Source organism: Pseudomonas sp. Irchel s3b5, from assembly GCF_900187435.1.
GTDB lineage: Bacteria > Pseudomonadota > Gammaproteobacteria > Pseudomonadales > Pseudomonadaceae > Aquipseudomonas.
Genome location: NZ_FYDY01000023.1, coordinates 57672 through 98569 on the forward strand (window position 1 = coordinate 57672; position 40898 = coordinate 98569).

The following is a 40898-nucleotide window of genomic DNA, read 5'->3' on the forward strand; positions in this document are numbered from 1 at the left end:
AGGACTTCTCTTCAGGCCTCACTATATTCGACTCAATCTTCTTCCCCATGCTAATGCGTGGTTCGGTCGAATAGCCAAGAGATTCATAAAAGGCTTTGACACTTTCATTTGAGCTGACGATTTGCAGATTGATTTTCATGCACCCTCGCGCCGTCAACGCACCCTCTGCATGGCGGACTAGATTCATCCCTACGCCGTTTCTGCGGTGCGACGGGTGCACCGCCGACGAATACAACCATCCACGATGGCCGTCGTATCCAGCGAGAACGGTGCCAACAACTTCATTTCCTGACAGGGCAACAAAGAAAAGGCCGTCCGCTGCGGCCAGTTTTTTGTCGATAGCAAGGCTGGGAGTGTTATGCGCGGTTTCGTAACCGAATACGGTTTCCCAGAGCTCCATGACGCAACGGCGATGGTGTTCATTTGAGTAGTCGGTAATAGCATCCATGGTGTAGCCCTCACATTGAAGGGGCTGACGCTAGCGCTTTGGCGTAGGTAATGTCCACTGTCTCTTCTTGGCCGATTGTGTTGAAAAAGTCGGTACTTCCAAACTGCCCGCGTACTGGCTACTCAAAATGCCTTTTTTGCGCTCAGCTACGCGAAATCTGAGCCCGGAATCCTCTGCACAAAGTAAAGATTTCAATCTCAAGCGCTTACTTTTCTGCCGCGTAAACCATGGCCGACTTTTTCAACAGAATCGGCCGTATCCTACCTTTCGCGACTGGCAGAAATCGGCCACCCCAGCATCGCATCACCGTAAGGGATCCATGAACCCCGCATTCAAGGTCAACGGCCAGGAACCCTATACGTGGCTGACCCCACGTACTGGAGCGACTGCCACATGCGCAGTCGGTGGCCGACTACGAAGCGCTGCTGCCGTGGAACTGCTCACCGGAAATGCCACGGTAAACGAGAACCCCATCTTTCGGTAGGTGAGGATTATGGATCACGTACCGAAGAACAGGTCTGAACAAGGTCTGAAAGGGAACGGATCTATTTTCGTCCCCTGATGCACGGCTCGGTGGCCCGAACCGACGTTCTGCCAGCGGGTGAATTCCGCATCTGACTACAGAACCGAAACGGTGGTGTTTGACAACGGCAATGCGGCGCTAGTTTTCAACCTTTTCTACAAACTGCAGAAAATCCACCGGCGGATAGAGTTGAAGCTTTTTCGCGACCGCCATATTGACTATGTAGGCAAACTGATCGATCGCAAGCACAGGCAAGTCGCCTGGCTTTTTCCCCTCTACGACGATCCGGACGGCTTGCTTGGCAGCCAGTTTTCCGACGTCGAAATCGCGTGCAGCAACAGACATCAAAGCCTGGGACTCACTCACAAGGTGCTCGTAAGGGCTCAGTACCGCAATGCCATTTTCCACCGCGGACTCTGTGAAGATTTTTCCCTGCTTTTCCAAGAACGTACTTGAACCCAAATACACCCACTGAACCCCTTTGGCTTTCAATTGCGCCATATTAGAAGCAATCGACTCGGCCGTCGGTGTGCCATCAACTCCCTTATCAAGAGGTAAGGCATCGAACTTGATCTTGAGTTGATCGGTGAGGGACTGCATTTCCGCAACCTTGCTCACGGAATTGGGCTCACTGGTATCGAAGATCATGCCCAGGTGACTGAAGCCGGGCATATACCGTTGAATGCTTTTTATGTTTACTGCTTCTGGCACGCGATTACGAGTCCCGGTGACGTTAGGTCTTCCTGTGTTTTCATAGCTTTGAATGATGTGGGTGCCAACCGGATCGGCAACCACGGTAAAAATAACCGGGATATCAACCAAAAATCCGGGGTCATGATCATTGAGAGTGCCGATCATCCCTAGCGTTGCTTTAGTGCCCCAGGTAATCACGGCATCGACATTCAAAGCGCGGGCCTCTGCTGCAAACGCAGGCAATTTGCTTTTGTCTTGAGAGGCATCACGAACAAGAATTTCAGCATCGATATTGTTCTCTGCGATGTATTCCTTTACTCCTTTACAAACGTCTTCGCAGCCTAGCCAAGCCACCATCATGATCGTCTTCTTTCCGGCTGCATTCACGAGCGGAGGCGCAACTGCCCCCACAAAGCTCATAAGCAGTAGCGCCGTAAACACTCTTCTATAGCCAGTCATAAATGTTCCCTTCAATTGTTTTAGTTATTACGACTTGGGGTTGATGCTGACAGGTATAGAAGCGCTCCGGACAGCACGAGGATTGCGATGGTGTAAATGGCCCCGACATAGCCAATGTAATCGGCAGCAGTGGCAATGCATACAAGCGCCACAATGCTTGCGCTCCGTTCGATGATGCGCGCGGCAGCAATCGCAGAATTGGTGCCCAAATGGGCCAGCGAAGTTTCGGCAACATCCATGACCATTGCAGTCTGGGGACCTCGTACCAAGCCATGGCCAACTCCCGCGCCAATCATCGCGAACCCCATCATCCCTATGCTTGGCCAGGTGGCGGCAACAAGCAACGAGGTACCTCCTATAAAAGAACCCGGAATCACAATGTTGCGGGCACTAACGCCACGTTCGGCCAGTTTTCCGTACAGCGAGCCGGAAATAATGATCATCAAGAAATAGATCATGAGTAATCGACCAATGTCCGCTGCGCTGGCGCCAAGCGACTCCATTAGTAGTGAGAGCAAATACGAGATGAACACCATATCCAAAATTGCCTGAGGCGCGATGATGCCAAATGCAAGGCTTGCAAAACGCGGATTTCGAAAAGTCGCGAAGACATCCTTACTTGATCGCCTCGGTCTATCTGTCTTGCGGCTGTCAACGTGGCGCTGGTGGGGAAGTTGCCAATAGATGAGTGCTCCGGAAACCAGAATCAGCGCGGCACTAATGACAAATACCGCAGAATATCCGAGCCGATCGGCGAGGATGCCACCTAGCGCAGAGCCAGCAAAAATACCGCCAAACATAGCCGCGGAGAATAAACCTAACGAGCGTGCACGCTCGTCCTTGTGCGCTACGTCCAGTACGTAATCCTGGCAGGCCAAATACGCAAATGCATATCCCGCGCCGCACATCAGGTTAAAAAAAGTGATCGCCGGGACATTTCCGGCAACGCACATACCGAGCTTTGCGATGACCGTCGCTGCGGCGGCCACCAGGAAAAGTTTGCGGTGGCCGAAACGTTCTGAAAGTGGACGAACAAACGGTGTCACGGTCAGCACCGCAATAAGGTAAGCCGTAAGCGGCAGACTGGTGACCGCACCCTCGCTCAACCAAGGTATCGGATTGTGTGCAGACTTGACGAATATGGAAAAAAAGGACGTCTCCATTTCATCGGCGGCGGCGAATAGAAATAATGCGAGACGCACATCGATAAGGCTGCAAAAACGAATCCAGCGTGGGCCAATATCGTGAAGGCCGAACGCTTTGCCGATTGAATTCAAATCGGCGGTTTCAGCCAAGGGGGGTGTGCCATTCACGGCAGCCAGCCGTGCACGATGAAACATGGCATGGAGAGCTTTTGCACGCTCGGAGAGGCAGGTACTCACCTGATCGACCACATCCCTGCTCAAAGAAGCTATGCACGTCGAAAAATTTCCTGCGGCTTGTAGCGCAACAATGTAGTGAAGCCTGTTCAGAGGTGCCGTGAGAGACACACTCATCATGACCGCAATTAATTCAAGTGCCAGTAGCACTATCACGACAACAATCACACCAAGATCCAGAGCGACACTTTTGAACAGCTCTGCGATATAAGCTGAATTGGATTGCGTTGTGACGGCTCCAACGACCTTGCCATTGAGATAAATCGGAAGTTTTTGGGTATTGCTCAGAGCACGGTTGAGGGTGCTTGCGGTGTGTTGATCTTCTCCTACTTCAATGATTGGGTAGTCAGTGGACACGCCGAAGTAAGAAATTTCCGGAAACTCAGCGAGGAGGTGTCGGAAGTATTCGGTCCCGCCCACCATGCTTTCAATCGGCACACCTGCGTTGACGGTGCGCTGCATGGTTGCATCGGCTATCGTGCCGATGAGTTGGGTACGTTTGACAAGCTCTGGATGAAAGGATTGATCGACGCTTATATACGCCACCACGCCCAGCAACAGTGCCGGGCCGATCACCAAGGCAGCCGCCCAGGGCAAGATTTGGCGTGCGGCGTTTCGATCGAGCACGGTTTGCGGTATTGCGATCAACTGAGTATTGAGTAATTCCGGATTTGAAAAGGGTGACGCTGGCGTTATGGTCTCTGCAGCGCAATAGCCCATCTCCTTCATTGCAGCCTTGTACTGCTTCGATGCGCCAATGAGATCGTTGTGAAGTGTGATGACTTCCTGTGTCAAAAAGCCATAGTCTTCTCCTGTAGAGTTCTTGTTTGAAACATCTGACTGTGCCGCAGACGCTTCGTTTGAGGTGTCCTTGAGTCCCGCCTGCAGGGAAATGAGGCCGCCGATAGCGCCAAGTAATTTCAACCTGAACAACAGAAAGGAAAGAGCAGAAAAGATCGCCAGCAAGGCAACGGAGGCCAGTGTGATGTCTTTGCGAATGTGTGCCGATCGGTCTTGCAGCTCCTTTTTTGGATAAATCGCAACGACGCTGCCAAGTAGAGTGCCCGATTCATTCACTATGGATCGCCCACTGGCCACCGAATTAGTGTCTTCAAGGTCCCACTTGCCATCCTTATTCAATACCTGCGCATGCGACAGTTCATCTGCAAGTTCGCTGTCAAGCGTCTCACCGGTTGACTTAATAATATCCCCGGATGCGCTCAATAATTCGATGCCGGAAATATTAGGATCCGTTTCCCTGGCGCGACTGAGCAGGCCTTCAGAGTTGCGCACTGATGTGAGTGGAAGCCCCATGGCCGCCACATCACGAAACGGTGCGGCAGTTGCCTCGGCCACAACAGATAGTCTTTGGCGTGTCAAATGTGAAAGCATGGCGTCGTGCTGGAGAACTACCAATACCGCCAGGACGGTAAGTACCGTTGCAATTGTGACGGTCAATGCGATCCAACACCTAAGATGCAAGCTGAGGTTTCGCACTACCTTCACACTCCCCTAGCAGGCCTTTCAAAAAACGCACTACCAGCCTGACAAACTTCAAAAACGATCAGGTGATACACAGCCTAGCAGTAACTGGGCGCCGAGCTTTTCCCGACCGTTCAGTATCCCAAGCCAGCGCCTGATGGCGATTGCGCGCAGGACACTTCTGCGTGTCGATTTCTTGGTTCATCGTTCGTTTTCTGGTAACCAAATTTTGCTACGGATCGCGTTATGGCTTAGCTGATTGGTGAATCGCCCCGCATTTCCTAGATACAAACGACTGACTGCTTTTGGCCGATTCTGTTGAAAAAGTCGAGCGTGGTTTTCACGGCAGAAAAGTACGCGTCTGAGATTGAAATCTAGAATCAGCGCAGAGGTATTCGGACTCGGATTTCACGTAGCAGCGTACAAAAAAGATGCTTTCGCCGATCAGTATTCTGGCAGTTTGAGAAAACCGATTTTTTCAACAGAATCGGCCGGATAGCGACGGTCTGTCGTGGACCGTCGCAGTGGATGGTCAGACTTCCGTCTGCTCTGCCATTTCCAGGGCATCATCGACCTCGATGCCCAAGTACCTGACGGTGCTTTCAATCTTCGTATGTCCCAGCAAGAGTTGAACTGCTCTCAGATTCTTTGTCCTGCGATAAATCAACGATGCCTTGGTTCGCCGTAGCGTGTGAGTGCCGTACATTGTTGGGTCAAGGCCAATGGCGGTCACCCACGCTTTGACTATTCGAGCGTACTGTCTGGTGGAGAGATGGTTTGAGTCGTGCAAACGGCTCGGGAACAAGAAATCCTCGCTGTGCAAGTAAGCTTGATGCATCCAAGCCTCCAGAACCGTTCGGGTTTGCTCAGTGATTTCAAATTGCACTGGGTGGTGGGTTTTCTGCTGCATCACGATGGCCCGTGACTACACATGTTCCCCATGGGCTATGTCTCGGACTCGCAGCTTAGTTAAGTCACAGACACGCAGTTTGCTGTCGATAGCCAAGTTGAAGAGCGCCAGATCCCGTGTCTTCTCAGCAAGCTGAAGTCTTACGCGGATGGCCCAGATATCTCTGACTCGGAGCGGCGCCTTTTGCCCGACGGCCTTTCCCTTGTTCCAAGGCTGATGGCGATATGTAGCAATTGAGTTCATGGCTTGTCCTCCAGGTTGAGGGAGGACAAGGGTGGAACAGTCACGGTGCGTGGTGGTCGCTTTGGCTGCTTTCTGCCTGTCGCGTAGGGAGAGACCGGATTCAGGTCAACACCGTTGCAGTGCCTGTGACAGATCGGAGATTTTCAATGCTCCTGCCCAGCGGTGAGGCGGTATTCCTAGCCTTCGAAATCAGAAAGCGCTCTATCTCGGGTTGTTGCTGCCAGAACCCGCAAAACAAAAAAAACAGTTGGATAAATGGCTAAGCGCCATCATTATTCGCCTTCAGCCCCGGGCCCTTCCATCGGGAATACTTTTTCAAACTACGAGGATGTGATCGCAATGAATCATGTATTTTCATTGGTATGGAACGCCTCGTTGGGTTGCTGGGCGGTCACTCACGAATTCAGCAAGCGTTGCCGCAAAGGCTCGCGGCGTACAGGCAAGTTGGCATTGGCCGCAATGCTGCTCGGCACAGGGTTCAGTTCGACTGCCTTTGCAACCTGCAGCACCGCCGGGTCGACGGTCACTTGCACCGGTGTACCGAGCCTGCCGCTGTTTCTCAACAACTTCTCCAGCGCCGCCAATGGCCTGACGGTCAACGTCAACAGCGGGGCGCAGATGAACGCCACCCTCGGTGGCCATGTGATGGACCTGACCGGGGTCAACATCAGCCTGAACAACTCCGGCACCATCGACCCGGCGCTACTCGGCCTGGTGTCGGTGTTGAGCGGTGGCGCGTTTATCGGCACCGGTGCCTCCAGCACCGTCAGCGTCCTCAACAACGCCTCCGGGATCATCCGCGGAACGGGCATGTTGCTCGGGCTCAACCTAACCAGCATCGATGGCCTGGGCATCGCGGTGAACAACGCGGCGACCGGCACCACTAGCATCACCAACAACGGCACCATCACCTCAACCGGGCTTTTGGGGAGCGGCATTACTCTGGCCGATACCCCGGTGGTCGGGGTCTACGGCGGCTCGCAGGTCAACATGACCAACAGCAGCACCGGCGTCATCAACGGCCGGATCGCGTTCGAGACGTCGGCGGCGGGCAACACTTTCACCAACGCCGGTGCGATTACGGGCGGTGTGTCGATGGGGGCGAACAGTACCAACACCTTCACGGCGGTGACGGGCTCTTCTGTGCAGGTCGGCGACGGCACTCAGGTCTCGGAAGGCCTCGGCGGTCTGATCGGCATCAACCTGACCTTCGCCCCGACCGGCACCGTCGATGGCGGTGCCGGCGGCACCAACAGCCTGATTCTGCAAAACCCGATCGGCGTCGGCGGCGGCACTACGGGGGTAGGCACGGCGTCCAGCTCCACTTACGTCAACTTCAACAACCTGACCATCAACAGCGGCACCTGGACCTTGCAGGGGCCACTGATCAGCGGCGCGACCACGCTCAACGGCGGTATCGCCCAGTTCAACAACAACGCCACGTTTGGCAGCGGTGTGGTCACCTCCAACGGCGGGATCCTGCAGGCGAGCAGCGCCGGGTTGAACATCAGCAACCTGATTTCGCTCGGCGCCGGCGGTGTCACGGTGCAAGGCTCCAATGACACGACGCTGAGCGGGGTGATTTCCGGCAGCGGTGGCCTGACCAAGATCGGTTCCAGTCAGTTGAACCTCAGCGCTGCCAACATCTATCTGGGCAACACAACGCTCAATGGAGGCACGGTAAAGGTCGGCAACAATCAGGCTTTCAGTACCGGTAACTTGTTGGTAGCGGGCGCGAGCACCCTCAACAGCAGCTCGGCCGAGACCCTGAACAACAACGTCATTCTTAATGCCAACCTCACCGCCGGCGGCGCCAACGCGCTGACCCTCGGCGGCGTGATCAGTGGCGGCAACGGCCTGATCAAGAGCGGCGCGTCGAGCCTGACCCTCAAAGGCAATAACACCTACACCGGCACCACGGCTCTGACCGCCGGTTCACTGGTCGTCGGCTCCAACACCGCACTCGGCACCGGCGCACTGAACGCGTCGAACGGCACCTCGCTGGATGCCAACACCGCGGCAACCCTGACCAACAACGTCAACCTCGCCGGCACGCTGACCCTGGGCGGCACCAATGCGCTGACCCTCGGCGGTTCGGTCGCCGGCATCGGTGGGCTGGTCAAGAACGGCGCTGCCAACCTGACCCTCAACGGCGCCAACACCTATTTCGGCAACACCGCGCTGAACAGCGGCAAACTGATTGTCGGCAGCAACACCGCGCTGGGCAGCGGTACGTTGAACGCGGCGGCAGAGACCACGCTCGACGCCAACACCGCCATCAGCCTGAACAATGCGGTGGCATTGGCCGGTGCCTTGAACGTCGGCGGCACGGCGAATCTGACCCTGACCGGTCTGGTCAGCGGCGCTGGGAGTCTGGTGAAAAACGGTGCGGCCAATCTGATTCTCAACGCCGCCAACAACTACCTTGGCGGCACCACGCTGAACACCGGCACCCTGACTGTCGGCAACAGTTCGGCTCTGGGTACCGGAGCACTGACCGTCGCTGGCGCCGCGACGCTGGACAGCAATTCGCCGCTGGTCACCCTCAGCAACGGCGTCGCCCTGAATGCCGCGCTGACCGTGGACGGCACACAGAACCTGACCCTCGGCGGCGTCACCAGCGGCAACGGCCAGTTGATCAAGAACGGCGCGGCCAACCTGACCCTCAATGGCAATAACACCTTCAGCGGCGGCACTGCGCTCAACGGCGGTACGCTGACCCTGGGCAATGCCAACGGTTTGGGCAGCGGTGGATTGATCGTTGGCGGTGCAGCGACCCTGGATAACAGTGCTTCATTCGGTATCGGTAATGCGATCACGTTGAACGCCGGTCTGACCGTCGCGGGCAACAACGACTTGAGCCTCAACGGCATCATCGACGGTGCTGGCAGCCTGACAAAAAACGGTCTGGCGGACCTGACCCTGGCTGGCAACAACACCTTTACCGGTGCGCTGAACATCGTTTCCGGCAGCGTCACCACACTCAACACCAATGCGCTGGGCGCGACTTCCGGCGTCAACATCAGCGCCGGTGCCGGCCTCAATCTGGGCAGCGATGCCAGTCTGGGCGCGTTGAGCGGCAGCGGCAGCGTGCAGCTCACTGGCAGCAACACCCTGACCGTGGGGCTCGCCAACAGCACCAGCACGTTCGACGGTGACCTCAGTGGCAGTGGCGGCCTGACCAAAGTCGGCACCGGCACGCTGAATCTGACCGGGATCAACGGCATCACCGGCAACTCCGCGATCAATGGCGGCACCGTGGATCTCAGCGGTTCGCTGGCGAGCGCGCAGGTCAGCGTCAACACCGGCGGTACCCTGACGGGTACCGGTTCGGCGCTCGGTACCGTCAACGTCAACAACGGCGGGCATCTGGGCTTGTCGTCGGGCAACCAATTGTCTGCCAGTGGGCTAACCCTTGCGGCCGGCAGCAGCGTTGACGTGGTGCTAGGGACACCGTCCACTACGTCGCTGATGAACGTCGGCGGCAACCTCACCCTCAACGGCAATCTCAACGTCACCGATGCCGGCGGTTTCGGTGTCGGCGTGTATCGCCTGTTCAACTACACCGGTGCCTTGACCAATCTGGGCCTTGATGTCGCCAGCGCGCCCGTCGGCTACGGCCTCGGCGATCTGGTGGTGCAAACCGGGGTGGCCAATCAAATCAACATTCAAGTGTCTGCGCCGAACGTCAACATCCGTTACTGGGACGGCAGCCAGACGATTGCCAACGGCGTCGTCGATGGCGGCAGCGGCACCTGGAACGCGTCTGGTACCAACTGGACCGACGCCAACGGTTTGGTCAACCAGCCGTGGGCCGGCGACTTCGCGGTGTTCCAGGGCGCGGCGGGCACCGTGACGGTCAACGGCACGCAGCTGTTCAACGGCATGCAGTTCCTCACCGACGGCTACAACTTGGTCAACGGCGCGTCCGGGCAACTTACGGCGGTCAACGGCACGGGCGGAACCACGGCGGTGCGGGTCGATCCGGGCGTAACCGGCACCATTGGCGTGAACATCAATGGCGGCGGCATCCTCAACAAACTCGACGCTGGCACCTTGGTGCTCAACGGCGCCAACACCTACACCGGCGGCACGCAACTGGACGGTGGCCGGATTGTCGTCGGCAGCAACACCGCGTTGGGCAGCGGTACGCTGACCGCCAACGCTGGTACCCAACTGGACAGCAACACGGCAGTGACCCTTGGCAACGCCGCGACGCTCAACGGCAACCTCACCGTGCTCGGCAGCAACGCACTGACCCTCAACGGGGTGATCGGCGGCACAGGTGGCGTGATCAAAAACGGCGCGACGAATCTGACCCTCGGTGGCAACAACGCTTTCCTCGGCCCGGTGGCACTGAATGCCGGTGGACTGATTTTGGCGTCAAACTCGGCAGTGGGCTCTGGCACCCTGAACGCGGCGGGCGGCACCACGCTCGATGCGAGCACGCAGGTGTCGGTGAACAATGCGGTCAACCTGGCCGGCAACCTCGGCATTGGCGGCACGGCTGACCTGTCCTTGAATGGCACGGTGAACGGGGCCGGCAGCCTGACCAAGAACGGCGCGGCCAACCTGATCCTGAGCGGCAATAATAACTTCCTCGGCGGCATTTCCCTGAATGCGGGCACCCTGACCGCCGGCAGCAACTCGGCCCTGGGCCTGGGCAACCTCACCGTGGCAGGCACTTCGGCGCTGGACAGCAACAGCGCGCTGAGCCTGGGCAACAACGTCGTGCTCAATGCCAACCTGAGCAACACCGGCAGCAACAACCTGACCCTCGCCGGTGTAGTCAGCGGCGCTGGCGGCCTGATCAAGAACGGCGCGTCGAACCTGACACTCAACGGCATCAATACTTACAGCGGCGGCACCACGCTGAGCGCCGGCACAGTGACGCTCGGCACTGGCGCTTCACTGGGTTCCGGTGCGCTGACCGTCGCGGGCTCTTCGACCCTCGACAACTCCGCACCGCAGGTGCTCGCCAACAATGTCAACGTCAACGCGAATCTGGCCTTGGCCGGTAACAACAACCTGACCCTCGGCGGCGTGATTGCCGGGGCCGGTACGCTGACGAAAAACGGTCTGGCCGATGTGACACTGAGCGGCAACAACTCCTTCAGCGGCACCTTTGATGTGTTGTCCGGCAGCCTCACCACCCTCAGCGGTGCGGCGCTGGGCAACAACTCTACGGTCAACCTTGGCGGCGGCGCGGCGCTCAACCTTGCCGCCTCGGGAAGACTTGCCAGCCTCACCGGCAGCGGCACGGCGCTGATCGGTACGGGCAATACGCTGAGCCTGGGCGGGAACAACGTCAGCAGCACCTTCGCCGGCATCCTTAGCGGTGACGGCGGGCTGACCAAACTCGGCAGCGGCACCCAGACCCTGAGCGGCATCAGCGACCTGACCGGCGACACCCACGTCAACGCCGGCACCTTGCAGGTCAACGGGTCGCTGGACAGCGCCAATGTGCTGATCAACAGCGGCGGTACTCTGGGCGGTAGCGGTACGCTCGGTGGCGCGGTTACCGTCACCGATGGCGGCCATTTGGCGCTGGCCAGCGGCAGTGCATTGTCGGTGGCTTCGCTGGTGCTCGACGACCACTCCAATCTCGACGTCGGGCTCAGTGCGCCGGTCGTTGGCGGCGGCAGTGCGCTGCTGAACGTCGGCGGCAACCTGACCCTCGATGGCAATCTCAACGTCAGTGATATCGGCGGTTTCGGCAGTGGCGTGTACCGGGTCATCAACTACTCCGGCGGCCTCACCGACAACGGCCTGCTGATCGGCAGCGTACCGGGCAGCGTGACCCCGGGTGATCTGCAACTGCAGACCAATATCGGCAACCAGATCAACCTGCTGGTCACCGCGCAGGGTGTCACCGTGCAGTTCTGGGACGGCGCGCAGCAGATCGCCGACGGCTCGATCAATGGCGGCAACGGCACCTGGGGCAGTGGCAATACCAACTGGACCACTGTCGACGGTACGCTCAATCTGCCGTGGGCCAACAGTTTCGCAGTGTTCCAGGGCACGGCTGGCAGCGTGACGGTCGACGGTACGCAAACCATCACCGGCCTGCAATTCGTCACTGATGGATACGGCCTGCAAAATGGCAGTGCCGGGGTGCTGAATCTGGTCAACGGTTCCCTTGGCAACACCACGGTGCGTGTTGACCCGAACACCACCGCAACCCTTGGCGTAGCACTTAACGGCAGTGGCACGCTGGGCAAGTACGACGCCGGCACGCTGGTACTCAACGCTGCCAGCGGCTACACCGGCGGCACTGTTCTGAACGGCGGAAAACTGGTGGTCGGCAACGACGCGGCGCTCGGTAGCGGGGCATTGACCGCCGCCGACGGCACTGTGCTAGACAGCAATTCCGCCGTGTCCCTCGGCAATGATGTGGTGCTCAACGGAGGATTGAATGTTGCCGGCTCCAATGCGTTGACCCTCAACGGCTTGGTTAGCGGCGCGGGCACTCTGAACAAGACTGGCGCAGCAAACCTGACCCTCAATGGCAGCAATAGCTATAGCGGCGGCACCGCGCTCAATGGCGGAACCTTGGTGTTGGGCAACAACACGGCGCTGGGGAGCGGTGCATTGCTCGCCGCCGGCGGCACCGCACTGGACAGCAACAGCGCCGTGACCCTCGCCAACGATGTGGCACTCAACGGTGCCTTGAACCTTGCCGGCAGCAACGCCTTGACGCTCGGCGGCGTGGTCAGCGGTGCTGGCAGCCTGATCAAGAATGGTGCCTCCAGCCTGACCCTCAACGGCAACAACAGCTACAGCGGCGGCACCGTGCTCAATGGTGGCACCCTGGTGCTGGGCAACAACGCCGCGCTGGGTAGCGGTGCATTGCTCGCCGCTGGCGGCACCACGCTGGACAGCAATACCGCCGTGACCCTCGCCAACGATGTGGCACTCAACGGTGGCTTGAACCTTACCGGCTCTAACGCCTTGAGCCTCGGAGGGGTGGTCAGCGGTACTGGTAGCCTGATTAAGAATGGCGCCTCCAGCCTGACCCTTAACGGCAACAACAGCTACAGCGGCGGCACTGCCCTCAATGGTGGCACCCTGGTGCTGGGCAACAACGCCGCGCTTGGTAGCGGTGCATTGGTCGTCGCCAACGGCACTACGCTGGACAGCAGTAACACCGCCAACCTGGCCAACTCGGTCGACCTCAACGGCAGCCTGACTCTGGCCGGCAGCCATGACCTGACCCTCAGCGGCGTCATCAGTGGCAACGGCGACTTGAACAAGCAGGGTGCCAGCGAGCTGACCCTCAGCGGCAACAACACCTTCGGCGGGGCGCTGAACGTGCTTGATGGCTCCTTGAGCCTGATAGGTAATACCGCCTTGGGCAATGCCGACCTGAACGTGGCAAGTACCGCCTCGGTCAGCATCGGCGGGCTCAACAACCTCGACGCGCTCAGTGGTTCGGGTGTGCTGGCACTGGCAGCAGGCAGTACCCTGCAGGTCGGGGCAGCCGGGGCCAGCAGTGTCTATGAGGGCTCGATCAGCGGTGCTGGCCACCTGACCAAGGTCGGTACTGGCAAGCAGGTACTCAATGGCAATTCGACGATCGGCGGCGGCACCACCGTGGCAGGGGGCAGCCTGATCATCGGCGGTGCGGCGGGCTCCAGTGCCAGCCTTGCTAGTGATGTCGATGTCACACAGGGCGCCATGCTAGGGGGCCATGGCACCATCATCGGCGATGTCAGCCTGGCCAGCGGTGCGACGCTCAACCCGGGCAACTCCATCGGTACCTTGAAAGTCGACGGTAACCTCAGCTTAAACAGCGGCTCGACGCTGGTCATCGAAGCCGATCCGGACGGCCGTTCCGACCGGGTGATCGCCAGCGGGACCGTCTCTCTTGGCGGCGCGAACCTCAGTGTCCTGGCCGGCACCGGCACCTGGTCGCCGACTACCCAATACAACATCATTCAGGCGGCCAGCCTCAACGGCACATTTGGTAGCGTCAGCAGCAACCTGGCCTTCCTCACGCCGCAGGTGTCGTACGCAAGCAATGGCGCGACGCTATTGCTCAAGCGCAATGACGTCGCGTTCACTTCGGTCGCACAGACCTACAACCAGCGTGCCGTAGCCGGGTCTCTTGATGCCGCCGGCGCGGGTGGCGTGTATGACGCGGTCGCGGCGCTCAGCGCAGATCAAGCGCGCCTGGCTTACGACAGCGTGTCTGGCGAGATTCACGCCAGCACCCGCAGCGCGCTGTTCGATGACAGTCGCTATGTGCGTAATGCAATTGGCACACGTCTGCGCAGTGCCCAGGGCCAGGCGTTGAGCGAAGGCGTGCTGCATGTCGACGCTGACAGTGGCATGACCTTCTGGGTTCAGGGCTATGGCAGCTGGGGTGACAGCGACGGCAACCACAATGTCGCCGACCTCGACCACAACAGCCAGGGCGTGCTGCTGGGTATCGACATGCCGCTGAACGACACCTGGCGCGCGGGCCTGGCGGCGGGTTACGGCAACACTGACCTGGACGCCGATGCTCGCAACTCATCGGCCAAGGTCGACAGCACCTCGCTGACGGCTTACCTGGGCGGCCAGTGGGATGCCCTGCATTTGCGGGTAGGCGCCTCGCATGCCTGGAACGACATTGACAGCAGTCGCCATGTCCAGGTCGGTAGCCTGGGAGAGCACGTCAAGGCTGACTACGACGCCAGCACGTCACAGGTATTCGGTGAGCTGGGGTATGCGGTCCAGGCCGCTGATGTGACGCTGGAGCCATTTGTAGGCCTGGCCCACGTCGAAGTCGACAGCGACAGCTTTAGCGAACATGGCGGTATCACGGCGCTGAGCAGCGACAGCGAGAAGGAGCGAGCGACCTATTCCAGCCTCGGCCTGCGTGCCAGTACTCCTGCGGCTGTAGTGGCCGGAGTGCCATTGAGCGTGCAGAGCAGCCTGGCGTGGCAGCACGTGCTCGATGAGCCAACCGACAACAGCCGCCTGACCCTGGCGGGCTATGACAGCTTCAGCGTCAAGGGCGTGTCGGTTGCCCAGGACACCGCGCTGGTACAGTTCGGCGTCAGCGCCAAACTTGCCCCGCAAGCGAGCCTCGATCTGGGCTACTCCGGGCAGATCGGCGATGGCTATAGCGATCACGGTGTTCGTCTGGGGCTCAACATCTCGTTCTAAGTACAAAGCCTGCGCGGTGCAACGCCGCGCGGGCTTTCTCCCTCCAAACCTCTGGAAGCGTTCGGATCTACTCTGTGATCTTGCACAGGGAGTCGGGTTTTATGCTGCATTACGATAGCCCGTGACGACACATGTTTCCCATGGACTATGTCTCGCACTCGCGGCTTGATTAAGTCACAGGTGGGGCAGGCACAATGAGTGGAGGTCGCTATTCGACCGAGTGCTGCCGGTGGCGAAAGGCAGAAATCGGCCGATTCTGTTGAAAAAGTCTCTGAACTGCCCGCGTGCTGACTACCGAAAACGCCTTTTTTGCGCGCTGCTACGCGAAATCTGTCCCCAGCATCTTCTGATCAAAGTAAAGATTTCAATCTCAAGCGCGTACTTTTCTGTCGTCGAATCCATGGTCTGTTGGCGCTGATTGAAAACTGCCCCCCCGGCCAAGCGTTGTACCGCATTGACCCATCGCCGTACGAAGCAGACGTGGCTCGCGCCCGCGCCTCGTTTCAACAAACCCGTTCCCTCGCAGACCGCTATCGACAGCTGATCGGAGAAAGGGCCGTGAGCCGTCAAGAGTTCGAAGATGCGCAGGCGCGACAATTGACGGCGGAGGCTGATCTCAAGCAGTTGAATAGCGATGTAGACACCCGAGCGCATCTTGATCTCGATATTGCCTTTGATTTCCAAGGCGATCAGCTCTTCGCGCAACGATATTCAGTCAGTATCATCGACTGGACACCCTCCATCGGGATCGAGGGCTGCGTATGGGCCCAGAGACTCGTGTGGCAATGGTTCTCCATTTAGCGCAGCCATGATTTGGTCCAGCACCTCAACCTTGGCGTCAAGCATTCCGCAGACGTGGTAAAGATCGGCCAATACGCCGAGTAATGTTTCAACATCATGCTGATAACGAACTGGTGTCAGGGTTATCGTGCCGTCAGAGTGTATTTCCATGTTCAGCTTGTCACCGCCGGTCAACCCGATAGCCGCCAGAAGATCGTCAGGCAAATGTATGATCAGATCGCCAGTTCCATCATCAGTGTCTTGGCAGGTAACAATCCATCTGCCATTTTCAGAGAGTGGTGTCGGGTTCATTTTTTTCCCTAGGTGATCACATGACAGAGAAAATTACTGTTTTTGACCCAGTGGATTACTTGGATAGCTGGGAAATGGCAGAGGCCTTTTTGGCTGATGCGTATGAGACCGGTGACGCTGCTGGGATTACCGAGGCGATGGCGATTGTTGCTCGCGCTAAAATCCTTATCGATTAAGCTGAAGAAGCACAGAAGCCATCGTCATGTTCGTGACGGCGTTCTTCTCGCATGCAAGAAATTCGGCCTCACCAGGCTGACTCCCAGCACTTAGGGGGCGGGAATTTCTTGCTTGGCAAAGGCATCGATACCATCGACGTTGAAAAGGCTATGGTATTTGGACGGCTTCTGCAGACGTATAAGTTTGGCTCGGACCTCACCTTTGACAGTGCTGTTGATTTTCATCTTCGGATACCTTAGCGTGTTTAATGGGATTGTAGTGAAGCAACGCCTAACTGCAAATTAGGTCACCCTGTAGTGGGTGCTAGCGAAACTCGCTGAGGGCATCGCGCTATAATTGACTATAAACTCTTTGTGCCTGTCGAAGGGTAGCCTCTATTTCAGCTGCCCCCAAGTTACATTATGGTGAAAAGCATCGAGCAGATGCGCACCAGGAGAATCTTAGGTTCGCAAAATATCGATGGCGTTATCTCAGTCATGACTTCGTGATCGACGAGCCTCGGGATAATAGCGAAGCTCCGCCGCTGAATTTATCCATACCGTCCATTATGCGAGGATCATCAATTCAAAAAATGAAGCTTGCCGTAATGAAAATAAATCTTTCCTTTAAGGGCTAAAAATGGCCTTGAGGGCAAGAAATGTTCTCCTTACGGGTGCGAGATGAGCTTGATAAAGTTCCACCGTGGAACTTTGATCAAGACCTGCGAAATTTGGCGACCGCTTCTGGTTTCCTTGAATTTAACTGACGATCTCACTCATGGTGGATTACATGACGATGCCATTTGAACGGACCCGGTCCGTCGTACAAACTCACACTTTCCTGATGGAACTTGCTTGCGACACAGAAGTACCTGAACGAGTTAGAAAAAACGCTCACTTCCTTTTACGCCACTTTCCTACTAAACAGGATGTTCTACAGGCCGGCCGAATTGAAGAACAAGCGAAGAAATTAGGAATAGGTACATTTGGCCCCGTTTTTAGCTCTTCAACTGAACACCATCACGACAGCCAGCTCTGACAAAGCGGTCTGCCGCCACCGCTGTGATATGCCGTTTGCTTACTCGTGCTGAACAGTTCCACCGTGGAATTTCTGATAGCTACCGTTATCATTCCCATCAAAAGTTCCACCATGGAACTTTAGGTCAAGGGCCGCGACCTCGGCTCGTCGTGATAGCTTCATCGTCGCGGCGAACGGAGTCCCGGGCGAAGCGTACCCTTTACCTTTCCTCGTTTATTTAGCCTCTGCAAAGGAGCAGGGACAGTTTTTTCGTCCCGTGCTCCTGCCGCGTCGCAAGGCAGACCGGATGGTATGGCGGCGCCTTACGACTTTATGACCAGAAGTTCCACCGTGGAACTTTGATCAAGGTACTCACTCTTCCTCGTCAAACCAGCCATTTGGGCGGGCGGACCCTGTTAGCGGACCGGCTGGTTCTAGACTTTTTTCAGGGTGCTTTAGCATTGCCAGCAGTTTGGCATCCAGCGCATTGAGGGGTTTTTTGATCTCGGCAGGATCGGAGGGTAGATGCTCTGGGTTCTCTTCGAGGCTACTTGGCTTATCTGTCATCGTCGTTTCTCTGCGACCGCACCAGGCACTCGTTTTGAAAAGTTCCACCGTGGAACTTCCATGGCTGACGGCCTTTTTTCTGAGCGAGGCGGTAGGGAGGGGCTATTATACCCCCCCTTTACCGTGGTTTCCCACGGTCACTACCCCTGAAATACTCTTCAATCTCTAGGATGTTTTGGAGTTCGGCATCGGCGAGCGGTAACCGTTAGAGCTATGGAGACCTGTGCGGTTGTAATCATCAGGAAACGCATCACCTCAATATCTGCCGCGGCGGATCACCTTCTGGCTTCGGCCTTTGCCGAAAGCATTAGACAAAGACTGCAGCATGGAGATGTATATTTTTCGGCTAGCTACGTCAAAATTCCATTCTCCTGCGAGAGCTCCTTTACCAGCCTCAATCTATTTGTCGCGGGTCTGGACCGAAGTAGACTCTTGTCGGATCTGATCAAGCAATGAGTCTAAATCTGTATCAGGATCGAGGAGCAAAAAACTGTCAAGAAGGAGGGTAAGCGGGTGTACCCCCATTCTACCAGCAAGCTCCGCCGCCTTCTCCAGCGTGACATTTTTAAGGCCTCGCTCAAGAGTGCTTAGATATGTCCTACTGCTGACGATTCCAAAATCTTCTTGGGTCAAACCCCGACGAAGACGTGTGTTACGTAACGCGATAGCGAACGCTTCCCTCAGTTCCATTTTGCTTCACTCACAAAAGGAACGATGAAGCCTTTTTGAGCTCTATAGAGCTACAATCTATAGTGTTCATTTTGGGAGAGATTTATGCTCGCACTAAAGATTAGCGCCCGGCAGTTAACTGCGACAGGTAACGAGGATAGCCCTTCAACTATGTTGATGGTCGCGGTGGCGAACGTTGCTCAGGCCGAGCAGTGCATCAAGATAGTCAATTGCTTCTCAGGCGGAAAATTGATTGATCTCTTCAACGAAATCGATCGACCAGATTCAAAAAAGGCTATCGTCGGTGTCCTATTAGCGATACCTCCAAAACTCAACGGATCTCCACACTGGATCGCCGAGAATGTTTATGATTTCGCTCGGGTAAAGCTCAAGGGGAGGGGGGAGGTTTTTTTGGATACATACGCATATCGACTTGCTTCACAAGCAGTGTTCCGGGACAACGCCCAGGTCGACCCAGCGGATATTCTTGACTGGAGATCACTCTACGAAACGTCTAACGCAGGTGGCAACGTCGACTCAGAATTTGTCGACTATCAAACGTGGTTATCCATCGTCATTACTCGGCTGCTCAATTCAGTAAATCTCTAGCTGACGAAGCGGAAGCCTCTGAGTAATGTGATGTAGGACTTGAAGGCTTTTGCTCCAGCAGTGAGGGCAGGGGAGAGAGCCTTAAGGCGCGGCGATACCTCCCAAGTCAGTCAATGCCTCGGCAGCTATCTTCGAAACTCCGCTCGTTGCTGATCGGGAGAAAATTGGGCTCGTGAAAGCACTCGAATTTCACAGGGTCACTTGAGGACGCAAAACTCGCATTAATAGTGTATCGCAGACGATTGGAGCTCCTCCAAAAGCAGCAACAAGCGTAAGGCGATAGGCCATGCTCGGCATGGCATCGAATGTACCTGGGAAGCGAAACTCGTTGTATTCTTTTGGCCTGCCCGCTGCGACAACGCTGACCTTAGCAAGCCCTTCGGGCGTCAGCTCTTGCTGGCTACGATCTACATCAATGGAAAATCCATTGCTAAGTAGGTGCGGTAGTTCCTCAGCCCACGCGATGCAATCTTTAACTCGGTCATGAACAAAGCAACGGTAGAATATGATCGAGATCATTCTAGACTTAACTCAACTAAATAGCTGTTTAGTGTAATTAACCTTGGTTCCGATTTCGCGATCATCAGACGGATGGTATCGAGGAGGAGATAGCACATCAATGCCGTACTATTTTTCATTACTTAGGAATCACAACGCTCGGATAGGAAAGTGCTGACCACGCCGGGCGTACCCGAACTTCATCATTACATCGTACATATATTATCGATTTATCTATTAAGTTTTACACGGTATTGCAATCACTTGATTGCTGAATAGACGACTATCGGCTCTCGAACCATTTACGCCCGCTGATGATTACCAATTCCGAGGATTCATCATTTTTTTCACTTTTTTCCGGCGAGTTAAAAATCTTGCGCAACCCAAGTATTACGGGCGCATCAGAATTTTTATCGGTAAAAAATGAGGCTTATTTCCGATAATTTAGAGGTTTTTTTTCTTTTTTCCGGTGATTAAAAAATGCGTTTCTGGCTTTAAAATCGGGTCTACGAGCACCTTACCTTGCCTAAATACTGCCTCTGCGCCTCCGACAATCCCCACGTAATCCCTTTTTTCACGCTTCAAGGGCAAATATTCCGGCGATTTAACATTCTTTTTCCACCACGTTTTTTTTCCGGTGATTTAGCATTTTTTCTGTATCGCTCTGGGCTCCAACCGCTCTAGCATCGCGATGAGAGCCACAGGAGCACCTGGAGCCGCCCCATATTTTATGCGTAGGGGGTCATTTGCAATTTCTAGATGTAGGTTGAGGCTAGATCCACAGGTATATGATTTCTAGAGGATTCCGGTGAATCAATAATTATTGTCCGGTGAATCGCTGATCGCGACATGAAAAGCATCGAGCAGAGCCCCACAAGGAGAATCCTTAGGTTCGCATAATGTATATTATGTTAAACCAGATGCCATGTTAGAAATGTTCATGCTGTTTATCCAATTCCAGCATTCACCGGTGCGCCAATCGCGGTTTAAGTGGAAAGCCCCTTGCTATCCCCCTCAAACCCATGATTCCCGGGGGGGTTAGCGCATTCAGCATGTCAATGCGACAGGTTTTTTTAACGAAATCAGTGGAAAAATCTGTTAGGTAAAAATTCGTAATCTACTGATTAACAACAATATTTATTAGTTAAGCTCAAATGTAATAGCTCCCTAGCCCAAGGAGAAATTAATGGACTGAGATCCGAAGGTACGAATCCATGGCTGCCCTGAAACCCACGAAAGACAGGGGTTCCAGCGATTTTTGAGGAAATGCGTGGACATTCCCACCCTCCGTTTCCCGAGACGAAACAAGTGGACATTCCATGCCAACAGAGCGCTGGCAAGGTCTTTCCGTAGCCTGCTGAAACTCAGCGTCCGCTTGCACACCAGCCCCTAAACCGAAGCCTCTCAAAGCCGCTGCAACTTCCTCAAAGCCCCGTAATACCGGGCCAGCGCCATATCCACCATCGTTCGTGTTGCAATCACGCACTGATGCATCCTGCTCGCCGCCGCTCCTGAACGACATGATCAACAACACGTAGCTGGATCGTGGCCTCCCTCGATGGCGCCGTTGTTTATTAAAACAATAAGTGGAAATGCCATGTGCTAATCGTACTTAAAACCCATGAAAGCCACGAAGACAGGGCTCTCTCAGGTATTCAACGAAATAAGTGGATGTTCCAGAGGGCGTTTCCATTTAAAGATTTAAATGGAAAAACCATTCGTGCTTTTCCACTCATTTATTGAGATCTGCCTGGTCTACGTTGCAGCGCATATCATTCGGTCAATGCAGAGCCTGAAGCATGAATTACACAACAATTGCCACTGACCGTGTGCCGAAAAAAGCCGCTCCAACAAGCCTAACTCCGCTTTAAGCCCAAAACCCCCAAAGAAGCAAAAACAGAATTCGCACACTCTGACAATATTAGGTTAAATAATTTTTGGAATAATTCAGAAAGATCTCAATCCATTACGGTACGGAGACTTAAGCTGGATCTGACAATACATAGTTAAATAAAAAAATCCCAAGCACGACATAAGGCGAAAAAAATTCACGCAAAGAAATTAGCGGAAAAACCAACAGAACTATCGCTCCTAGTTCATGCTTCAGGCTTTTGTCAAGTTGAAACTAAAAACTATATCCGCTGAGTAGGGGGAGTTGCAGCGGCGTCTTTCAGGGGCTACCATCGATCAATGTTCATCGGTTCGGAGTAGGGAAGATGAAAAATGCATCTGCCCTGCCCTAACTTCCAGTTACTTCCATTACTGGAAGTTTCTAATCACCGCAAAGTCATACGGTAGTGCACCAAGATGTCTACGCAACCAATGCCTATTTTTGAGACCTACGAAATCTTCATTGATATGGACTTTAGTTTGCGTGAGTCTAGTGTGGCTTGCGTTCGCCAGTATATTGAAAAGTTTCCCGCATTGGTGGAGGCCAATAAAGGTTATCTGATCACCCGCGAATTTCTTCGCGCTTTTTCGGACAATAGCCAGACTTTTACTTCTTATAGAACCCATGTCGAGCGGTTGTTGCTATGGACACTTATCATAAGGCAAAAACCTTTCTCTCAGCTCAAACGACAAGATGCTGAAGATTATCTGGAATTTTGCCGTAATCCTCCCGCTGAGTGGATAGGCCCAATTGTGCGCGGTCGGTTCGTGACTTGCGACAATACCGAATCTACTTGGAGTGAGCCCGTCATTCCAAATCCAAAATGGAGGCCATTCAGCCTGAAATGTCCTAAGGGTTTATCGGACGGGCTGATACCGGCTCCAGACGATACCCCCCAGGGTATAGAGCTTGTCCCAGCTCCCGGTGTTATCACGCGATACAAGGCTTCCAAAAGCACCATTAACCAGATTTATACGATTTGCAGCCGCTTCTTTGAGTTCATGGTTGAAGACGGAACGGTTGCGGCCAACCCTTTCCGGATGATCAAGAAGAAAAGCCTCAACCGTGGAACCCCTCAGGAGGAAGGGATAAACCGTGCTCTGACCCCTTTGCAGTGGGACTATGTGCTGGAAACCGCTGAGCATATGGCCGTTGAGAAACCCGACCGGCATGAGCGCACATTGTTCATTGTCGCGACCTTGTTCGCTATGTATCTGCGGGTGTCCGACATCGTCGGCAGACCTAACTGGCATCCGGTCATGGGTGATTTCCGACTCGATCCTGAGGGCAATTGGTGGTACCACGTGATCGGAAAAGGTAACAAGGCCGGGAAGGTCGCGGTCAGGGAAGAGTATATTTCAAAGTATCTGACGCGCTACCGGCGTTTTGTTGGGCTGTCTCCGCTGCCTGAGTGGAATGAACAGACGCCTCTGCTCATGACTCTGCGTGGTCGTCCAGGGCTCTCCGGTCGGCAGGTGCGCGCCCTCCTCCAATCGGTATTCGATAACGCCTTGGCGCGAATGCGCGATGAGGAGCGTGAGGAACACGAGATGAACAGTCTGCGGGCGGCTTCTGCACACTGGCTCAGGCATACCTCTGCGACGTTCGATGCGCCGCTACGCAGTCCGAAGGATCTGCAGATGGACTTGCGTCATAGCAGTCTCAGTACGACTCAAAATGTCTATTACCACTCGCATGACCAAGAGCGCAGTCGTTCAGTGCGTGACGTAGGCATGCGCGATAGAGGTTAATAGCACTACCCTGCTCCACTCAATTGCCTGCTGCATAGGTCTATCGGGAAGACGTGAATTGAATAAGAGCGAATCTTCCTAGCCGGTGAACTTTGGTGACTTCGCACGAAGCACGATGCACCGCTTCGCTCGTTTGAAATTTACACTTGTTGCATGACAAGCGCTTCAAGCACGGATAGTGTCAGCGCCATGAATGTCTCAAACCCGGCACTTTTCGAGTCGATTCCTCCTTCAATACTGGTGAGCGCAGACTTGCTGGTGACGAAGACAGCTTTCCTCGCCGGTCTGGTCGCACCTGAAACCGCTGCGTGCATAAGCAAGCTGCTGATGGAGTCTGCCGCCCATTATCCAAGGATTATAGACGGGCACCACACTGAGCCGGGGGTTCTGAAGGATGCCCCCAGTTTGGCGAACATGCAGTCCACGTTGCGGGAAATCACAGAGTTGCGTCGACGTATTCTTGCGGCGCTAGCCCACCACTGTAGACGCTGACGCCGAATTGACCTACGTGCCGACGCAAGACTGCCCTACCGTAAGTAGGCAGAAATCCAGCATAGGCAATAGTTCGCGAGGAATAAGACTGGGTCAGTGACATCTCGGCCACTGGGTCAATTCGGCGTCAGCACCAACACCTGTACGCAAAGCACGTTGCCATTGCCGACCTAAAGCTATGGAGACCACACGTGAGAAAGCCACCTATGAAAATCATGATCGGGCCCGAAGCAGCGACATTTAGAGAATGCCTCGACGAGCCGCCTACTGCTAAGCCGCACTCCCGCAAACCCGCCAGTAAGATTTTTAGGTCAACCCAAGTTCGTCAATTACCTTGGCTATTTTCTGCCGCCCTTCTCCACTGATAGTTCCCAGGGTGTACCCGAGCAGCCTGCGGTCGTAAGCGGGTCTGAATATGAAGCGTGGAGGATCGAATCCTATCTGGTACCTCAGACAAGAACTGGAAATCTACATGGATTCTGAATTTGTCGAGCTTGCTCGCACGGCTGAATTTGTGAAATCTCTAATTGATAGTGAGGCTGTAAGTAAGAAGCCGAACCCTAGGTTCGGCTGTTGACTCACACCAGTAATAAATTACTCAATTAGGCGTGGTTCACCCACATCTGCGGCCCCAACATCAAGCCCAAACTTCGTCAAGATCTCGGCGATCTTACCTGAACGATGAAGTTCATCAATATTGGCGTTTAGTGCATCGCGAAGTCCAGTATTGGTTTTATCATGGGGCAGAGTCGCTTGTCCCGCCTGAATAGTTGCTCGAATACGTTGATCCGGTTCGGAAACTTTTATCAGAATCCCTGGATAACCACCTTTCTTCTGAGCTGTGAGTCCAACCGCGTAACTATCTATCCCAACCTCAATTCGCCCTGCAGACAAATCTTGAGCCATTGCCACAGGATTCGGATAAATTGTTAAGTTTGAACCCACCACATCCTGAAGATTTTTGACCCACAATGATCCCTGGACAGTACCTACCTTTTTGTCTTTAATCTCTTCGATTTTTGTATAACCTGCCTTGCTCAGTAGCCCCATCTGGTCAAGATACATAGGGGCGGAAAGACCCATGATTTTGGCCCGTTCTGCAGTTCTGTACCAGTCGCCGATGGCTACATCAGCTCTCTTCGTGACGACATACTGAATAGTCGCCGCAGGATCCATCATAAGCGGTTCTACTTTCAGGCACTCCATCTCGGCAATGAGCTTGACCACTTCTCCGTCTACACCCGTAAGGGTTTTGTTCGCCCCTGTATACGAATATGGAGGAAACTCATATGCCGCCACCAACAAAACACCAGGTTTGATGGTTTCGAATTTGTGTGCCGATTTACATTCATTGGCGTAAGCGCTAACGCTAGACAGGGTTACGATCGATGAGATAGCTAGCATTGCGACGGTGCGAATGTTACGAATCATCATGGCTTCCTCGTGGACTACACATCTATTTTAGTTTTGGCAGATTGTAACTTGGCGTCAATAACACCAAACTTATTGCTCACAGCGATAAACCAATAAAACCACGCAGCCATCTTGAGAGCCAGCAGTATGGAGTGCTCCAACCGCACGCTGACAATATTGTCCTGCGCTATAGACGTTTTCGTCGTCGTAGAGCGTCCCTTCGAGGATGAACACCTCTTCCAATTGATTGTGGCAGTGGGATTCCGCGAAGGCTCCTGGCAAAACCTTCATGAGCATCGTTCGCTCACCGGTTCTCTTATCCTCAAAGATTGGTTTTATTAAAAACCCATGTAGATCCGTCAACTCCCATTCACACGCAGGAAGATTAACGCGATGAGTGCCAATTTTCTGTCTGTCTAATGGCGTTACACCCATTTCTTAGTACCCACTTATAGGGTTATTGAATTACTACTTTTTAGTGCCCGACTCCTCTCAGCGATCAACCACTAGATCGGTTAGAGGTTTTGAGCAACAGGGCAGAAACATTCCACCGTCAATCTCCCGCTGTCGGATTCCTCCATTATGGTTCATAGACACAGAACCGGTAATGAGTTTGGATTTGCAGGTTCCACACAAGCCATTAGAGCAGGAGGATGGAATCTTGATACCCGACTTTTTAGCGGCGGCCAACACGGTCTGATCACTCGCAACGTCAATGGTGCGGGTTTGTTTGATAAATTCGACCTTGAACCCTGTTTCAGTCATCACCTCTTGGGCAGGCTCGATACCTGGTAGTGGTACTGCGTCCTGGAAGCTTTCTTCAATATAACGTGACTCAGACACACCCATCTGAGTAGATATTTCTCGTGCAGCAGACATGAACGGCCCTGGGCCGCAACACATAACCAGCCGTTGAGAAATATCCGGCACAGTAAGGGAGAGCAACTCTTTTGATATACGTCCAACAAAACCCGGCCAAGACCTCTCGTTGGATATCTCCTCTGGAATAAGAATAAGCCGTAGGCTCTTAAGCTTCGTTGCGAGAGTTGCTAGCTCATCTCGAAAAATAAAATCCTGAGGGCTTCTTGCTGCATGTACAAAAGTCACATCCGCCGTAGCAGAAAGATCAGCCAGTTCCCTAACCATTGACATCAATGGAGTAATGCCGGAACCAGCTGAAAGGAAGAGATATTTCTCGTTGTGATCTGCCGATTTAGTGAAATTCCCAAGTGGGCCAAAACCTTTCACTACAGTATTCGGTGAAAGATTTTCATGCATCCAGTTAGAAACGACACCACCAGGGACTCGTTTTACAGTGACTGAGATAGCGTTAGGTCTCAACGGAGATGATGAAATGCTATAACACCGACTCGTAAATTCACGATTAATAGGCAAGTCGAAAGCAAAATACTGGCCAGCGCGAAATCGGAATAGCTTTCCGTCTAGAGAGACAAATGTGAACGTTTTTACGTCGTGCGTTTCAGAATGCACATCTACACAAACAAGATTTTCATCCGTTTCTTGATCCCAGAAATCGACCTGCACTTGCTCCCTACTCGAAAATACATTTTCAGTATCCATGAGCTTTCATCCGTTCTACATACCAAGTAGAAAAATTGTCCAATTGGCGTTCCGTGAAGTCGGAATAAACACCTGGTTCATAGGCTGGGTCTTTGATTCCATCATGGGAGCGAGCAACCAATTTTGCATCTTGGTCAGTTGTCGCAATCCAAACGCTTGTCAATTTTTCCAAGTCGTAGTCGACGCCCTCTACAGCGTCTTTATGAACGAGCCATTTCGTTCTAACCAATGTTTTATCTGGCGACAAAGGAATTAACATGGACGTAACAGCGTGGTCACACATAAAGTGATTCCAAGAGTTGTGCCCCCAAAGATGAGTATCTCCGAGATCTTTACGCGTCAGTGTCCCCATAAGCTTTGCCGATGCAGCTGTAGCGTCAGGAGTTTGTGACTCGCCAGCACCAGAAATAATCAACCGCTGAGTTCTGAAGTTTGTAGCATTCCCAGATAGTTGTTCAACAGCAGCTGATGGGTAACCTTCTGCCTCCCAGGCCTTTGTCTGCTCCGCATAGCGAATACCGTGCTGAATGGCAGTTTCACGGTCATCCTCACTTAAGACTGCAGGATCGTAGCCGAAATCTACCTCAAAGAAAGATACGCACAGCTCCGGATGATTAGCAGAACAATGGTAGCACTCGCGATTATTCTCGATTGTTAACTTCCAATTGCCCTCCTCGATTACGTCTGTTTGGTAAGCAATCTTGGTGTTTTTAATATCGTAGGAGCGCAAACGCTCAGTCATCACTCGCTCCAGATTATCAATATCTTCTGGAGGATTTTCAGAGAGACAGACATATATAAGTCCGCCGATAGACCTAAAATTTACAGGCTTTAACGCCCTGCAAGACTTATCAAAGTCAACCCCCATATGAGGTGCGTAGACCAACTCACCCGACAACTCATAAGTCCATTGATGATATGGGCAAACCAATTTAGAAATTATGTGATTACCTGGCTCAAGCAATCTTGATCCTCGATGACGACATACGTTACGCACGACACGTATCGACTCGTCTTCATCCCGGAGAAGTATCAAGCTAGTGTTACCAATATCAATAACCGATGCGTCACCTGGCTCGGGGACATCACACTCCAGGCCAATGTAAATCCAATGATTTTGAAAAAAAACCTCTAAATCCGCCTGAAAGACATCGCTTCGTGTGTACAACCCTCCAGGTAAGGATTGACCCTTGATTCGTGATGCAATCAGCGATGAGATATGCGGTTCGGGACTAATAATCATAACGTCACCAAGCTTATTGTTAATAATGATTCTGTGGTCGTGATAATATCGCTCTGAACAACAAACCTTACAACCGCATAAATTATTAAGTCACGCATAAGAAAATATTATACGATCTATCACATAAATCTTGGCCGGAGGATCTGTCTGATGAGGTTGCTCAGAAATGTACCGTCACTGACCGCGCTTGTCGCACTAGAGGCGGTAATTCGGCACAAAAGCTTTACCGAAGCAGCTCGTGAGCTTGGCGTTACCCAAGCTGCGGTCAGCAGGCAAATAGCCTGCCTAGAACAAGATTTCGGGGTATCACTTTTTACAAGAGGGCATCGTTCCATCCAACCAACTAATGCTTGTGCAGCTCTGGGAGTCGCATTAGCAGAAAATTTTTTAGGTATTACAGAGGCAGTTGAAGCTATCCGCGCCACAGGTAAGGAGCAGGTAGTCACTATTGGTGCAACAGTGGCATTTTCGACTTTTTGGCTTCTTTCGAGATTGATCGAATTTCGCCGGCTGCATCCAGAAATACAACTCCGAGTTATTTCGCAAGACTCAAAGATCAACATGGAATCTAGCAATGTTGATGTAGTAATTCGTTATGGCAACCCGCCCTTTGACGATGGCACTGTATTAGCCTCTTGTGGAGACACCATCGCTCCAGTTTGTTCGCCAGAGTATGCAACTAAGATCGCAGATAAACATTTCTGGGAAATTGGAACCGATCTTATCGAATATGATGCAGCAGATAGTTTGTGGTATAGCTGGCCAAAATGGTATGCGCAGATGGGACTCAAGAAACCATCTGGTGAGCCGTCGATGAAATTCAGTCATTACACTGAAACTATTGCAGCTGCGAAAGCAGGTCAAGGTGTAGCACTTGGTTGGGGAGTGCTAGTCAACACATTCATCCAGGATGGTAGCCTAGTTGCTTTATCTGAGCGTACATTGGTTCCGGATGGTCAATACAACATATTGGTACCCTTAAACTCCTCCAGAAACGGTGTGGGAGAACTCGCTGCCAACTGGCTTATTTCAGCCCTGCAGGACTCGACTAACAACCTGTAACCTTGGAGAAATTTTTGGTCAGATCAGATTCAAGAGTTTTGGCTGGCTGACTCGGTGACAAACCTTATCAAATGTGCCATTAGAATTTTGTCGTGCAGACCCGCACTCGACCACTGAAGCTGCCCAAAAAGAAAGCCAACGACTATTTTTGAGATGTAAGACAAACGGCCAGGTACGGACTTAAAATACATCGGAGAAAGAATATCTTCTAGCAATGATAAATAACTCTGCTGGAGATCGCGTATATCAGTTTGTCGCTTCACATCCAAGCTAACAACTTCTCTATAAAGCAGAATAAGCCCTCGCTCATCAACACCTCTGAAAGAACTGAATGATTGCAGGAATGCTTGAAATTTTCTTTCCGGGGTTCCTTGTCTTTTTGTCGAACGCTTAGTCGTAGCAATCAGACTGGAAAGAGTCAACTCGAGAATTTCGTACAATAACTCTTGTTTGTTTTCAATGTGATTGTACAACGATCCCGCATTTACACCGACCTGCTTCGCCAAATCTCTCATGCTGATGGCTTGGAAACCATATTCGGAGAACAGTGCTATTGCAGCATCTATAATGCGGTCACGGGTACCGCCTTCAACATTCGAAAGGAGTGCGGACATAGGGATTGTAACTCCTAAATTTTAATCGGCGCCAAAATGCACTGCTAATTGGCGCCTTTATACATATATTCTATTATTCTATTAGGCGGGGCTCTCCGACCTCAGTAATAGACTCGCTCAACCCAAACGAGGTGACAATTTTCTTTATCTGACCGTTTTCGTGCATTGTCCGTACATTACTGGATAGAGCGCTGCCAAGTAGATCATTAGACTTCGTATAAACGAATGCAACTTGGCCCGGCTGCATAGTTGCTTTTACTCTATCATCAGCGTCGGCAACAACAATTTTGCTGTTTGCATAAGCTCCTTTTTGCTGCGCAGCAATAGCCACTGCGAAGCTATCAGCTACTGCCTGTAGGCGGTTTGATGCGAGATCTTGTGCTGCTGCAACTGCATTTGGATACAACACCAAGTTATCGCCAAATATCTTCTTAAGATCTGAAACCCAAAGATTACCTTGCGCGGTACCTATTTTCTTACCATTGAGATCTGAAATTTTTGCAACACCTTCAGCCGATATTATGCCCATTGCATCTAAATAAATCGGGGCTGACAAACCTAAAATTTTGTTGCGTTCAGCTGTGCGGTACCAATCACCAATGCCAATATCTACTCTTTTGGAGACCACCGACTGAATTACGGCGGAGGGATCAACAACAGTAGTTTTTATTGTCAGACACTCATTTTTCGCGATGACTTTAAGAATCTCACCCTCTACACCACTAATATCATTTCCCCCTTTGGGTATCGAGTAAGGCGGGAAAGCATATGCAGCAACGGTTAATACTCCAGGCGTCAATGTTTCGAATTTATGTACCGGTACGCATTCTTCTGCGGCCTGAACGACACTGCTACCAACAGCACCAGCGATCAACGCACACTTAATTAGTTCAGATAAAATCTTCATACCATGCTTCCCTTTATGTCAATTAAGTTCGACTTACGGCAACACTAACATCTTAGGTTTGACCGCTCGCACCTAGCTTTTTCTCGAGCGAAGTCACAATTATCGTGGCAGGGATACATACTACTGCGTACATAATCCCGGCCAAAGCAAGCACTGGCATATATTGAAATGTATTTGATCCAATAGCTGAAGCCCGACTCACAAGCTCCGGAAGAGCGATAGTGAAGCATAAAGATGACGCCTGAAACATAATGATTGAAAAGCCCAGTAACGATGGAACGGCTATGCGAAGGGCTTGAGGAACTATAATAAATCTGAGAGCGTCCAGCTTAGTAAGCCCAATAACATCAGCTGCTTCTCTCTGCCCACTCGCTACTGCCTCAAGTCCTCCTCTAATAATTTCACTTGTATATGCGCCAGTGCAGCAAGCCAACGCTAACGCTGCCGCAGTGAATGAGGATAACGTAATTCCGGCGGAAGGAAGCCCATAGTAAAAATATTGTAACAATATCAATGCCGGGGCTCCGCGCCCCAACTCTACCACGAACAAAAACATTAACCTGACAGCCTTGTTTGGTGCTGATACACCGAGCGCAAAGACCAAGCCCAGTGGAATCCCCAACAACAGACAAACTCCGGTTACCTGCAAAGACAGAACAAAGCCCTGCAGAAGATCCGGAAACCATTCCCACCACATACCAAGAAGATCAATCATCTAGAAGTCCTCGTGTTCAACGTAGCCCCGAGCCAACGCGAAAACAACGCGATAGGTACGCTTAGAAGCAAGTAAAGCAAAGCAGCAGTGGTATATACCTCTATCCCTTTGAACGTCTGTTGAGTGACTTGATATGCCACTGCACTGATATCTGTGACACCAATAGTGGATGCTACGGCAGAGTCCTTCAGCAGACTGATAGCGTAAGTTGCGGCTGAAGGCACCACAATCCTAAGCATTTGAGGAAGAATTATATCGACGAACCGTTGCCTGGCATTGAGGTTTAGCACGTGTGCCGCTTCGTATTGTCCGACCGAAACAGCACTCAGCGCTCCACGATACACTTCAGACATTTGCGCAGCAGTGATTATCCCAAGGCCCGTAATAGCAGCTGCAAACGGTGAAAGATTAAGGAAGCCGCCACCCACGCCAAAGAAGACGAAGAATAGCCATACAATAGGTGGAATTGATCGAATAATTAAAACTAACGATGCCGTCGTAAAGGAAACCATCCTAAATTTAGACATTCTAGCCCAGCATATTGGGAAGCCAAGTAGGCAGCCTATCGTAAATGATAGTAACGTGACGGCAATAGTCCAAGGGACGCCGTCGAGCATTGCTTTGAATACGTCAAACATTACCTGTCCCTCACAGCCCGGAGAAACTGCACTACTCGCTCGTGTTGTGGATTACGCATCACCTCTCGGCTTACCCCCTGCTCCAGGATTCGCCCCTCTGCCATCACAACGACTCGGTCTGATACTGTTTCTGCGAAGTGCATTTCATGAGTGACCATGATCATCGACATGCCTTCGTTCGCGAGTTCTTTCATTACTGCAAGAACTTCCAGCCCTAGCTCTGGATCAAGAGCTGAGGTCGGCTCATCAAAAAGCATCAGCTCAGGCTCCAGAGCGAGCGCGCGAGCGATGGCGATCCGCTGCTGCTGGCCACCTGAGCACCGAGCCGGATACAGCTCGGCTTTATTGGCCAAACCAACTCGGTCGAGCAGCTCTAAAGATTTTTTGTCGGCGTCTCGTTTTGAGCGTCCCATCGTACGCACCTGTGCAAGGCTAACGTTTTGAAGGACAGTGAGGTGAGGGAACAGGTTGAATGATTGAAAAACCATTCCGATTCGTCGTCGAAGCTTAACCAGGTCACTTCGCGATGAAGGACGTCCCGCCTCTATAGTAACGCCATCCATGCTGACTGACCCTGCCGTGGGCGGCGACAGCTGATTAATACAACGAAGCAGCGTGCTTTTACCTGATCCGCTTGGGCCAATGATCGCAAGCACTTCACCTTTACACATCTCAAGGCTAACGTCGTGCAAAACCTCATAAGGCCCGAAGCTCTTATAAATTCCTTTCAGGCTTAGGAAAGCCTGTTCTGTTTTTTGCACCTCAACAACCGAAGGTACAGCGGTACTCACGACACTTACCGAACTCATCTTGTATTCCTCCAAATGCGCACTGACGCTATTTTTGACAGCACAGGCCTCACATTGTTGAGGCCTACCGCTGAATCCGGTTTGAGACTACATTTCTGGTTAGGTTATATAGTCACTGTGCTTTGTGTCTGTCTTATCGGTTGCGCGCACTCTATTAATAAAAGCTATTCGAGTGTTTTTGCGCCACCAACTGGTCGTGGGCAGGAAGGTAAGAAATTAATCGCATTAACTCGCTTATCAGATTTCCTCGCATGTGTCCGCGCTTACGACCACCTGCTTCTAACGAAATCAAATTACGGTCTTTATTGCTGTACATACAAACCTCAACTAGCCTGGTGATTTATATATTGTTCTAATGGCAGTGCAAAGGTACGGTTTTGTAAAATATTATAGATATCTTTTTCTATTATAGGTCTTTGACGATGCGCAGCGCGTCATAGATGGCGGCATGAGTATTCCTTGCGGAAACTGCATCACCAATTCGGAACAGCTGGAATTTACCGTCTGGGTTCGTGTTGATTTTTTGTGGATTACCGGCAATCAAATCTATGTATTCAACAGCACCTTCGTTGGAGGCGAATGGCTTCAGATCAAAATACAACTCGTCCAGTGGGCGAGTGCCGTGGTTTACCACCACCTGGTCGACAATACGCTCCTTTGTTAAAGAGCTATAGTCAGTACCTACTATCGCTTTGAGCTGATTCCCCTCGCGTTCAACTGCTATCAGACGGTACGTAACGGTGAAAGTCGTATCCAACTTTTGTAAGGATCGCATGTATGGCACGAGGTTCATGCTCATAACCTCAGGCGCGAAGTTACGGTCAGGCGTCATAATTTCCGTATGGGCACCGCTTTGAGCGATAAATTCGGCTGCCTGCAGTCCCGCATGGTCACCTGCGTCATCGAATACCAGCACATTCTTCCCAGGCTTAACGTCACCGGAAATAATGTCCCAAGCCGAAACAAGCAACTCGTTGCCTTTCTCCAAGACTTCCGTGTGCGGGAGACCTCCCGTAGCCACAATCACAACATCGGCTTTTTCACCGAGCACGATGTCAGTATCCGCCCAGGTGTTGAAATTGAATTTCACACCGAAGCGTTCGCATTGAGCCATACGCCAATCAATGATGCTGATCATTTCCTTACGCCGCTCCGATTGTGCGGTCAAGCGAATTTGACCACCGGGCTGGTCTGCGACTTCATAAACTACGACATCATGCCCTCGTTCGCCAGCGACCCGAGCGGCTTCCAATCCCCCAGGGCCTGCGCCGATGATGACGATCTTTCGCTTCTTATCAGCTTTGGGAATGTCGTGAGGCATAGTAGTTTCACGGCCAGTCGCAGCGTTATGGATACAGTAGGCTGCACCAGCGTTGTAGATTCGATCCAGGCAGTAGTTGGCCCCTACGCATGGACGAATATCATCCTCACGCCCTTCAATGATTTTTTTGACAATGTGCGGGTCAGTCATGTGAGCCCGTGTCATACCGACCATGTCAATCAAACCAGATGCGATAGCATGACGAGCAGTTGCCACATCGGGGATCTTGGCAGCGTGAAAGGTTGGGAACCCTGTAAGCGACTTGATCTCACCTGCAAAATCCAGGTGGGGTGCGTTGCGCATACCTTGGATCGGGATGATGTCAGTAAGGCCGGCATCGGTCGCAATATTGCCGCGAATGACGTTTAGGAAATCGATCATGCCACTGTCTTTGAGCAGCATTGAGGTTTCCAACCCCTCGTCTTTTTGCAGACCTCCTGCGAGCAACTCATCACCGGTATAGCGAATGCCAACGATGAATTCAGTGCCTACTCGCTTACGGATAGCGGTCAGGACTTCAAATGTGAAACGAAGGCGATTTTGAAGCGAGCCACCGTAAGGGTTATCAAGTTCGTTGGTAAGCGGTGACCAGAATTGATCCATCAAGTGGCCATACGCCTGGAGCTCAATACCATCCAGCCCTGCGGCCTTCATACGCTCAGCTGCATCTGCGTAATCTTGGATGATCCTGTCAATGTCCCACTGCTCGATAACCTTCGGGAAAGCTCGGTGAGCCACTTCGCGATTATGGGACGGCGAAACAACAGGTAGCCAATCTCCTTTATCCCAGCGAGTGCGACGGCCGAGGTGAGTCAACTGAATCATCACTGCAGCGCCGTGCTCGTGACATTCGTCCGTCAGATCCTTCATCCACCCGACCACCTCATCCTTATAAGCAAGGATGTTGTTGAATACAGGCGGGCTGTCACGAGAAATGGCGGCAGAGCCAGCGGTCATCGTCATCGCCACACCAGCCTTAGCACGCTCGACGTGATATGCACGATACAGCTTCTTGGGCATACCATCTTCAGGGTAAGCAGGCTCGTGGGACGTGGTGATGATGCGGTTGCGCAGGGTGAGGTGCTTCAGTTGAAAGGGTTGCAGCAACGGATCGTTTTTCATGATGGCGTCTCAGGTCTTATTGGTCATCAGCTATGAGCGACATTACGACCCAATGTACACATGTGTCAAGAGGGTGTTCACAGGTGTTTTTCGCGCTTGCAGGGTGACGATCTGCCTTGTACTATCCAAGACATGAACAAGCCCCTACCCAGTACAGAATCTATCCGAGTGCCGCTTGAAAGCTGGCTCAAAGCGGCTTACGACAGCTTGATTGAGTCCGGCATCGATGCCGTAAAAGTTTTGCCGTTAGCAAAGAAATTAAACATCTCACGTACGAGTTTTTATTGGTACTTTGAGGATCGTGATGCTCTGCTAACTGCGTTGATTGCATTATGGAAAAACAAAAATACAGACAATTTAGTTAAGCAGTCGAGAGCGTATGCGGAGTCACTTTCCGAGGCCATACTGAATGTATTCGATTGCTGGCTGAATACTGAGCTGTTCGACTCGCAGCTTGAATTTGCCATGAGAAGTTGGGCTCTACAGTCCGAAGAAGTTTCTACGGAAATCCTGTCTGCGGACGAGCTACGAATTGATGCTTTGGCGAACATGTTCGGCCGTTTCGGTTTTAATCCACTTCAGGCAAGAACTCGTGCTAGAGCGCTCTATCTCACTCAGATTGGTTACATCAGCATGAAAATGGCAGAGCCTACCGAGTATAGAATGCGCTACATCCCTGAATACTTAAAGATTTTTACGGGTGTAGAGCCTGAACCTCGGGAACTTGAGAGATTTTATAGCCGACACGGATTTACTTTGTGTGACTTTGATTTTTCCAAAGACAATGCATGAGTCAAAGACTGTATCTTTGGATGTAATATTCTAGAAGCATACCTCCTACCCAATGAAAGTCGTCACATCTTCAATACGCTAATGGCCACATTTTCCATGGCGTTTTAAATTACTCATGAAACTTTATCCCATGGCTAGTCATCGGGAGTAAGACGACGGCGCCCAGGGGCGCCGCTGAAACCGATTTACTCGGCTTTAAAGCTGTATACAGCGAGTTTGTTGCCATCCAGGTCACGGGCGTAAGCAGCATAGGCATTAGGTGCCCAGTCGCGAGTGCCGGCGGCACCTTCGTCTTTGCCACCAGCAGCCAGAGCGGCCTCATGGAAGGCGTTGATAGTGGCGCGATTCGGAGCCTCGAAGCTGACAGTTACGCCGTTGCCAACGGTAGCAGGCTGGCCGTTTGCAGGCTTGAGTACGAAAAAGGAAGGCTTGTCCACGCCCCAGATAGAGCCGTTATCGCCCAAGTCGGCGATTCGCTTGAAGCCAATCTTGCCGAGTACCTCGTCGTAAAACTTACGAGCTTTTTCCAGATCGTTGGTGCCAACAGTTACATGAGTGAAGATCGACATGAGTTTCTCCGTCGCGGGTGGGTTGTTGTGGAAAGAAACCGATGTCTCCGAAGAGACACCGGGAGAATGTTTAGAAGTGGACGACCGAACGAATGCTCTTACCTTCGTGCATCAATTCGAAGGCCTCGTTGATCTGCTCCAGGCTCATGGTGTGGGTGATGAACTTGTCCAGCGGGATCTCTCCCTGCTCGGATTTAGCAACGTAGCTCGGCAGGTCAGTACGCCCTTTCACGCCACCGAATGCAGAGCCGCGCCATACGCGACCAGTCACCAACTGGAAGGGGCGAGTGCTAATTTCAGCGCCAGAGGGAGCAACACCAATGATGATGGATTCGCCCCAGCCCTTATGGCAGGACTCAAGCGCCGCACGCATAAGTTGAACATTGCCAATGCACTCGAAGGAGTAATCAACGCCGCCGTCGGTCAACTCGACGATAACCTCTTGGATTGGGCGGTCGAAGTCCTTCGGATTGACGAAATCAGTGGCTCCCAATTCCTCCGCGATAGCGAACTTGCTCGGGTTGATGTCAATGGCAATGATGCGCGATGCCTTAGCCATCTTGGCGCCGATAATTGCGGCCAAACCAATACCACCCAAGCCAAAGACAGCGACTGTTGCGCCCTCTTCCACCTTAGCGGTGTTCAGCACAGCGCCAATGCCGGTAGTTACACCGCAGCCCAGGAGACATACCTTCTCAAGTGGAGCCTCCTTCGGGATCTTCGCCAAGGAGATTTCCGGCAGCACGGTGTACTCGGAAAAGGTGGAACAGCCCATATAGTGGTAAACCGGCTCGCCGTTGTAGCTGAAACGGGTGGTTCCATCGGGCATAAGCCCTTTACCCTGGGTAGCACGCACCGCCTGGCACAGATTGGTCTTGCCGGAAACGCAGAATTTGCACTTCCCACATTCTGCGGTGTACAGCGGAATAACATGGTCACCTATCTGCAGCGAGGTCACGCCTTCGCCGACTGCTTCAACGATGCCGCCACCTTCATGGCCGAGAATGCACGGGAATACGCCTTCGGAATCCTGACCGGAAAGTGTGTAAGCGTCTGTGTGGCAAACACCGGTTGCAACGATGCGAACCAAAACCTCACCAGCCTTCGGAGGCTGAACATCGACCTCAACGATCTTGAGAGGCTCATTAGGGCCGAATGCAACAGCTGCGCGCGACTTGATCATGGGAATGGGTACCTATCGACTGTAATTCAGGTAACCCACAATAGAAAAAATAGACCCGGCTTGCTGTTGTAACCGACATAGAATCCGGCCAAGTTGCCATGAAATTGGGCCAAGCATTTAAGAAGAGAGAAATTTTATGAACGATATTGAGATTACAACCTGCAGAACGATCGATATTGTGATTTATCCAGACTTCAAATCATTTGAAGCCATTGGCCCAATGACTGTGTTTACTTATGCGAATAAGCACTTAGAAGCTCAAGAAAAACCACTGGGATATCGACTCAGAATTATCTCGACAAAAGTAGGCCCCATTACCTCTGACACGTTGATGAGTTTGCATGCCTCCCACCCATTGATCGAATCCGACCTCCCCCATTCGGTGATGATAGTCGGCGCCCATGAGATTGAGCGCATAGTGGAAGAACAACCCGAGATTGTGGAATGGACTAAGCGCGTCGCTCCAAATGTACCTCGCTTTGCGGGTCTGTGCTCCGGTGCATTTTTCCTTGCGGCAGCAGGCCTGCTAAATGACAAACGGGCAACTACTCATTGGCGAATGGCGGAGGTTATGCAGCAGAAATATCCAAAGGTTCAGGTAGACATTGATTCCATTTTTACTCAGCAAGGCAATCTTTGGACATCTGCCGGCGTAAGCGCCTCAGTGGATCTAGCCTTAGCCTTTGTGGAAGCTGATTTTGGGCATGAGCTTGCCCTACAAGTCGCCAGGGATCTTGTGATTTTTCTTAAGCGTCCGGGAGGACAATCTCAATTCAGCGCCAACCTGACAAGCCAAATGACGCAGTCTTCAAGCATGCGAGCAGTGCAGGAGTGGGTATTGAGTAATATCGATCAAAGGATAAGCGTCCCGTTGATGGCCGAGCGGGCGTCAATGAGCCTCAGGCACTTCACTCGGACATTTCATAAGGAGGTAAACATGCGCCCATCCGAGTTCATTGAAAAAGCCCGAATCGATATGGCACGCCGGCTGCTGAGCGAAAGTGAGCTACCGATGAAAAGTATTGCTTACAAATGTGGATTTTCGAATACAGACCAGATGCGTATTGGTTTTCGCAAATATCTGTCCGTCACTCCGAAGGAATATCGGGAACGATTTATAAGTGTCTAGCCTTTTGATTGGACACAAACTGCGCCCTCATCAGCGCCCCCCTCAAAAAAAACCCCATCGGTTGATGAACAAACGATGGGGAAAACACGCCGACACAAAAAGTCGGTTTACCCATTTGCGGGGAATGGGAGGGTCTAGTCAGTTAGCAGCGGAAAAAACGATCTAAATACGATTGCATTTCACTTACTAACAATAATTCAAATTCAAGCCTCTGAAAGCGAGCTATAGACTCTTGCCAGCTTATGTTCGTATTAAGCAGCGGAAAGCTGTGTCAGATGCATGCTCGCGACCATGTGCATGCTCCAATCAATTCCATCCGAAGACTTCAACTCATCGATTAAAAGAATCCATTTATCTACAAGCACAGCATTCTGAGTCAACCACGCTTGCACCGATTCAGCGCCATCCAAGGACTCCGCCCCTGAGCTCATGATCGAAACAACAATGGTGCCCCACAGTTTCTCGACGTTATCCCTTAATGACTCGCTGGCCAGTGACTGCCAATTGCTTTCAGTCGGTAAATTACTCAGTTCTAGAAGGTACCAGTTCAGCTCAAGAGCACTCCCTGCTGCAATGAATGCTTTAACCATTTCGGCGGGGCTATGGGTGATGCTACCTGAGGCTTCAATCGCCGGCAGTAGGTTGTACAAATGATCTGCACCGGCAACCATTCGAGCTAGAAGCTCAGGCACTCCGGCGTGAACGAACTCGTGATAACGATGCTCCCACTCATCACGTGCCTGACCTCCGAGCAGCTCATCCAACTTCAGTCCAAGTGCTGCGATATGCGGGCCAAAGTGACTTACGTCGCGGGCGGCATCTTGTTCGCTGCCACGGGCACGCAGGAACCAGCGCGTAGCGCGACGGCCCAGACGCATCAGCTCGTCCATCAGTTCCAGTTGCACGTCGGCGGAGACCTGGTAGTCCAGGGCTTCGATCTGACGGAACCAGTGCGGGAGATGGAAAATGTCACGCACGATCACATAAGCGCCAGCCACGTTCGCCGGGCTCATGCCGGTCGACTCTTTGAGTCGCTGAACGAAGGTGATGCCCATGTGGTTGACCAGATCGTTGGCGATCTGGGTGCTGACGATTTCGCGCTTCAGACGGTGACGGCGCATGGCCGCGGAGAACTTGCTCACCAGCGTCGGCGGGAAAGCGGTTTCCATGTCGCGGGTCAGGTAGTCGTCGTCCGGCACCAGGGAGCCCAGCAGCTGCTCCTTGAGGTCGATCTTGCTGTAGGAGATCAGCACCGACAGCTCGGCACGGGTCAGGCCGTGGCCTTCCGCAACGCGCTCGTTGATCGCTTCTTCCGCCGGCAGGAACTCGATGGCACGATCCAGCTTGCCACGGTTTTCCAGATCGTTCATCAGACGCTTGTATTCGGCAATCCGCGGCAATGCGCGGCGGGCTGCCAACGACAGGGCCTGAGTCTGCTTGTAGTTGTTGCCCAGCACCAGATTGCCGACTTCGTCGGTCATGCTCGCCAGCAACTGGTTACGTTGCTTGTCGGTCATGTCACCGGCGTGAACCACTTCGTTCAGCAGGATCTTGATGTTTACTTCGTGGTCGGAGCAGTCCACACCACCGGCGTTGTCGATGAAGTCGGTGTTGGAGCCGCCGCCATTGAGACCGAATTCGACACGACCCAGTTGGGTCATGCCGAGGTTACCGCCCTCGCCCACGACTTTGCAGCGCAGTTCGTTGCCGTTCACGCGCAGTGCATCGTTGGCCTTGTCGCCGACATCGGCGTGGCTTTCGGTGCTGG

Annotated in this window: 29 protein-coding genes and 3 pseudogenes (1 of these 32 only partly in view); 9 read left to right on the forward strand and 23 right to left on the reverse strand. The window is 52.7% G+C overall.

The window, feature by feature from the left end; all coding sequences use genetic code 11:
• On the reverse strand, positions 1–448 hold the 5' portion of the coding sequence (locus CKW15_RS21065) for a GNAT family acetyltransferase (protein ID WP_095056193.1). Its footprint begins 2 nt before the window's first position; the window shows 448 of its 450 coding nt (coding positions 1–448); its start codon is at positions 446–448; the stop codon is cut by the window's left edge — 1 of its three bases falls inside, at position 1.
• A 265-nt stretch (positions 449–713) separates the two neighbouring features.
• On the opposite strand from CKW15_RS21065, the pseudogene CKW15_RS29150 reads away from it, so the two are divergent.
• Positions 714–909 (forward strand): annotated as a pseudogene (locus CKW15_RS29150) (transposase domain-containing protein); the annotation flags it as partial.
• Between the two features lie 200 nt (positions 910–1109).
• On the opposite strand, the gene CKW15_RS21070 reads toward CKW15_RS29150, so the two are convergent.
• The 3 genes and pseudogenes from CKW15_RS21070 to CKW15_RS21085 form a co-directional block, all read right to left on the reverse strand.
• A complete protein-coding gene (locus CKW15_RS21070) occupies positions 1110–2123 on the reverse strand; it encodes an ABC transporter substrate-binding protein (RefSeq protein WP_095056194.1) in 1014 nt (337 codons plus the stop codon).
• Between the two features lie 20 nt (positions 2124–2143).
• Positions 2144–4960, reverse strand: coding sequence for an MFS transporter (locus CKW15_RS21075; protein WP_095152642.1), 2817 nt, complete (start codon positions 4958–4960; stop codon positions 2144–2146).
• A 556-nt stretch (positions 4961–5516) separates the two neighbouring features.
• Positions 5517–6137: pseudogene (locus CKW15_RS21085) on the reverse strand (tyrosine-type recombinase/integrase).
• 339 nt (positions 6138–6476) lie between these two features.
• Here CKW15_RS21085 and CKW15_RS28575 point away from each other — a divergent pair.
• Positions 6477–15290 (forward strand): autotransporter-associated beta strand repeat-containing protein, encoded by an 8814-nt coding sequence (locus tag CKW15_RS28575; protein WP_095152643.1) that lies wholly within the window; start codon positions 6477–6479, stop codon positions 15288–15290.
• 80 nt (positions 15291–15370) lie between these two features.
• Here the strand turns inward: CKW15_RS28575 and CKW15_RS28860 are convergent.
• The 3 genes and pseudogenes from CKW15_RS28860 to CKW15_RS28525 all read right to left on the reverse strand — a co-directional run.
• Positions 15371–15469 (reverse strand): annotated as a pseudogene (locus CKW15_RS28860) (integrase); the annotation flags it as partial.
• 112 nt (positions 15470–15581) lie between these two features.
• Positions 15582–15995 (reverse strand): hypothetical protein, encoded by a 414-nt coding sequence (locus CKW15_RS28865; protein ID WP_256580278.1) that lies wholly within the window; start codon positions 15993–15995, stop codon positions 15582–15584.
• A gap of 6 nt (positions 15996–16001) precedes the next feature.
• Positions 16002–16382 carry a hypothetical protein gene (locus CKW15_RS28525; RefSeq protein ID WP_177408757.1) on the reverse strand — a complete coding sequence of 127 codons (381 nt, stop codon included), beginning with the start codon at positions 16380–16382 and terminating at the stop codon, positions 16002–16004.
• Between the two features lie 20 nt (positions 16383–16402).
• Here CKW15_RS28525 and CKW15_RS28530 point away from each other — a divergent pair, with 20 nt between their 5' ends.
• Positions 16403–16558, forward strand: coding sequence for a DNA-binding protein (locus tag CKW15_RS28530; protein WP_177408758.1), 156 nt, complete (start codon positions 16403–16405; stop codon positions 16556–16558).
• A 775-nt stretch (positions 16559–17333) separates the two neighbouring features.
• Positions 17334–17576, forward strand: a complete 243-nt coding sequence (locus CKW15_RS28955; protein WP_305883109.1) for a BPSL0761 family protein — start codon at positions 17334–17336, stop codon at positions 17574–17576.
• 351 nt (positions 17577–17927) lie between these two features.
• On the opposite strand, the gene CKW15_RS21115 is transcribed toward CKW15_RS28955, so the two are convergent.
• Positions 17928–18170: a hypothetical protein gene (locus CKW15_RS21115; RefSeq protein WP_095056197.1), complete on the reverse strand. Its 243-nt coding sequence runs from the start codon at positions 18168–18170 to the stop codon at positions 17928–17930.
• A gap of 351 nt (positions 18171–18521) precedes the next feature.
• On the reverse strand, positions 18522–18812 hold the full coding sequence (locus tag CKW15_RS21120; protein ID WP_095056198.1) for a helix-turn-helix domain-containing protein: 291 nt from the start codon (positions 18810–18812) through the stop codon (positions 18522–18524).
• An 84-nt stretch (positions 18813–18896) separates the two neighbouring features.
• Here CKW15_RS21120 and CKW15_RS21125 point away from each other — a divergent pair, with 84 nt between their 5' ends.
• The gene (locus CKW15_RS21125) at positions 18897–19400 is read left to right on the forward strand and encodes a hypothetical protein (RefSeq protein ID WP_256580280.1); all 504 of its coding nucleotides are present in this window, start codon (positions 18897–18899) and stop codon (positions 19398–19400) included.
• A 189-nt stretch (positions 19401–19589) separates the two neighbouring features.
• Here the strand turns inward: CKW15_RS21125 and CKW15_RS21130 are convergent, their stop codons facing one another.
• Positions 19590–19919, reverse strand: a complete 330-nt coding sequence (locus tag CKW15_RS21130; RefSeq protein ID WP_095152644.1) for a hypothetical protein — start codon at positions 19917–19919, stop codon at positions 19590–19592.
• A gap of 2286 nt (positions 19920–22205) precedes the next feature.
• On the opposite strand from CKW15_RS21130, the gene CKW15_RS21135 reads away from it, so the two are divergent.
• Positions 22206–23540 carry an integrase gene (locus tag CKW15_RS21135; protein ID WP_095152645.1) on the forward strand — a complete coding sequence of 445 codons (1335 nt, stop codon included), beginning with the start codon at positions 22206–22208 and terminating at the stop codon, positions 23538–23540.
• A gap of 1086 nt (positions 23541–24626) precedes the next feature.
• Here the strand turns inward: CKW15_RS21135 and CKW15_RS21145 are convergent.
• The 4 genes from CKW15_RS21145 to CKW15_RS21160 form a co-directional block, all read right to left on the reverse strand.
• Positions 24627–25463 carry a transporter substrate-binding domain-containing protein gene (locus CKW15_RS21145; RefSeq protein WP_095152660.1) on the reverse strand — a complete coding sequence of 279 codons (837 nt, stop codon included), beginning with the start codon at positions 25461–25463 and terminating at the stop codon, positions 24627–24629.
• Positions 25464–25535: 72 nt separating this feature from the next.
• Positions 25536–25880 (reverse strand): cupin domain-containing protein, encoded by a 345-nt coding sequence (locus CKW15_RS21150; RefSeq protein WP_095152647.1) that lies wholly within the window; start codon positions 25878–25880, stop codon positions 25536–25538.
• Between the two features lie 57 nt (positions 25881–25937).
• A complete protein-coding gene (locus tag CKW15_RS21155) occupies positions 25938–27026 on the reverse strand; it encodes a hybrid-cluster NAD(P)-dependent oxidoreductase (RefSeq protein ID WP_095152648.1) in 1089 nt (362 codons plus the stop codon).
• Positions 27016–28269, reverse strand: a complete 1254-nt coding sequence (locus tag CKW15_RS21160) for an SRPBCC family protein (RefSeq protein ID WP_095152649.1) — start codon at positions 28267–28269, stop codon at positions 27016–27018. Before CKW15_RS21160 ends, CKW15_RS21155 begins: the two co-directional genes overlap by 11 nt.
• A 150-nt stretch (positions 28270–28419) precedes the next feature.
• On the opposite strand from CKW15_RS21160, the gene CKW15_RS21165 reads away from it, so the two are divergent.
• Positions 28420–29331: a LysR family transcriptional regulator gene (locus CKW15_RS21165; protein ID WP_095152650.1), complete on the forward strand. Its 912-nt coding sequence runs from the start codon at positions 28420–28422 to the stop codon at positions 29329–29331.
• Between the two features lie 29 nt (positions 29332–29360).
• On the opposite strand, the gene CKW15_RS21170 is transcribed toward CKW15_RS21165, so the two are convergent.
• The 6 genes from CKW15_RS21170 to CKW15_RS21195 all read right to left on the reverse strand — a co-directional run bounded on the left by CKW15_RS21170 (position 29361) and on the right by CKW15_RS21195 (position 35457).
• A complete protein-coding gene (locus CKW15_RS21170) occupies positions 29361–29945 on the reverse strand; it encodes a TetR/AcrR family transcriptional regulator (RefSeq protein WP_095152651.1) in 585 nt (194 codons plus the stop codon).
• A gap of 73 nt (positions 29946–30018) precedes the next feature.
• Complete coding sequence (locus CKW15_RS21175; RefSeq protein WP_095152652.1) at positions 30019–30852, reverse strand: ABC transporter substrate-binding protein; 834 nt, start codon at positions 30850–30852, stop codon at positions 30019–30021.
• 52 nt (positions 30853–30904) lie between these two features.
• The gene (locus CKW15_RS21180; RefSeq protein ID WP_095152653.1) at positions 30905–31567 is read right to left on the reverse strand and encodes an amino acid ABC transporter permease; all 663 of its coding nucleotides are present in this window, start codon (positions 31565–31567) and stop codon (positions 30905–30907) included.
• On the reverse strand, positions 31564–32205 hold the full coding sequence (locus tag CKW15_RS21185) for an amino acid ABC transporter permease (RefSeq protein WP_095152654.1): 642 nt from the start codon (positions 32203–32205) through the stop codon (positions 31564–31566). The genes CKW15_RS21180 and CKW15_RS21185 overlap by 4 nt, the downstream gene beginning before the upstream one ends.
• Complete coding sequence (locus CKW15_RS21190) at positions 32205–33014, reverse strand: amino acid ABC transporter ATP-binding protein (protein WP_095152655.1); 810 nt, start codon at positions 33012–33014, stop codon at positions 32205–32207. The genes CKW15_RS21185 and CKW15_RS21190 overlap by 1 nt, the downstream gene beginning before the upstream one ends.
• A gap of 406 nt (positions 33015–33420) precedes the next feature.
• Entirely contained in the window at positions 33421–35457 is a 2037-nt protein-coding gene (locus tag CKW15_RS21195; RefSeq protein ID WP_095152656.1) for an NADH:flavin oxidoreductase, read from the reverse strand.
• Positions 35458–35589: 132 nt separating this feature from the next.
• Here CKW15_RS21195 and CKW15_RS21200 point away from each other — a divergent pair, with 132 nt between their 5' ends.
• Positions 35590–36249 carry a TetR/AcrR family transcriptional regulator gene (locus tag CKW15_RS21200; RefSeq protein ID WP_095152661.1) on the forward strand — a complete coding sequence of 220 codons (660 nt, stop codon included), beginning with the start codon at positions 35590–35592 and terminating at the stop codon, positions 36247–36249.
• A gap of 185 nt (positions 36250–36434) precedes the next feature.
• Here CKW15_RS21200 and CKW15_RS21205 read toward each other — a convergent pair whose 3' ends face one another.
• Positions 36435–36818, reverse strand: a complete 384-nt coding sequence (locus CKW15_RS21205; protein WP_095152657.1) for a VOC family protein — start codon at positions 36816–36818, stop codon at positions 36435–36437.
• Positions 36819–36888: 70 nt separating this feature from the next.
• Positions 36889–38001: an S-(hydroxymethyl)glutathione dehydrogenase/class III alcohol dehydrogenase gene (locus CKW15_RS21210; RefSeq protein WP_095152658.1), complete on the reverse strand. Its 1113-nt coding sequence runs from the start codon at positions 37999–38001 to the stop codon at positions 36889–36891.
• A 136-nt stretch (positions 38002–38137) separates the two neighbouring features.
• Here CKW15_RS21210 and CKW15_RS21215 point away from each other — a divergent pair, with 136 nt between their 5' ends.
• Complete coding sequence (locus CKW15_RS21215; RefSeq protein ID WP_095152659.1) at positions 38138–39130, forward strand: GlxA family transcriptional regulator; 993 nt, start codon at positions 38138–38140, stop codon at positions 39128–39130.
• Positions 39131–39381: 251 nt separating this feature from the next.
• Here the strand turns inward: CKW15_RS21215 and CKW15_RS21220 are convergent.
• On the reverse strand, positions 39382–40898 hold a 1517-nt coding region (locus CKW15_RS21220; protein WP_143498493.1), incomplete at its 5' end, for an NAD-glutamate dehydrogenase domain-containing protein.

Coding starts and splice junctions, on each gene's coding strand:
- CKW15_RS21070 (WP_095056194.1), bottom strand. CDS start 2,123: ATGACTGGCTATAGAAGAGTGTTTACGGCGCTACTGCTTATGAGCTTT.
- CKW15_RS28575 (WP_095152643.1), top strand. CDS start 6,477: ATGAATCATGTATTTTCATTGGTATGGAACGCCTCGTTGGGTTGCTGG.
- CKW15_RS28525 (WP_177408757.1), bottom strand. CDS start 16,382: ATGAACCCGACACCACTCTCTGAAAATGGCAGATGGATTGTTACCTGC.
- CKW15_RS28530 (WP_177408758.1), top strand. CDS start 16,403: ATGACAGAGAAAATTACTGTTTTTGACCCAGTGGATTACTTGGATAGC.
- CKW15_RS28955 (WP_305883109.1), top strand. CDS start 17,334: ATGCCATTTGAACGGACCCGGTCCGTCGTACAAACTCACACTTTCCTG.
- CKW15_RS21120 (WP_095056198.1), bottom strand. CDS start 18,812: ATGGAACTGAGGGAAGCGTTCGCTATCGCGTTACGTAACACACGTCTT.
- CKW15_RS21125 (WP_256580280.1), top strand. CDS start 18,897: ATGCTCGCACTAAAGATTAGCGCCCGGCAGTTAACTGCGACAGGTAAC.
- CKW15_RS21130 (WP_095152644.1), bottom strand. CDS start 19,919: ATGATCTCGATCATATTCTACCGTTGCTTTGTTCATGACCGAGTTAAA.
- CKW15_RS21135 (WP_095152645.1), top strand. CDS start 22,206: ATGTCTACGCAACCAATGCCTATTTTTGAGACCTACGAAATCTTCATT.
- CKW15_RS21145 (WP_095152660.1), bottom strand. CDS start 25,463: ATGATTCGTAACATTCGCACCGTCGCAATGCTAGCTATCTCATCGATC.
- CKW15_RS21150 (WP_095152647.1), bottom strand. CDS start 25,880: ATGGGTGTAACGCCATTAGACAGACAGAAAATTGGCACTCATCGCGTT.
- CKW15_RS21155 (WP_095152648.1), bottom strand. CDS start 27,026: ATGGATACTGAAAATGTATTTTCGAGTAGGGAGCAAGTGCAGGTCGAT.
- CKW15_RS21160 (WP_095152649.1), bottom strand. CDS start 28,269: ATGATTATTAGTCCCGAACCGCATATCTCATCGCTGATTGCATCACGA.
- CKW15_RS21165 (WP_095152650.1), top strand. CDS start 28,420: ATGAGGTTGCTCAGAAATGTACCGTCACTGACCGCGCTTGTCGCACTA.
- CKW15_RS21170 (WP_095152651.1), bottom strand. CDS start 29,945: ATGTCCGCACTCCTTTCGAATGTTGAAGGCGGTACCCGTGACCGCATT.
- CKW15_RS21175 (WP_095152652.1), bottom strand. CDS start 30,852: ATGAAGATTTTATCTGAACTAATTAAGTGTGCGTTGATCGCTGGTGCT.
- CKW15_RS21180 (WP_095152653.1), bottom strand. CDS start 31,567: ATGATTGATCTTCTTGGTATGTGGTGGGAATGGTTTCCGGATCTTCTG.
- CKW15_RS21185 (WP_095152654.1), bottom strand. CDS start 32,205: ATGTTTGACGTATTCAAAGCAATGCTCGACGGCGTCCCTTGGACTATT.
- CKW15_RS21190 (WP_095152655.1), bottom strand. CDS start 33,014: ATGAGTTCGGTAAGTGTCGTGAGTACCGCTGTACCTTCGGTTGTTGAG.
- CKW15_RS21195 (WP_095152656.1), bottom strand. CDS start 35,457: ATGAAAAACGATCCGTTGCTGCAACCCTTTCAACTGAAGCACCTCACC.
- CKW15_RS21200 (WP_095152661.1), top strand. CDS start 35,590: ATGAACAAGCCCCTACCCAGTACAGAATCTATCCGAGTGCCGCTTGAA.
- CKW15_RS21205 (WP_095152657.1), bottom strand. CDS start 36,818: ATGTCGATCTTCACTCATGTAACTGTTGGCACCAACGATCTGGAAAAA.
- CKW15_RS21210 (WP_095152658.1), bottom strand. CDS start 38,001: ATGATCAAGTCGCGCGCAGCTGTTGCATTCGGCCCTAATGAGCCTCTC.
- CKW15_RS21215 (WP_095152659.1), top strand. CDS start 38,138: ATGAACGATATTGAGATTACAACCTGCAGAACGATCGATATTGTGATT.